We start from the raw sequence: 57671 nt of genomic DNA on the forward strand, positions 1-57671 counted from the left end.
ACAAAAAGTATAACCAGACATCTTCTATTTCATTTAACTTATTAATTTTTTTGCTGCTAGTGAGGTGTTTAAGAAAAAGACGCTCAGCAGCTTGCAACAATTGTAATTGACACAGTTTCTGTAAAAACAAGCCAAATTCCGATGTGGAACAGCTCGCATCAAGTGCATTAATGTCACAAAGTAATGATCCTTCAATAAATTCTAAAACAAACTCTCTTTTTTTGTAGCCAAAGTTACTGATCCAATCAATATAGACATCAACAGGAGAATTATCATTCAGCAAAAAATCTCGGTAACTTGCACGTAATAACTTAGGATTTAACGCCAGTGTTTTTCCAAACAGTTTAGCTTTCAGAGCACAGTTAATACCTGAATTTATAAACTTTTGATCTGCCTGCTTCTCGATCTGCTCAAGAAGCTCCTGTAATTCCTTTTTAACAACTTTATCAATTTTCTTTTTACGAATTAACTCTCGTAGGATCAGCACCAAATCACTTTCGTCTGGAAATAATTTATGTACATAGGCAATTAATTCACGAAGATCAACTTTGGGATTCTGTACTATTTGCAGTATTTTATCCGTTTTTGATTCTGCATCTTCTTCCAGAATATTTTCAAAACTCGATGACAGTTCTTCTGCTTTCTTCTCATATAACTTCCTATTATAAAATTGCGTCACAGCCGCTGACATTTCATCTGTCGATTGTAAAAATGTCCATTGTTCTGATGCAGAAGATTCATCAACCACTTCAGACACATTCCGTCCAACACTGGAATCTGTCTGGGATGTAGCATTATCACGTCCACTATTTTTCCTCTGCATTCCTCCCGGAATATCTGCAAGAGGTGGTGTGTTAATTGCCATTACGTTTTCCGCCTACTTCACGATTGATATAGGTATGAACCCATTTTTGCAGCAGTTCATCGTTGATATCTTTTTTGTTCTTTGTCGTTGTAGTGAGATTTTTCGCATCATTCTTAACATCATTAATGTCATGCATTTGGTTTTCATCTATTTCCCTTGGTTGAATAAGAAATACTCGCACGGTATTGCTGGAATTTGAGCCTTCGTAGCGAAACAAACCGCCAATAAATGGGATACTACCCAGCAAAGGTATTTTCTTACTTTCCATGTTATTTGAGTCGCGTGTATATCCGCCAACCAATAAACTTTTACCCTGAGGAACTCGCGCAACAGTGCTAATAAGTGTCCTACCAACGTTAGGTAAACTATCTACGGTTTTGTTGGCGGAATCAGACTCGTTACCATCCTCAATGTTCAGTAATAACTCAATTTGGTTCCCCCGACTAAAACGAGGGAGCACACTGATCATTGTTCCGTAGGTGACTTCTTCTAAATTAGCCGTCCTTTCTCCGACCAATTTGGTATAAAACGTATGATTATTATCAAATATGGCCGGTATATTTTCTTGAGTTAAAACCACCGGTCTTGACACCACCGACGCACGTTTTTTCTGTTCAAGTGCCTGAACCGCCGCAATAAATCGCGAGCCATCTAATGTACTTATCGAACTGGATTGATTAAAAGAAACACCAACACGAGAGCCAATCGTCACACTGCCGGACCAGTCAGCTCCCATCTGCTCGAGATCGCTTTTATCAATATCAATAATCCACAGAGACAACTCAATATGGCGTTTGGGCACATCAAGCGCTGTAACCAGTTTCTCAACGAAGTCAACCTGAGCAATCGAACCTTTTACCAGTAAACTGTTAGTCCCTGGATAGGCAATGATCTTGATATCTTCGGTGGATGAAGTGGCGCCTGAGGTGCTGATAGTTTCCAGTTTCAGCTCATTGGTCTCTTCATCCGCTAATGGGAACGCTGGCATCTTTGGAATAGCCCCGGCACGCACTTGCTGGTTGCTGGCCAGATCGGTCACCACATTAACTTTAGCTTGCTGGTTAACATCATTGTTTAATAACGATGCAACAACTTTCGCCAAACCTGGAATGACAATTTTCTCGCCACGAAGCTCATAAGTACGATCAGTGACGAATGTATTAATAAGATGAATTATGCCAATCTTTTGTCGGCCAATTTCAATCCCATCACTATTCAGATCCATTAATTTTGAGGCATTAGTAACTAATTCGACATAAATAGGTGGTCCTGACACATAGAATGTACCGTTATTTCCGCCTTTTATGGTGTATCTCTCATCATACAAACCCGATTCTTTCAGGAATGCATTGAATTCACGAGGTGTCACATTCCTTAAACTAATTAATGCATTTCGCATTTCCGATGCATCGTAGATATAGATAGCCTTTCCGTCACCATACCAGATCAACCCCATCTGTTTAGACAGCAAATCCAGCATGGCATAAGGATCGGATAAATCGAAATTTCCGCTTATTTGTTTTTTTGCCGCTAATTTACTGACAATTACCGGTTTACCCGTAAAAGGCATAGTTGATTCAAAGAAACTTTTTAACCCCTCTTTATTTGCAACATAACCATAATTATCTGCAGCATAAACAGCAGGTGTATATACAGCCAGGTTTGTAACCAGCAGCATAGGGACGATAAGTAATAATATATTCAGTGAAAGTTTATTCATAATTGTATATTTCTATCAGCATTTTTTACATAGCTCTCTCGGCGTTTTTCCTAACCGACTCTTTATGTCAGCAGAGAAATGTGAGGAGGAGGAGTATCCATATTTATAAGCCACAGAGGTCATATCACTTTTTCCTTCAATGATTTCGAGTACGGCTCTGGCCATTCTCCAACTGCACAGTTCAGCCTTAACTTTACCGCCTAATGCATAACTGCATAATCGGCGGAAGTGGGAATAAGAGACGCCGTATACCCTCCCCAAATCGTACAATGTATTCTGGCTCATTGATTGTGATAACAAATATCTCACCAGATCATAAAACTCTGACGTTCTAAGGAAATCACACAGAGGAGCGATCCATTCTTTTCTTTCAATATAGGCTGACAAAAACCACGATTCTGCTGTTGAACGGTTATTTAGCAAATTCATTCCAGCTATATTAAGATAACTGAAGTGAAAATCATGAATTTTAGCAGTTTCTATATTCCTGGCTTCATCAATAAAAGCCAATAACTTACTTAATACATCAATTCTGACCTTGTGATAAATTAGAGTGCCATATGTAACTTTTATGTGAACGTGGTCGAGTAAAAGAAGACAATCACATTCTGCTTTCCAATTAATATTGTGTTTCCCCTGGGAAATGACCAATTGCACAGCAGTGTTTTCAGACATTTTTATTAGCCACAACTCTTGGTCGGGTAAAATATATGATTTACCCTCTTTTAAAATATTTAACGGAAGTAGCATACCTTGTGCGATCATCGTTCACCTCCAGTATCAGACTTCTATTTTGTTACAAATCAGAGCAAGAACATGATTGAATAATGATGAATATGATTTTTACTTTATAGAAAAAAATCTAATCGAAGCCATCTGGTTGATGTATCGGTCTATTTTTTAAAAAAATGCAGTGGCAGAATCTTTCCACAAATATTTTTTTACATGAAAATGTGATTTCTTTATATAACTTACCGTATTTTTGTGTTTCGGCTGACTTTGTCAGTATCATACCTATCGTCCAATATTCTGATATGGCGTTCTTCAACGCAGTTGCTGTTTTTATACTATTCGGTGTTAATAGCACACTAACTGAATCGCACTGAGTTTCTTGGAGACTAAACTCTTACCCAAATGACATCAAAATCAGCCAACCGTTATCCAACCGAACTGCGGGAACGCATAGTAAAGTGCATATTCTGGCCGATCGTGCCCCCCCCATGTCAGGGTAGTTGTCGCCTCCTTCTGAAAAATAGTCAGGGGGCTGGAGATGTTGTATGGCCGTTTATTCAACAGAACGTAAAGCTGCGGTGATCGCCAAAATGTTACCTCCACATAATCAGTCTATTAATCAAATAGCGCGGCAGGAAGGTATTCCTCCCAAAACCCTTTACCACTGGCATTCGTCGGCGGGCATTGCCGAGCCAGCACTGTCTAACAGGGAAAACTCACCCCATGAGTGGTCGCAGGAGGAGCAGTTTGCCGTTATTGTTGAAACCGCACCGCTTTCTGCTCATGCTGTTGCTGAATATTGTCGCCGTAAAGGCCTCTATCCCGAGCAACTCCAGCAGTGGAAGGACGGTTTTATGCAGCCCAACCCGCGTGAAGAAAAAGCAGAGATAAAACGATTAAAAAAGGAAAACCAACAACTTAACTGTGAAATAGTCCGCAAGGACAAGGCGCTAGCCGAAGCCGCAGCGCTGTTGATATTTGTAGTGGTCAACTAAAATTGGCCACGGCACGGTAGTAGACTGTTCATAGAACAGCCGTTCGGAGTCATTGGGTGTTAAGCCCCCGTTATACCCGTGCGGGCGAAGTTCGCTGTAGTAACCCGTTATATATCGGGTGATTGCATTTCTGCCCTCCCCGAAGCTCTGGTAACCTGTCGTCGGTACCCATTCGGATTTCAGACTTCTGAAGAATCGCTCCATCGGCGCGTTGACCCAACAGTTTCCACGCCGGCTTAGGCTCTGTTTTATCCGGTAACGCCACAGTAACTGACGGTATTTTTTACTGGTGTAATGACTGCCCTGATCGCTATGGAACATGACACCCGCTGGGCGTCCCCTGAGTTCCCATGCCATCTGTAACGCTTTACCCGTTAGCGCTGAGTCCGGTGAGTGCGACATCGCCCAGCCTATGGGCTTGCGGGCAAATAGATCCAACACCACAGCCAGATAAGCCCAGCGCTTACCTGTCCAGATATAGGTCGCATCGCCACACCAAACCTCATTCGGCTGCGTTACTGCAAACTGCCGCTCCAATAGGTTCGGTATATCAACATGCTCCTGACCACCCCATTTATATTTGTGTGTGGGAATCTGGCAACTTGTCATGTTCAGCTCTGCCATTAATTTTCCGGCAAGCCAACGCCCCAGTTTTACGCCCTTATTCGTCACCATTATGGCGATATTTCGGGCACCGGCTGACCCGCCGCTGGCATGCCAGACTTCGCTAACCAGACTGCGTTTAATGGTGCGCTCGACATCTGGTGCGCGTTCTCTGTTATGCCAATACCGATAGCTGCTACGCTGAACATCAAAAGCCTTACACAGTGCTTTTACCGAATAAATCGCGCTCAATTTATCGACTATCGCGAACTGTTCAACGAGTCCGACATCAAGAGAGCGTTGCGTTGACAGATTGAATCTACAGTGGCCTTTTTTAGAATTTCATTTTCCATTTCAAACGTTGTATTCTTTTCTTCAGTTCCCGACGTTCTATTTGTTCAGGCGTAAGGGGAAGTCCAGTAGGGGTTTTACCCTGACGCTCCAATCGGAGCTTCCCCACCCATCGGCTAAGAGCTGAAAGACTGACATTCATAGCGTTAGCGGCCTCCGAATGAGAGTAATTCTGGTCAACAACCAGCTTTGCTGCTTCGAGTTTAAATTCAGCCGTAAAATATTTGGTCATGGGTCACCTGTAAAGTTATTGAGGCAAGAATAACACCTCTGGTCAGGTGGCCAAATTCACTATGCCACTACACAGATAAATGCGCTGCACGGTATGTTCCTGGAGTTCGGTGAAACAGTGAGAAAAGGACGGGCTTCTCTGGATAAAGCTGTACCCCTGGTACTGGAGCGTCTGAGAGAAAGGCTGCCTCCCTTCCTGATAGCCTTGCTGGAAGAGCAGCATCACAGGCTTAGTGACCTGGATGAGCAAATCAACGGCATCGAAAAACAGCTGAAAGCCGTGGCAAAACAAAATGAAGCCTGCCAGAAGTTGTTGGAAATCCCCGGCGTGGGGCCGCTGATCGCGACTGCCGCTGTAGCGACGATGGGAGAAGTGTCAGCCTTTAAGTCAGGGCGAGAGTTCGCCGCTTATGTAGGCCTGGTGCTGAAGCAAACGGGCTCTGGCGGTAAAGTTGCAAAATGGCGTCTGAATCGATCACGGTTTGGCATTCGAATCGATCATGATTTGGCATGCATCTCCGATCGCGATTTGGCATCACAATCGATCATGGTTTGGCATCCTGCCGATCACTCCGGGAATTAACTCTTTCTTACACGGTCTCCATTGCTGATTTTTACGCCAATGGAGGCATCAATGTCCAAAAAGAGAAAAGCCAGGAGTTCCATGGAAACCTGAACCGCCCCGGTTTTCTTGGAGAGTTTTTGAACCCGTTGTTCACGCGGCCAGATCTTTGCCAGCATGTGAAGCATAGTAGCCTTTTTCTGCTTCCATCGGCGGGATATGGCCCAGGCGTTCCAACAGTCTGCGATTGTTAAACCAGTCCACCCATTCCAGCGTCGCCAGCTCTACATCCTGACGCGTTTTCCAACTTTTTCGGTGGATCACTTCAGCCTTGTACAGACCGTTAACGCTTTCAGCCAGCGCGTTGTCGTAAGAATCACCCGTACTGCCCGTCGACGCCAACAACTCAGCATCTTTCAGCCGTTGCGTGTACGCCAGCGACACATACTGGGAACCTTTATCACTGTGATGGATGGTGCCCGAAGGCCGTCTGAACCATAGAGCCTGCTCCAGCGCATCCAGCACGAAGGTCGTTTCCATCGTTGATGAGGTTCGCCAACCTACGATAACCCCGGCAAACACATCGATAATGAACGCCACATACGCGAAGCCCTGCCAGGTGCTGACGTAGGTAAAATCTGCTACCCACAGCTGGTTCGGGCGTTCCGCCACGAATTGACGGTTTACCAAATCGCGTGGGGTCTCAGTGGCTTTGTTGCTGCGCGTCGTCTTAACACCTATGCCACGTATTACCCCCTTTATTTTCAGCTTTTTCATCAGGCGCACCACTGTACATCTGGCCACGTGGAACCCTTCGCGTTTTAACTGTTGCCAGACTTTACGGTACCCGTAAACACGGTAGTTTTCTTCAAAAACACGCTGTATTTCCGGCATAAGCTGACCATCACTCTTGTCCCGGTGACTGCGATGCTCAGGATGTTGCCGACGTTGTTGATGCCAGTAATACGTTGACGGGGCTATGTCCAGTTCATGACATATCGGCTCGATCCCATGTTCATCGCTTAGATTTTCCAGAAACGGCATTATTTCTTCCAGTGGCGGTCAATGGAATGGACGCCTCCCCCTTAACGAGGATTCAGCGTATAACGGAGGAATATAGCATAGTCGGCAACCGTAAAATGAAGGAGATAGCTATGAGCAATATAACCCTGATTGGTATCGACCTGGCTAAGAACGTATTTCATCTACATGCAGTTGATGACAAAGGTAAACAGATGAAAGTGACTAAGCTGTCACGCCTGAAACTTGCCGAGTATTTATACCGCAGTGAACCGGTAATCGTCGCAATGGAGGCTTGTGCAAGTGCCCACTACTGGGGACGGCTTTGTACATCACTGGGCCATGAGGCTCGTCTGATATCTCCGCAGTTCGTCAAGCCATTTGTCAAATCCAACAAAAATGATCGTAATGACGCACGGGCAATCTGCGAAGCTGCACTGCGTCCTGATATGAATTTTGTTCCCGTCAAAACAGTCGAGCAGCAAGCTGTACTGAGTCTTCACAGAGTTCGTGAAATGCTGATAGGCCAAAGAACGGCAACCATCAATCAGTTCAGGGGATTACTCACCGAGTTTGGATTACCTGCACCCACAGGGCGTAGGGCGCTATTCAGTATGATCCCCGCTATGATTGAAGATCTCCGAAAAATTTCACCCGCATTTCTCATTACTTGCATTAGTCAACAATGGGAACATCTCAGACAACTGGAACAACATATCAACGAAGTCACTCATCAGATTGAAATGCATGCCCGCCAGTCTGATATTGCACGCCGCTTGCAAACAATTCCAGGTATTGGCCCAATCACAGCTTCAGCACTGGATGCCTACGTTGGTAAGGCCACTCAGTTCAGAACAGGGCGACAACTGGCCGCCTGGTTGGGGTTGGTGCCCCGACAGCATTCAACAGGAGGGAAATCTGTGTTGTTGGGGACCAGCAAGCGCGGAAACAGTTATTTGCGCCAGCTGTTTGTTCATGGAGCCAGAGCAGTTGTATCTGTAGTATGCCGTTCTCCCGATGCGAGCAAGCAGGACAAAACTATTACGGGTTGGCTGACCAGAAAGCATATGAATGTAGCCGTAGTGGCTATGGCAAACCGAAATGCACGCATTGCCTGGGCCGTCATAGCCCACGAGCGTAGCTTCGACAATAATTATCGGGAACAACTGACCAACCAGTTACTCCCGGGCTGACAGAAAATATTTGATGTGTTCCTTTCCTGATTGCTACAGGTGATTTATTGACGTGATGGCGTAGACAGGTCAGACCGGTGTTGGCAAAACCCGTGGAGCTCGATAGTCAGAATTTATTGAATTAAGACTGAGCGGTCGTTTGGGAGCCAACAAGCAGATTCCATTATGGGCAGCGTATAGTCAAATAAACGCACAAACAGCCCGAATATACGACTGCGATCTTCACCTTCTGCATCAAAACAAAAAAATCACTTGGCAAAAAGGAGGCGTCCATATACGAGCTCCGCCTGGGCAAAATACGCTGAAGCCTGACGCAAGATATCGTTGCTGCGGCGCAGTTCACGGTTCTCGCGCTCTAACTCTTTTAGGCGCAGGCGTTCATTGGTTGTTAGAGCCGTTGTTGGTGAAGGGGTATGTTGTTCATGCTGACGCATCCAGGCGCGCAAAGTGTCAGCATGACAACCGATTTTCGGGGCAATCGCTCTGACAGCGTCAAGCTCCGTCGAATACTCGCCGCGGTGATCCAAAACCAATCTCACTGCCCGTTCGCGTAATTCAGGTGAATAACGATTTGATGACATTTGAGTCTCCTTTTAACGACTAGTTTAGTCTCCAGGATCCCCGGGGCGGTTCACATTTTCTGTCGATTGCCCGGCAGATATACAGTGTATTGGTCTGCAGTTTATTCGTGCGTGTGGTTATAAGGTTCATCCTGACGCATTTGGTGGACTCATCTTATGGGCTGATCCTTTACACCCGTCTGACAATGACTAAAGCATGAGAGTCTGTGGTAACAAGCTGCTGCAGGTTAGCAACTGTTTGCTGTCAGTATTTTCCATATTATGCCCGCTCGCGGGCGTAGCCGGGGATAAGAATTCCAGCGGGATGTCCTCTTTCACAAACAGTGCGTAGATCTCTTCCCGGTCCGTAAATGTTGTTTTCCCATACATCAGGATATGAAACAACGAGCGAGCCACCTTTGGCTCCTGTCTTGCCCTGGCGATAGACTGCCTTACATCTAGGTGGAATTCTCGTCTGAGGTTTTCGCAGGCGGTCAGGCCGTTTGTGAAATCCCCTTGCGGCTCTGCCAGAAATAGCTCCGCAAACTTGCCTTCCGGCTGTAGTGCCCCTTCACCCAGCAACACGACGGCATAGGCGGCAGCCTCTAGCATGCCCAACTGATCCTGAAGAGGCAGCATCTCAAAATGGCTGTTCGTACATAATGGATAATGACTTTTTTCCCAAATACAAAGCAGGTTTTTAGTATAGGAACGGCTGCGGACGAGCGGCATGCTCAGCTCGTCCAGCAGCGTACGTAAAAGCCGAAACCATAATCCGGCATGCACCCGGCGCCGGGGGAGGTCCACATGACCCACTGTGAGTGCCTGCCAAGTCAGACGGTCCATGACGGAAACGGCAAAACTGGCTTGCCGTAAATTGCCGGGGATCTTTACCCACCGATGAAAAAGTCCGAATTTTTCGCGATAGGACTCCAGCCAGCACCCGTGTATGGGGCAACTTAACATCAGGGGAAGTTTCCATGCCAGTAGTAATGCTCCCTCAGAGGGCCTGTCACCTAAACACTGGGGGCAAGCCCTGTGGATCGCCTCCGAGGGGATCCAGGCCTGCCATTGCGTGTGCGGCTTTACCTTTCGGTATGACGCCGACATCAACACCGACAACTGTGAGACATAGGTTTTTTGTGCTGAGGGGATATTGTCATCCATGCTGTCCAACAGCCAGGGTATCCAGCCGGATAAATGCATACCTCGAAGTTGCGCAAGCGTCAGCCCGCTTTTGTCTGATAAAGCATCGAGCAGTGAGGCTGATGGCGTTGTGTCGAGTTTATCCACGGTGTTATTACCGGTACAGTGTGCCAACAGTTCGCGTCGATCCAGCCGGTAACGGTGGGCGACCCGATCAAGCCAGGACGATAAAGCCTCCCCTTCGACAGGTTCGGGGTGCAATGGCCACCGAAGTATGGGGTTCATCGCAATTCCCGTTCAAATTGCCGGCGTCGCTCTGTGGGACCGGTATAATCAGACAGACTGAGTGTCCTGTGGCTGATCGCCTCCTCGCCGCTTTCTACAGCAACGACGGCTGCCGATGTCAGAAGCTGTGACAGCTCACCGATAGTGCCTTCGCAGCGGGCAAGCAGGTAACGAGCCATATCTTGTGTAGCAATCAGGGAGCGCTGCCTCAACGGGAGTGAAGTGGCGAAGCTGGCCAGCAGAGAGCAGCAGTTATCGTCAGCTTCCCACAGGGGTAATATTACAGGGTGAAACCGGTTTTCCAGTTGATCATCCGAGCGGATAGCCAGATAGGCATCACGCGTTCCCACGCCGACGATGGGGATGCGCAGTTCATTCCCCAGGAAACGCAACAGGTTGAGAAACTCCCTTCGGTTAACGCTGTTTCCCGCCAGTATGTTATGCAATTCATCGATAATCAGTATGCGCACACCAACACGTCTGAGCAGGGATAAAGCCAGTTGCTCCATTTCTGACAGTCTTTGCCGAGGGCGTACCGGCGCGCCTATGGCGGCAAGCAATGCGAGGTAGAAGCGGCTCACAGAAGGCTCAGAAGGCATTTGCACACTGATAACGGGGGTCCACTCCTGGTTAGCACTGGAGGTCGCAGGATGTGTTCGGCGAAATCTCTCCACAACCATCGATTTACCGTTATTGGTGGGACCAATCAATAACAGGTTAGGCATCCGCTGTTTTTGCGGCCAAGCATAGAGGTTTTCCAACTGGCTTAGTACATCCGGTGCTAAAGGGTAACCTATCCAGCGGTCGGTGCGAATTCGCTGGATCCGTTCAACTGCTGGCAGTCTTGCTATTTCCTGCACTGCGGGTAAAAGATGGGAAAGGTCAATGAGTGGAAAGGCGTCCATAATTACCACTCCTCAATTTGATCAAACGGCAAGAACAATGAATCGACCGCCGGCAGACTGTTATCGGTGTCCGTATTCGGTGGAACAAGCTGATGTGACGGAGCCCTTTGTGTTAAGTGCTGGCGGCGCTGCGTATCTCGCCGCATCTTACGCGTGGCGTGCTGCGCAGTGTCTACAATGTCCCGCATCTGGCGGATCATGTTAAACAATGTGACTTCATTCACCTGCTCACGCCCAAGTTGACGCAACTGGGTCATTGCCTGACGTTGTTCCCACAATGTTATTGCCGGATGTGCCAGTGTGCGGTAGGGGATTTCCAGGTAATAATGCCCCTCCGGTTCGAGTACCCAAATGCGGCTGATATCACGCAGGTCCCGACGCAGAATGAACAATAGCCCGCCTGCAGCGGGAGCTAAGTCTCTGCTGGAGTGTGATTTTCCTTTACCATCATAACTTACTCTAATCTATGTACATTCCTTGTCCAGCAAGTATCCTCTTTCAGATTGATATTGACTGGTGTCAGTTATTCGATAATCACTGCAAACCATCCCCTAATAACCTAACTGGCCATCGACAATGTGATTGCCAGTGTCTTGTGGGACATCCGTAGGGGTTTTAACTGGATAGAAGTTGTATTTGAACAGATGTAAATCAATAACCATACCTCCCCATTTTGCTACTGTTAGAATGGCTAAAAGGTATCCAACAGCCTAACCATTTGTTGTTTATAGAATTCCTATTACAATTGATATGTTTACCACAATCATCAGGTCGGAAAACGGTTAATACAGATGTTAAAATGACATATCCATTAATGAGTTAAAGTGAATCAAACCCAATAAACCCCTCTTCTATTCATTCAGTTTAAAATGAAAATATAAAAAGCACTTAGCTCCCACAGGAAAAACTTCACATGAAAATAGACTCCTTATATCTAATCGTGGTGTCGATGAGTTTACTTTTAACTCCCGTAACTTATGCCGCACTGACTAATATTGATGGTGGTCAGATTGTCACAGTTCCTGGAACTCAAACATCACCGTGGGATGAGTTCAGCCTCGCCGTTGGCTACTCCAGCACAGGTACACTAAATATTAGTAATAGCGGTGTAGTTAACAATTCTTTTGGTTATATCGGTGAGAATGCAGGTTCCATTGGCATTGCAAATGTGTCGGGTGCAGGATCGCAGTGGACCCAAACTATTTTTTCTGTTGGGACTGGCGGGCACGGCACACTCACCATTAGTGATGGAGGCATCGTTAACAATTCTTTTGGTTATATCGGTGAGAATGCGGGTTCAATTGGCATTGTTGAGGTATCTGATGCGGGTTCACAGTGGAACAGCACCCAAGGCCTTTTTGTTGGAGATTCAGGCAATGCTATGCTCACCATCCGTGATGGCGGTGTTGTTACCAGCGTAACAGGGTTTATCGGCAATAGTATCGGTTCATCGGGTATTGTTGAGGTTTCAGGCTTAGGGGCTGAGTGGAATAATACCACAGGACTCACTATTGGTCGTACTGGTAACGGCACTCTCACTATCCGCGAGGGTGGGAAGGCTAATAATACAAACAGCTATATTGGCAGGGCTGCTGGGGCCACGGGTATTGTTGACGTAATAGGGGCAGGTTCTCAGTGGAATAACAGTTCCACTCTTTCTATTGCTGAATCCGGCAACGGCACGTTGACCATTGCTGATGAAGCAACAGTTTCGGCAAGTTCAGTCACTATTGCTTCAAATGCAGCCTCCAGTGGTACCTTGAATATCGGCAATGGTAATTTGGCCGGCACCCTCAATACCGCGAGTATTACCGGAGGGGCAGGGGCGGCAATAATCAATTTTAATCATATCGATAATATTGATTTTTCACCACAGATGTCCGGTTCATTGACCGTCAATAAAATTAATAACGGCATTACTACGCTGACAGCGGTCAATAGTTACACCGGCATTACTACCGTAAGTGCTGGAGCATTGCGAGCCGGGACCGCTGGTGCATTCAGTAACCAGTCAGATTTTGTCACTGAAGCCAGTGGACGACTGGATTTAGCCGGATATGACCAAATTATCGCCAGCCTGAATAACGCCGGAGTGGTCAGCTTTAATGGTGTTCCAGGTGCAGTGCTGACCATTACAGGGGATTATATGGGTAATAATGGCTTGCTGAGTTTCAATACAGCTTTGCATGATGATAATTCCACAACCGACAGATTGGTTGTGGAAGGAAATACATCCGGTACAACACAAGTCAGTATCACCAATGCAGGTGGCGGCGGCGCAGCCACTCTGAACGGCATTGAGTTAATACAAGTGAATGGCTTATCGGAGGGGGAATTTATTAAAAACGGCAGGATTGTAGCCGGTGCATATGACTATTCATTAGCCCGCGGAGTGGGTTCCAATGCGGCTAACTGGTATTTGACCAGCACAGAAACACCGACCATTCAAGAACCTGGAGCTCCCATGATCGAGCGCCCGGAGGCAGGGGGCTATACAGCTAACCTGGCGGTCGCTAACACTATGTTCGTAACACGTTTGCACGACCGTCTGGGGGAAACCCAGTATATTGATGCACAAACCGGTGAAAAGAAAGTCACCAGTCTGTGGTTACGTAACGAGGGGGGCCATAACCGGTCACGTGATTCTCAGGATCAACTGAGGACACAATCTAACCGTTATGTCCTGCAACTGGGGGGTGACATTGCTCAGTGGAGTCATAACGAGAGAGACCGTTTTCATCTGGGGATAATGGCCGGTTACGGTAACAGCAAAAGTAAAACTGAATCTCGCTTGTCAGATTACAGTGCCCGTGCGTCAGTAGACGGCTACAGCACCGGCGTATACGGGACCTGGTATGCGAACGATACCGATAAGTCGGGCTGGTATGCGGACAGTTGGGCGCAATACAGCTGGTTTAATAACACCGTTAACGGTCAAAATTTAGTGACTGAAGAGTACCAATCCCACGGTCTGACGGCTTCTGTAGAAAGTGGTTATACCTTTAACATCGGTGAAAATACGGTTAAAAATGCCCAGTACTTCATTCAGCCAAAAGCTCAGGTGACCTGGATGGGAGTGAAAGCCGATAACCATAAAGAAGCCAATGGCACGAATATTTCTGGCGACGGTGAGGGAAATATCCAGACCCGCCTGGGCGTGAAAGCCTTTATGAGTGGTTATGCTGAGCAGGATAAAGGTAAAGACCGTGTATTCCAGCCGTTTATTGAAGCCAACTGGATACATAACACCCGGGATTTCGGCACCAATATGGACGGTATCACCGTGAAACAAGACGGCGCAGCCAATATTGCCGAGTTGAAGATGGGTATCGAAGGTCAGATTAATAAACAAGTCAATCTGTGGGGCAACGTGGGCCAGCAAATTGGTAACAAAGGCTACAGCGATACTGCGGCGATGTTAGGGGTTAAATACAACTTCTAGAATTAGTCATCGATATCAATAGATTTCACCTTCGATGTGAGCGTGGCTGCAGCGCGGCTACGTCACTTTCCCTGTGTTTTTCTAAATTTTATACTCCCCTACATGTATATCCCGCGCCCCGTAAAACTCCTCTTCCAGATTGATGATGGCTGGGGCCAGTTACTGGCTAAACACGGCCATACCGTCCCCGAATGGACCAAACTGGTCATCGAGCGGATGCTCGCCTGCGGGACCGGTGCCATGGGCGTTCGCCGATATTGTTGTGCTTCGGCTCACTGCTCTCACACTAAATACTTCTGCCAAAGTTGTAAAAGCAAAGGCTGCAGTGCCTGTGGCATGAAAGCCACCGAGCAATGGATTGCTGAGCAACAGCATGTTCTCCCCGACTGCGAATGGCAGCACATTACCTTCACCCTGCCCGATAAACTTTGGCCTGCCTTTACCAACAACTGGCCCTTGCTCAATAAACTTTTCGCCTGTGCCGCCAATACCCTGCTCAAATGGGCCAAAAAACTCGGTATCGAGATAGGTTTGTTTGTGGCCCTGCATACCTACGGTCGACAACTCAATCAGCATCCCCACATTCATCTGTCCGTCACTCGCGGAGGACTGTGTCTCAAACACGGCGTCTGGCGACCGGTTTACTTTAAAAAGAAAATTGTTGAGCTCTATTGGCGGCAGGCCGTCATTACCCTGTTACGGGGAAGTTACGCCAAGCTCGATTTACCTGCCGCCGGCTATCAACACATCCGGGACTATCGGGAGTGGTGCCAGTCGCTTGAGGTGCAGTTTCAGCGGCGCTGGAAAATCCACTTTGCCAAAAAGACCAAACACGCCCGGCAAAACGTGAATTATCTGGGGCGCTATCTGAAACGGCCGCCAATTGCTGCCTCAAAGCTGCGCCATTACAACGGCGGAGCCGTTGTTCATCATTACTATGACCACCGGACTCAGCGGCACTGCACGCAACGACTCAGCCAGGAAGAGATGTTATGGCGCTATATCAGCCATATCCCGTCACGCCATTTTAAAATGGTGAGGTATTACGGTTTCCTGGCCAACCGGAAACGGGGGGAGTTATTGCCTAAAGTCTATACCGCACTGGGGATTGAAATGAAGAAAAAACCGCAGAAACCGGGCTTTGCGTCTCTGATGAAACAATTTACCAATGTAGATCCTTACCAGTGCGTGTTGTGTGGCAGCCGGATGGTTTTTAACAGTGCGGAGGCTGGTATCCGGGCAGAAGAGTTGTTGGCGCGACGTCGGCAGGAGTTCAAAACAGAGCAATGGTTACGGCAGGCTGCATAGGGAAGATCTGCCGGAAATTTGGATTTCGCATCAAACCGGTATTTATTTTAATCAATCGTCAACTTCGCACTGACTGAGCGAATGAAACTCATGGTCCTGTCACTCTATTTTGCCTCTGACCTAAGGAAAAAAAGGGATCCAACTTCCTAACCATGAACGCAGCCTGAAGATGGCGACGGGCGATCCAGGGTTTCAGCGCGTCGGCATAATACTGGATATGGTCGATAACAAATCCTGTACGTGTCAGTGTTCGGCGAATAATGGGCAGAAAGTCGACCAGAAAGGCGGTAGCATTAGCCACTACAGCGGTATTTGGGGTGTGCTCCCAATTTTGGATCCAGCAGTGCTCAGGAGGCTGAAGTAGCCCTTTGTGTACGCTGCCATGGTAGGTACCAATGGCTAACGCCATCCAGCGCTCCAATTCGCGCAGCGTCAATACAGCCTGCTGTCCTGAAGGGTATTCGCCCCGCTGTCGGGGGTTTGAAAATGTGGTACCCGGTAAGTCATCGTGGACCATCTGCATTGCGGTACCAATGACTCTCTCGACAATGCCACCGTAGTGCGGTCGGGCTGGCGGGCGATAGCTGAGTTGGATCCCATGCTGTTGACATCCGCGGCGCAGTGCATCGCTTTTGAACTCTGCGGCATTATCCAGATATAACAGTACGGGTTTGCCGCGCATCACCCAGTCCATTTCCACCCCGAGGCGCTCCAGCCACGGACGCTTATCGCTGACTGCGTGCGCCAGACAAAGCCCCACAGAAACGGAGGACGGGGCTTCCAGCGTGACAACCATACCCAAAATAGCACGGGAAAAAACATCAATGGCTATCGTCAGATAAGGTCGACCGATAGGGGAACGGTCACGTTCATCAACAATGATGAGATCAATCACAGTATGATCGATTTGCACCTGTTCCAGGATATGGGTTATGACTGGTGGAGTACCGCCGGCACCCTGTAACTCGCGAGTGGCATTGATGCCTTCTCGGCGTCGGGAAACGATCACAGGATCTTGTCGGGAAATACGCAGGGCAACCGTGTTATACGCCGGTACGGGCAGTTTTTGGATTTTACACGCCATCTCGATGTCGCGGTAGCAGGCGGAAAGACTGCGTTTTTGCTTGGTCAAAAAGCGCTTTTGCAGCAGGTCATGGATAAGTCGTTCGACGTTTTCTGATAAGCGTCCCTTACCTTTGCCTCCTGACGATTGTCCCGGAGCCAAATCTGTTATCAGGCCCGTTCCTTGCCGGACACGTTGGATCAAAACATAAACTTGCCGCCGGGATAGATTGAGTTCTCTGGCGGCCTCATCCACGGCCTGATGACCGACGATGTCAAGAGCGGCCAGAGGAGCGATATACCGCATCCTGACGCGTGCCAGCTCCCAGTCCGTCTCTGATAAGGTGAAAACGCCAGATTCGGCAATACGTGTTTTTGTGACCCCCATACCCACCCCTTATGGTCGTGCACAGGAGCATTAAGTATAGTTGTTTTTCGTGCATATGATTTCAGATCAAAAACTGTCAGCAGTCATATGCACAAAGGCTCCCGATGCCAGCAAACTGGTGCAGGCGTCCTCTGAAAATGACAGGCATTAGGGTATACATAAATGTCATATGCTTCGAGCAGGATGAAATTTGTATATATCTTTGTATTGCTACTTTTAGTGAAAAACTAACTGGCACATCAAAATGGATAGACTTATAATGAATGTAAGATTATGTCTTACATGAGGTGCTTATGGCCAGGACAATGACAGTAGATGTTGGTGAGGAACTTCGCGACTTCATCGATTCGCTGGTTAGCGCGGGTGATTATAGAACTCAAAGCGAAGTGCTCCGTGATGCTTTGCGTTTATTGCGTGAAAAGCAGGCTGAGTCCCATTTGCAATCATTACGGGACTTGTTGGCCGAAGGTGTAAGTAGTGGCACTCCAGAAACATGGAGTAAAGATGTATTCCTACAGCGAGTAAAGGAAAGGGTTAATCTGAATGAAAGAGATTAATCTGACACCGAAAGCAATTGATGATTTGGAAAATATTTGGCTTTATGGTCAGGTACAATTTGGTGTAACCAAGGCGGATGAATATGTCGCTCGCTTTTCTGAAATATTTGATATTTTGGCCAGACATGAAATTGGCACACAACGACCTGAGTTAGGTGAAAATATTTTTTCACTCCCTATAGAGAAACATTTGATTTTTTTCGTTCCTTCAGAGTCTTATATCACTGTAATTCGTATTCTTAATCAATCACAAGATGTAAATCGTCACATTTCCTGGCGATAGAACTTTAGCCTAGGTACATGGGTAGGACTATGCCCTGCCTTCTTATGGTCAAAAACCAAGCCAACCAATACCGCCAGCTACAGAAACGTCATATCAAGCCCGTTCTTGGCAACATCTACATTGAAATGTAGTGAGCCCTTACTCTGAAAAATCTCTCAGATTTCACGTAGCATGATCGATATTCATGTACATGCTCTTATTCTGATATGGAGATCTGCAAATAAAAATAAAATTCAGTTTATTTTAGAGTAAAAAGCTTACATTACAGCCTGTATGTAACATTATTGTTTATATTCTTAAATGCTACATATTGAGGTGTTTTGTGTCTGTAAATACTAAACAAATCTATAGAGTGGCTGAGCGCTCTGAACACATGCTCACTCTTCTGACCAAACAGATTAAAGAACAAAAGGAAGAGCTGGAAGAAACGACTTATTTCCAGACTTATGCCAAGGCTGCTGTTGCCAAATTACCTAAATTGACTCGCGCAAGTGTTGACTATGCTGTCACCGAAATGGAAGAGCAAGGTTACACATTTTTGAAGAAACCGGCTGGTACATCTATAAAATATGCAATGTCACTGCAAAATATTATAGATATTTATCACCATCGCGGTGTTCCTAAATACCGTGATCGCCACGATGAAGCCTTCACGATTTTTGTTGGTAATTTGAAAGGTGGCGTATCGAAAACAGTTAGTTCTGTTTCACTTGCTCATGGATTACGTGCCCACCCTCACCTACTTTATGAAGATTTAAGAATTCTTGTTATCGACCTTGACCCTCAATCTTCAGCTACAATGTTTCTAAATCACTCTCGTTCTATTGGGGCTGTAGATACAACCTCTGCTCAGGCAATGCTACAGAATGTATCCCGCGAAGAACTTCTGTCTGAATTTGTCATTTCTTCTATTGTGCCGGGTGTTGATGTTATCCCTGCTTCTATTGAAGATGCATTTATTGCATCGCAATGGAAAGAGCTGTGTTCCGAACATCTACCTGGACAGAATATCTATACTGTTCTTAAAGAGAACATTATTGATAAACTCAATAATGATTATGACTTTATTTTTATCGATAGTGGCCCACATCTCGATGCTTTCCTGAGTAATGCTATTGCTGCATCGAACTTGCTTATGACGCCGATCCCCCCTGCCCAGGTCGATTTCCACTCCACCTTAAAGTATCTCACTCGTCTTCCTGAACTTATTGAGATGATAGAAAAATCAGGGGCTAAGTATCCCCTTCAGGGCAATATAGGATTTATGTCTAAATTGCAGAATAAAGCTGACCACAAACTTTGTCATAGCCTGGCCAAAGAGATATTTGGGGGGGATATGTTGGATGTGGCCCTACCCCGCCTTGATGGTTTTGAACGATGTGGCGAATCTTTTGATACGGTTATTTCCGCCAACCCCTCGACCTATGTTGGCAGCAGTGAAGCCTTAAAAAATGCTCGTGCTGCGGCGGAAGATTTTGCTAAAGCTGTATTCGATCGCATCGAATTTATTCGGATGAACTGAGGTAATCCATGACAAAAAAACGCCCAACCATCGGCCGGACATTTAGTGGTTCCCCTTTGTCCAATGTATCAACTGATAATTATCGTCAGATTTTTACTCTTGCCTCAGGGAAAAAAGCTGTCTTCATGTTTGAAACTATTCCAGCAGAAGATATTGCTGAACGTTCATTTGTATCTCTAGCCACAAATGGTAGAGATCAAGCAGGTGTTACAGAGGAGTCACTTCAGGACATTATCAGGACCATTCGTTTTCAACAGTTTTTCCCGGCAATTGGACGTATAATTGACGAAAAAATTGAAATTCTCGACGGGTCACGTCGCAGAGCTGCCGCATTGATTTGCCATGTCGATCTCAATGTGCTGGTTACTCAGGACGATATTGATATGGATGATGCAAGAAAACTTGCCGCTGATATTCAAACTGCAAAAGAACATAATTTACGTGAGATTGGATTGAGACTTTTACTTCTCCGCGATTCAGGCATGAACCAAAAGGAGATAGCCCAATCGGAACGCCTATCTCCTGCGAAAGTTACTCGAGCTATTCAGGCCGCATCGGTACCTGAGATAATGTTAGAACTTTTCCCTGTTCAATATGAACTAACCTATCCAGATTATAAATTATTGCTCGATATTGATGAACAATTACGGCTGCGTAGTCTCGAACTAGAAGTATTCGTTGATTCGGTTAGGACGCAAATAGAAAAAATCCCTAATGCTAATAAACTGGTCTCTGATGAACTGAAAAATGAAATAATAAAGTCGTTTCGACATGTTTTAGACGGGATTTTAGCTAAACCTGAAAAACAGGCTGTTGTTATTGAAAAATTATGGGACTTTGAAGAAAAAGATAAATACGCTCGAAAACGTATAAAGGGACGCGCTTTTAGCTATGAATTCAGCCGGTTGCCAAAAGAGTTGCAGGTAGAACTTGACCGACTTATTTTGCACACAATGAAGAAACATTTATCACAGTAATTTTATTTATTCAGTGGCGATTTAAGCCTGAAATCGCCACTGAAATCAGTACTGTAATCTGCTTGATTTATTATCCACTCATAAAAATTCGCCATCAAATAAAATTCATTAATCAATTGTTTTATATTGATATTTTGTTTTTATTATAGGGTGAAATCGCCAGTAACTTAGTGAGGTTTCTCTATTGAAAGTAGGTGAATTAGCAATGGCGAACTTTTATTGTTATGGCTCGAAATATTATCCGCCTTTTCTCCTTTCATCAAATTTAGTTAAATAAAGAAAGTTAGCCACTGCAGATTTTGACAACAGACGTTTGTCGTATCTTTTTTACTGCATATTAAGCACTATTACACTTCTCCTGATGCACTTGAATGACTCTATGCGTTGAATGTTTGGACCTAAGCGAAACGAAATTTGATCATACTCGATGAGTTTCGGTAGTTAGTTTCATAGCTGTACTTTTGGTAAATCTCCCCAGCGGGTTGTATAAGCAGGGGAGAGCATTTCCCGTTTCATCTTCCAGCCCTTATCAATACCTTGTCCCGCAAACCACACCTTCCCAATCCCTTCTCGGTTTATGCGGTCGATAAGGCACTGTTGCAAATAGCCCGTTAGGGTCAACGTTCCCTTAGGCTAAAAAACCTTAGAGGCTGAAAACGTAGCTCACCAGACGCACTTCGCCCTGAGGATGACCATAATACCAAGGTTCAGCCTGACCTTTACGCAACGCGCGCATCACCTCTATACCCTTGATCGCGGCATAAGCCGTTTTCATGGATTTGAAGCCTAACATCGAATTGATTATCCGCTTCAGTTTACCGTGATCACATTCAATCACGTTGTTGAGGTATTTCACCTGACGGTGCACCACGTCTGGCGGGCATTTGCCTTCCCGTTTCAATAACGCGAGCGCTCTGCCAGGCACTGTTGCAAAAATCTTGTGATGATAAGCTAAAGCACCATTTCGGCTGAAGGAGTAGCGTATGACCCCATTCAAAGGTCGGCATTTTCAGAGTGAAATCATCCTCTGGGCTGTTCGCTGGTATTGTAAATACGGCATCAGCTACCGCGAACTCCAGGAAATGCTCGCTGAACGGGGCGTCAATGTTGACCACACCACGATTTATCGTTGGGTACAGCGCTACGCACCTGAAATGGAAAAGCGCCTGCGATGGTACTGGCGTCATCCGACCGACCTGCTTCCCTGGCATCTGGATGAAACCTACGTCAAAATCGGCGGCAAATGGGCTTACCTGTACCGGGCCGTCGACAGCCACGGTAGAACGATTGATTTTTATCTTTCCTCTCGCCGTAATGCCCAAGCGGCTTATCGATTTTTGAAGAAGATATTAGGTAACTTACGGGATTGGGAACAGCCACGACGGATTATTACAGATAAAGCACCCACCTATGGCAGAGCGCTCGCGTTATTGAAACGGGAAGGCAAATGCCCGCCAGACGTGGTGCACCGTCAGGTGAAATACCTCAACAACGTGATTGAATGTGATCACGGTAAACTGAAGCGGATAATCAATCCGATGTTAGGCTTCAAATCCATGAAAACGGCTTATGCCGCGATCAAGGGTATAGAGGTGATGCGCGCGTTGCGTAAAGGTCAGGCTGAACCTTGGTATTATGGTCATCCTCAGGGCGAAGTGCGTCTGGTGAGCTACGTTTTCAGCCTCTAAGGTTTTTTAGCCTAAGGGAACGTTGACCCTAACGGGCTATTTGCAACAGTGCCCAAATAGTTGGGATGTGTTCATCTTGATGCAAGCAACGATAAATTTCATTAACGTCGCAATAAGCGAATTATGATATTGGAAAGCCCCTCCCTTTGATTCAATACAATTGATCATCAGTTTTATTTAGTGTGACCCATCCGAAAAAAAAAAGGGGTTATTATGCCAGTTATCACTTCAAGATCCGACGCCTTTATTATGGCGAAAAATTATCTAATTGCTTCACAAACTGAACCTCCTCGGGAACTCACCCGATTACGGGGTATCGCTGAGGTCTTAAAGTATATCTTATCCTTTGGCATTGTTGACGCTGGCGAGAAGCGTTATCAGGCGTGCCTGCAGTCGCTGGTCAGCGGATTGAGGAAATATCCAACAGAAACAGAGGTGTTCTCCTACCAGCGGGGGGACCCAAATGCATCACTGAATTTTAAATTTTGTGTGGCCGACGGTTCTGGCTTTTCCCAGAGAGTTAGTGTGAAACTTAGTCACAATGAAGAGGGACAGCAAATTCTGACCGTGGAAGCACCCGATAGTGGTGAAGCCTCATATACTATAGCATTGGATGCAGGAGCGGATATTTCTCGTTTATTGCAAATGTTTTTGGGGGCTCAGCTGAGAACCTCGGCTAATTTGAATCTGAACGGTTTAAACCTGATGGGTGTCCCCCTTCCTATGGACCTGAAAAAAGAGACAAGTTTTGCGGGGACCTTGGTGGATAGCAATCAGGTGAGGCACATTGTAAGTCTTATCCAAAATGGAAAGCTTTGTCAGACAGCGCTTTGCGGTGCAGTATTTCCAGAGAACCTCTCCATATGTGACTTACGTTTTAATGGGGTACTTCTGGATGAGAAGCAGGTGGACTGTATTCTTCAGGCCGCTGAAAAGGGACAAGCTGACCCAAAAGCGCTTTGCAGTGCTAAGTTTCGAGGAGCGAATCTGATTGGTATAGTCCTTCCTGATAACTTGGAAGGTATAACTTTTAAGGACGCCATTTTGAGTGACCAACAGATGTTGGATATACTCAAAACCATTGAGCAGGGGCGGGCTGAGGAGACTGCTCTTGAGGGGTTTGCCCTAAGCCCTCAGGTTTTAAACCACATTCAATTATATCACACTACCGCTCTTACCTCCACTGAAGATGAAAGTTCAACAGTTAGATTCGGGCCTATAACTACATTCGATAATATCGTATCACATGCTAATGAGGATCATCGAAATTTGTTTAAAGTTGAGTATAATACCGATGAAGGTACAATTAGTTTTCTTATGGGAGAGGATAAGTTAAAAACGTCAGATATGGCAGATGTTATTAGTGCAATAACCATAGATGGTAAGAATTTCTTGGAAAATTATGGTGATATCTTAAGGGCGCACCATTATAAAAATAATCCTTCAATTGCCACAAAAACACCCACACCCGGCAGCACACCTAGAATAAAAGCTGAGGGGGCTGATGAATTGAATAAATATTGTATTCCTTTTTATAATGACCACCCCGAATTGGTTAAATTCCTGAACAATTGCAAAGCATACAAATATAGTGCTCTTGATACGATTGGAGACAAATTCAAATTCCCACGAGATGGTGTTGATGATACCTCAAAACTCGCAAAAATGGAGTATTATTTTACTTCAATATATAATCACTTAAATATTTTTAATAAAGCTACGGATCCTACTTTTATCGATGAAGAGTAAGACAGATTGACTAGGTGCTGACTAAATGTGGCTCTGTCGCATCAACGGAGAGAAGATGAAAGAATGGGGGTGGCCAACAGATAAAATTGTTCCGCTGGTGACAACGCGGCACCAGCGGGATGATCAAGTTGTCCTTTGCGCATCATGTGCACTAACTCAATGCTTGCCAATATCGTCTGCGCTCGCCGAAATGAGCTGAACCCCAGCATCAGCCTTATTCGTCGTTTGATATTGCGGTGAACCTGCTCGTAAGCGTTGGGCGGACTCATATTGTTAGCTCATTTCTGTTATCACATTCTAGCCTCAGCTAAGGCAATAAACCTGAGGTGAACTATGACAATACGGTATTCGGTAATCCCCCCATTTTTAATGGAGGATAAAACATTATCCCGCCTGCAGCGGGAGCTAAGACTCTGTTAGAGAGTGACTTTCTTCAGCCATCGTAGCTCGCTATACTCCCGTGTATGCACATACCTCGACCGGCAAAACTCCTCTTCCAGATTGATGATGGTTGGGGTCAGTTACTCGCTAAACACGGCAACGTCGTCCCCGAATGGACCAAACTGGTCATTGAGCGGATGCTCGCCTGCGGGACCGGTGCCATGGGCGTTCGCCGCTATTGTTGCGCTGCTGCCCACTGTTCTCACACCAAATACTTCTGCCAAAGTTGTAAAAGCAAAGGCTGCAGCGCCTGTGGCATGAAAGCCACCGAGCAATGGATTGCTGAGCAACAACATATTCTGCCCGACTGCGAATGGCAGCACATCACCTTCACCCTGCCCGATAAACTCTGGCCCGCCTTTGCCAACAACTGGCCCCTGCTCAATAAACTCTTCGCTTGTGCCGCCAATACTCTGCTGAAATGGGCCAAAAAGCTCGATATCGAAATAGGCTTGTTTGTAGCACTGCATACCTACGGCCGCCAGCTCAATCAGTATCCGCACATTCATCTGTCCGTCACTCGCGGAGGTTTGTGCCTTAAACACGGTGTCTGGCGGCCGGTTTACTTCAAAAAGAAAATCGTTGAGCGCTATTGGCGTCAGGTCGTCATCACCCTGTTGCGGGAAAGCTACGCCTCGCTCAATTTACCTGCCGCCGGCTATCAACTCATCCGGGACTACCGGGAATGGTGCCAGTTTCTTGAGGCGCAGTTTCAGCGGCGCTGGAAAATCCACTTTGCTAAAAAGACCCAACATGCCCGGCAAAAACGTCAATTACCTCGGTCGCTATCTGAAACGGCCGCCGATAGCGGCCTCAAAACTGCGTCATTACACCGGCTGAGCCGTTGTTCATCATTACTATGACCACCAGACTCAGCAACACCGCACGCAACGACTCAGCCAGGAAGAGATGCTGTGGCGCTATATCAGCCATATCCCGTCACGCCATTTTAAGATGGTCAGGTATTACGGTTTTCTGGCCAACCGCAAACGGGGTGAGTTATTGCCGAGGGTTTATACCGCCCTGGGGATTGAAATGAAGGCAAAACCACAGAAACCGGGCTTTGCGTCACTGATGAAACAATTTACCAATGTGGATCCTTACCAGTGCGTGTTGTGTGGTAGTCGGATGGTTTTTAACAGTGCGGCAGGCGGTATCCGGGCAGAAGAGTTGTTGGCACGACGTAGGCAGGAGTTCAAAACAGAGCGATGGTTGCGGCAGGCGGCATAGGGAAGATCTGCCTGAAATTTGGATTGGGCATCAAAATGGGGGTTATTTTAACCAATCGTCAACGTCGCGCTGCCTGAGCTGACGAAACTCATGCCCTATCACCCTCTTTTGCCTCTGACCTAAGGGAAAAGAAGGGATCCAACTAATGAGATGGTCACTCCCTCCTTTCAAGCACTATGCTGAGAACAGGTATTCATCCGGAGAACCGTCATGGAAAATATTACGCTCATTGGTATCGACCTGGGTAAAAACTCTTTCCACATCCACTGTCAGGATCGCCACGGAAAAGCTGTTTTCCGTAAAAAGTTTACCAGACAAAAAATGTTTGAATTTCTGGCAACATGCCCTGCAACGACCATCGTGATGGAAGCCTGTGGTGGTGCCCATTTCATGGTCCGCAAACTATCTGAACTGGGGCATACACCAAAGCTCATATCACCCCAATTTGTTCGTCCGTTCGTCAAAACGAATAAAAATGACTTCGTTGATGCGGAGGCTATCTGTGAAGCAGAATCCCGGCCATCAATGCGGTTTGTTCAACCCAGAACAGTAGCCCGCCTGCGGCGGGAGCGGCGCTGCTGTGCAGCTTCGGGGATGTTCATGACCTGAGCGCCGATTTATACTCTGCTCTATGTTAATTTCCCCAGGTACTCATCCACATGGCTCGCAATAAATCCTCCAGAAAGCGTAAACCCGCTAAATCAGGCTACACCGCGTCAGGAACAGCCATCCCTCGCCCCCGTTATCCGAAGCGTTTTCTGGTCTCTACTCCGCCTCAAGGCGATTTTGGCGACGTCGCCGAGTTTTTCTATGATACCCCGGAGGAGACCATCCAGCACTGCGTGCGACTTGGCCCTCAGTTTTTCCTCGACACGCTGCCTTACCCACCGCTCGTCAATATTATCCGTGGATTTGAATCATCCACCGACAACACTGCAATTATAGAGTCCTTGCTGGCTGATGATTTTATCGTCGCCACAGAGCTCGGCATGGTACAAGTCTCCTTTGACCCATGGGACAAACACACCGACAACTGGGCTGACAGACCGGACGAACACGACTGCGACTGCGACTGCGGGCAGTGTGAGTGTCCTCTCTTTTATTTCACCCGCAATATCACAGGGTAAATTACCGCCGCATGTATATTCCCCGTCCGGCGAAACTGCTCTTCCAACACGACGAGGGCTGGAACCGCTTTCTCGACAAACACGGTGACACTCTCACTGATTGGACCCAACTCTCCGTCGAGCGCATGCTCGCCTGCGGCACCTGTGCCATGGGCGTTCGACGCTACTGCTGTGCCTCGCCGGACTGCACCCACTCACGTTTTTTCTGTCAGAGCTGCAAGTCTAAAGCCTGCAGTTCATGCGGAATGAAAGCAACCGAGCAGTGGATTGCCGAGCAGCAACACATCCTGCCCGACTGCGTCTGGCAACACATCACTTTTACTATGCCCCACCTGCTCTGGCCTTTTTTCAACAATAGCTGGCCCCTGCTCAATGACCTGTTTAGCTGTGCCACCCGCGCCATGCTCCGCTGGGCCCGCAAACAGGGTATCGAGGTCGGCATTTTCTGCGCCCTGCACACCTATGGCCGCCAGCTCAATCAGCATCCCCACATCCATGTCTCCGTGACCCGGGGTGGCCTCGATGTCAAAAATGACGTATGGCGCGCCCTGTTTTTTAAGAAGAAGGAAGTGGAGAAAATCTGGCGCGGGGCGGTTATTGGTCTGCTGCGCGAAAGCTACGACCGTATCAAACCCGGCAGCCTGCCGGGGCTGGGCCACATTCGCGATGAAACTCAGTGGCGACGCTATCTGAAGGCCCAGTACGGGCGTTACTGGAAAGTCCACTTCGCGAAGAAAACCCGGGGGGCCTGGCACAGCGTCAAATACCTGGGGCGTTATCTGAAGCGTCCGCCGGTAGCCGCCTCTCAGCTGCGACACTACAGCGGCGGTGCTGTGGTCCATCATTACCACGATCATCGTACGCAGCAATACAAACGCCAAACGCTGACGCAGGAAGAGATGATCGGGCGCTATATCAGCCACATTCCGGCGCGTCATTTTAAAATGGTGCGCTACTACGGTTTTTTATCCAACCGCAAGCGGGGCCTGCTGCTGCCAAAAGTGTATGAGGCCCTGAAGATGGAGGCGCGTAAAAAACCAGAGAAGCCGGGATTCGCGGTACTGATGAAGGGTTTCCTGGGCACGGATCCGTACCAATGTATCCTGTGCGGTGACCGTCTGCGTTTTGCCGGCGCGCAGACGGGGTTTCACACAACAGAATTACTGTCGGAGAGGCTGCATAAAATGGAGCAGAAACGATGGCTTCGGACGCCATCTTTGGATCAGTGTGCCTGAAATTTGAGTTTTAGATTAAAAATCCGGCGAAACTGCCATTTTTACACATTAAATAGCTTAGGCCCACGTCATTCGGGGATCTAAATCGCCACGATCCATGGTCAGGCGTTCTTGAAAGATGCGATTGAGTTTCCTAACCCAGAACGGAGTCTCAGCAGGCAATGCACGCCTTGCATCGGGTAAGAGAATCGCTTGTTAGGGATAAGGTGAAAACCTCCAATCAGATGCATGCTTTTTTACGGGAGTTTGGTGTCAGCGCCCCAAAAGGCCCTGCGTTGATAACAAATTTTGCAGAAATTCTGGAGACAAACAAATTTCCGCCCTACCTTGCAAGATTACTGCAGAAGCTGCGTGAGCATTATGGTTATCTCCTTGAACAAATTAAAGATCTGGAAACTCAACTGAAGGTATCTCTTGACGCAGATAGTACAGGCCAGCGCTTACTGACCATTCCCTGTGTCGGCCCTCTGACCGCAAGTCTACTTTCCACTCAACTGGGCGACGGAAAACAATACGGTAGCAGCCGGGATTTTGCAGCTTCAACGGGTCTGGTGCCACGTCAGTACAGTACCGGGGGACGAACCACCCTGCTGGGTATCAGCAAACGGGGTAATAAAAAGCTACGGGCATTGCTGGTACAGTGCGCCAGAGTATTCCTGCGAACACTGGAACATCGGTCGGGCAAGCTTGCCGACTGGGTCAGAGAATTATTGCTACGGAAAAATAATTTCATTGTGACCTGCGCTCCATGAACTTTAGGTTTACAATATTTCGTTGACGAAATATTCTTATAACCAAATACACACTAACTGACATTGATACAACAGTCTCAATATTGAAATATTAATATAGTTTAAGTCTTAGAAACGTTGTTTAAAGAGCCTAAGCCAATAATATTATATTTCGTCAACGAAATTTATGTAATCAAGCGACCCTGTAAATAATTCTGTGTAACTGCCACCGTATTAAAGGTGATCGCTCAGGCGGTCACCGAACTCGATAATAAAACGGCTCATCGCCAGCCGCCAGTTCTGGATCGGCATACTCCATTTTTTCGACGCATCCTTGATCGCCAGATAAATAACTTTTCGTACCGAGTCGTCTGTCGGGAACACCTTGCGCTTCTTGATGGCTGCGCGGATCACGCTGTTTAGTGACTCGATGGCATTCGTTGTGTAGATGGCCTTGCGGATATCGGGTGGATAGCCGAAGAACGTATTGAGATTTTCCCAGTGTGCACGCCAGCTTTTGCTGATTTGCGGGTATTTGTCGTCCCAGGCAACCGCGAAGTTATCCAGTGCCATCAGCGCCGCCTCTTCTGTCGGAGCCTGATATACCGTTTTCAGCCCGCCGGTGACGGCTTTGTAATCCTTCCACGAGACATATTTCAGGCTGTTGCGCACCATATGAATGATGCACAGCTGGATGTGAGTCTGCGGATACACGCTGTTTATCGCATCCGGGAAGCCCTTCAGTCCGTCCACGCAGGCAATCAGGATATCCTGAAGCCCCCGGTTTTTAAGCTCTGTCAGCACACTGAGCCAGAACTTCCCCCCTTCATTTTCTGCCAGCCACATGCCCAGCAGTTCTTTCTGGCCTTCTGTATTAATGCCCAGAGCAAGGAAGACGGCTTTGTTAATCACGCAGCCACCCTGGCGAACCTTCACCACAATACAGTCAAGATAAACAATGGGATACAGTGCATCCAGAGGTCTATTTTGCCACTCTGTCACCTGTTCTTTAACTGCATCGGTGACTTTAGATATCAGCGTGGGCGACACATCAGCATCGTACATCTCTTTGAAGGTGGCGACGATTTCACGGGTGGTCATGCCTTTGGCGTACAGGGATAAAATCTGACTGTCCATCTGCGTGATACGCGTCTGATTTTTCTTTATCAGTTGAGGCTCGAAGGTGTTTTCTCGGTCGCGAGGCGTGTTCAGTTCGATTTCACCGTCGTCGCACAACAACGTTTTGGATGAATAGCCGTTGCGGGTATTCGAGCCTGCTTTCGGGGCATTTTTCTCATGCCCCAGATGGTCAGTCAGCTCGGCATTGAGCGCCGTTTCGACGGTTAACTTCGTCAGCATGCGGGAAAATGCATTGAGGTCGGCTTCGGTTTTAAGGCCTTTAGCCAGTTCAGCCGCGAAGGCCTTGAGTTTCTTTTCGTCCATAATTTGCCTGTCTCCGTTACTGGAGTGAACATACCAAAAACAGGCAATTACACAATTTTAATTACAGTCTCAATCAAGCTGCTATACCAACACTCTAACGTGATACTCATTAATTCGCTCTATCGTTATATCCAGCAGGAGCGTCAGGCCGGCGGAGACCTGTATCAGCAACTCCCTCATCGGGGAAAACAGTATAACTATCATACCGACCAGACCCCGCGTGGCCCTATTCCCAACCGTGTTGGCATTGAGCAACGGCCTGCTGAAGCTGACCTCAAACAGCAGCCTGGCCACTTCGAAATTGATACCATTTTTGGCAAAGACCAGAAGTCATTCCTGCTGACGGTGGTCGATAAAGCCGTCAAGATGGTCATTATTCGCACGCTGCCCAACAAGCGCGCAGAGACTGTGGTAGCGGCTTTCAGGGACATCGTCGCCAATACTTTCTGCGAGTTTAAAACCCTGACTGCCGACAACGGTTCTGAATTCGCCCAGCACGAGCAGATTACGGAAATCACGGGTGCGCCGGTCTACTTTGCCCGCCCTTATCATTCCTGGGAGCGTGGGTTGAATGAACATACCCACGGGCTGAAACAGCGTTTTTACCCCAAGGGAACAGACTTCAATCAGGTCACCCATCGCAAGGTTGCTGCACTTGAACACCAGCTCAACACGCGAGGAAGAAAATCACTGGGCTATCGCACGCCGAATGAGATATTTTTAACGCACTTACAGGCGGCATAAAGCCCTACCATTTTGTTGCATTTAGACTGGGAATGGCGCGTGGGACTTTCGCCATAGCATACGCCGCTACTGCTGTACCTCGCCGGATTGCACCCATTCCTGATTTTTCTGTCATAGTTGCAAATCAAAAGGCTGCAGCACTGTTATATCTCTGACCTAAAGGTATAAAATAGATCCGCTTATGATATAGTTATTCCGTCGTGCCAGAACAATGCTGATAATAGTGTAATTCGGAGAATCTTGAAAATATTGCGCTGATTGATATTGATCTGGGTAAAAAATATTCCACAGCCGTTCTCAGGGTCACCACTGGAAAGCGGTTTTCCGTAAAAATACTCCAAACTAAAACTATTTGAATTTCTGACGCCATGCCCGGTAACAGTCATCATGATGGAGTCTATCGGTGACGCTCACTTTCTGGTGTACAAATTGACCGAACAGGGGGGTATCCCAAAAAGCTAATATTGCCACAGTTTGTTCGTCCGTACGTCAAAATTAATAAAAATGATTTCATTGATGCTGAAACAATCTGTAAAGCGGCATCACAACCTTCAATGCATATTTGTTCAGTCCAGAACAAAGCCCCAGCAGGTAATACATGTCTTGCGCAGGGTTAGAGAGCTCTTCATGTTTTTTACTGGCGCTGAGTGTTAGCCACCGGAAAGAACTCACGTTGATAACGCGCTTTGCTGAAATTTTTGGGGATAACAAATTTTTACCGTACCTCGCAAAGTTACGGCACGGTAAAATCTACGTAAACATTATGTATTACCTTCTTGAGCAACTTAAATATTTGGAGTATCAACTATAAATATCGCTGGACGTAGGACGTAGATACAGCAGTCCTGCGTTTACTGCTGATCCCCAGTGTCGGCCCTCCCTCTTACCGCAAATTTGATTTCTGCGTAGTTACGCGATGGGAAAATAGTACAGGAGCCGCAGGGATTTTGCCACTTCAGTATAGCAAAGAAAGACGAATCAACTTGTTGGTATAAGTAAGCAGGACTGGACAATAAACTGTCAAGGATTTATTGAGCTACGACAAAAGGAGAAGGGTCTTTGAAATTTATTAATAACCGGTTATTAATATATTACTTTTTTATAAATTTCACATCTAGTTTCGCGTATACTGAACATTGATGATACGAATGATCAAACAGCCTGATGATAAACCTGTGATTAGGAATAACTGATTAAAGGCAACCCGATTTTTAAGGTTTATGTGGTGCGGAACTCGTCGAGGCGCGCACATCTAACCTATTTTGACACTGAATAGCTTCATGCAAACCAATAATTTCTTCGGCATATCAGTGTAGAAAAAACGGAAGTGATCATAGATATCTAACTATCAATACTTCTTTTTTATGGGCATGCCTTTCATTACTTAAAAGGAAAGAAAGTTTCGTTGACGAAATATTCCTTTGCGGTAGCACGCCTACGGCGTGAACTAAGACTCTATTAGAGAGCGACTTTCATCAATAATCGTAACTCGCTATCATCCCGCGTATGCACATACCTCGGCCCGTGAAATTTATCTTTCAGATTGATGAGGGATGGGGCCTATTACTCGCTAAACATAGCAAATACTATCTCCGAATAGACTAAATTCGTCATCGTGCAGTGGCTTGCCGAGCAACAGCACATCCTGCCCGACTGCGACTGGCAAAATATTACCTTTACCATACCCATTTGCTTTAGTCCTTCGTCAACAACAACAACTGGCCACTGCTGAACGACCTGTTTCGCTAGGCCCGAAAGCAGGGCAGGGTGTCAAGGTCGGTATTATCTGTGCACTGCATGCCTATCGCCGCCAGCTGAATCAGCCCCCCGCACATCCACGTTTCCGTTACCCGCAGCAGCCTCGACGTCAAACGAGGCATCTGGCACACCCTGTTTATTTAAGAAGAAGCACCTGGAGGAAATATAGTGCCGTATCGTTATGCACCTACTTCGGCCAGTTATGACCATTTCAATCCCGAGTCATGACATGACTGGGCCATATCCGTGATAAGCACCAGTGCAGCACTATCTACATTAACAGTACCGGCGCCTAGGAAGTACATTTTGCCAATAACAGCCGTGGTGTCTGGCGCAGCGTAAAATACTAGGCAGCTACCTGAAACGCTCTCCAGTGGTGGCATCAAAGCTACGTCATTATCGTTGAGGTGTCATAGTTCATCAGTACTACGATCACCGCACGTAGCAGCACCACAACCAAAAAATCACACAGGAGGAGATGCTGCAGCACTACACATCAGGCAACATCATAAATTATCTGCTCAAGACAGTTGCTAACCATCACTATATTGAACACTAAATTAAAAACTTCATCTATTTATATTTTTAGGTAATTATACAAATTCAAGGTTAAACCTTATTGAAGGCATTATATCGTATTGCAAATAAATTCCATTCAGATTTAAATCAAAGTGACTCGATAACAAATACTAATCAGAAGTAGGGCAGGGGGAGATAGATTTAAGGTTTAATTGACAATCTTTTTTAAAGAAATATTTCGTTAACGAAATATTTTCACAGCTATTGCACTTTAAATGCCAAGTACTGTAGTGTTTTAGAAAGAATTGCTCAATATCAATATTATTTGGTTTATGGTGATATTTCGAGGGGTTAATTTATAATAATTAAAACCATTTATTAACATGTAGGATCTCATTTGTTATTTTTTATTACTATCTTCCACAGCGTTAATCATAGATTTAATTAAAATGCTTAATTAGTTTCTATCTGTAAATACCTATCTTGATGAAGTTTCGTACTATTGAGTAACTCTACAATATTATCATCACTTTCTGAAACTAATAGACGAGTAGTCAGCAGAGCGCCAGAACTAAAATCATCGCCACTAATTTATGAAATATTGAGATAATGGAATAGTAGGAAATATCAAAAACCATTTATTATTAAACTAGTATATATCATCAAATAAAATAGAATCAAAAGTATGTTCAATGAATATTGAACCTTGTTGCGTCAAATCAGTGGCAGTACTCATGAAAAAAATTTAATAATGCATTTTCAAAATACCACGCCGACACTTTAGACTTTTCATAGCTAGACTCACTAATATATATAATATTCAGCTCATTCAAAAAATCCGTTATCGATCAAGATTAAATTCATAACACAAAAAGTCTAAAGAATATTCTGAGATACGATCGAACATCATTCTAAAAAAAAGCATACCAGCTAATAGTCAGATATTAGTGTTGCATGCACATCACCTAAATAATAAAACTCATTTCAAAAGGGTTAACTTTTGATGAAGGTATACAGTTACGTCAAGACCAGTAGAAATATACGAACATAGTTAAATACGTTAAGTATCATCAGTTACCCATCATCGGGGCACAATGTACCATCTGAAAGATCATCTGAAAGATCATCTGAATTACTTAATACCATACTATCACTCAGAGAAGAACGGTTAATAACTGTTTCTTTTACGAAACCACAAACAGGAACAGTTATCTGATGTACACCATACTTAACATTTTGAACAACACCTGAAGCTCCCCTTTTAAGCAAAATAACAGAGTTTGGTTGGGCTTCTATTTCATTAATGACGTGCTTATATTTTGCGACAGTTTGCCGGGTTAGTGTTGTTAACTTGGAAATAGTTGATAGCCGTAATTTATCCCCTCGTCCAAGGAGGTGGCGACATGCTAATCGGATCTTAGATTCCGTTTGTGACTGACGCTTTTCATGAGTACGTTTTGCAGATAATCTTTGTCGTTCATACAGAGGCAGGGAAGGGGCTAGTGACATTGCTCCTCGATGGCAGCGGGAACAACCGGTATAGTTATCCCACGTCCAGCGAGCCACACTCTTTACAGTCGCCTTAACCTGAGACACCGTTAAATTAGCGTGGAATCCCCGACGTATAAAATTATTGTGATTATGAGCAAATGCATCGAGTCTTCTAATAAAGTTCGTGTAGGAGCTTGTATCGCGCATTGTTGCAACGATGGAGTATGCATAGAAACGTAACTCTTCAAAAATAGTACAGTGCCTGGAATGAGCAACTGCATCCATATTAGGGCCAGTACCCCAACGAGTCGCAACCAGCTCAACACTTTCTGCCAGTTCTCCAAGCTCATACTCTTTGTTGTGGATTTCGGTAGTAGCCCACCACGGATGCCCAGGCGTTTTAGCCACAGGGCCACTATAGGCCTCATCAGCGTCCATTTTCTGCGCCATAGCGCTATAGATGGCTTTCATATACTGAATAGGCTTAGCATGAGCATGTTCGGAGGTACAAACAGGAACTACAGCGTAGTAGAGGTGAGCATGGCCATTACGGCGATTACGAACAATTAGATTAGGCGCTGGCAACCCCACATCATCCCAAATATTGGCATTGGTATGATCTAGGTCGAAAATGAGCCATGAAACCATGCCGGTTCGATTAACCTGCATATAAGGATATCTAATAGCATAGTGAGCAGGACGCACTAAAGCCGCCGTTTTATTATCACTACAGCGGGGCAGATAAGGTGCTTCCGTTAAAATACGGTTGAGTGCAGTTCCTGGTTGATTAAACCTTAACTGAATCTCCGCATTAACGTATGAGCGCATTACTGTAGCCATAAAGATACTGGCCACAAAAACACGGCTTTTGAGTTGCAACTAAACGCAACTAGAGCGTCTCGATGCAAAATAATCGTTTTTTTATTAATCATACTGTTTTTTGGGCGAACAAATCCTTGCAGGCAGTCGCGACAAACAGTAAGATGGAGACCTATTCGATGTTGGTCAGTTCTTACTTACAGCGTTTGTTTGTTGCGGACTGTCTAGCTACAAGGCCTCATGTTGGCGCATGAGGCCTTTGTTTTATTTGTTAGTTACCCTTTTATCTCAACTTTGACGTGTTTAAGTTCTCCGGCCCTGTTCTTCAGGGAAGCGAGTGCGTGGGTGAAATCTTTCCAACGGCGTGGGGTTTTAGAACGAGTCGTGATTGGAAGTTCATCACCAAACACTGTTCTAAGGTTTACAATTATGCGATGTTGATCATCAGTAAGATCTTTTTCAATGATCACTCTTTCGATTGTTCCCGCTTTCGCGAGTTCAGCGAAAACACTGAGTTGCATGTTGTCTCCTCCCTTCACGAATCGTTGCTGATATACCATTATCAGTATACAATCACTCATACGCAAGCGTTTTCGGATCATTCCTGAATCATTTTCGATCGACAACAACGGGGGTATTTTTATGCAAAATTTAGCTTTTCACCTCCTTGTCTCAATTCGTCCTCGTCCCGCCACGATCCCTGCTGAAAATCATTAATCTGCCAAGCTGATGGCTCGTAAGCATTGACTAATTGTATGATGAAACGGTGAGTAAACTTATCGATCAAACTCAATAAAAAGTCGCAGCTTTATTTTCTTTATATCTATTTATCGCCTGCGTTACACAACATCTGCACGCTTAATCTGAAATCATAATCTTTTGATGTGCCAATACGTTAGAATAGGCTCTCGACTGTTAAGCTACGCAACGCTACCTATCTGCAGGATATAATAAACTCCCGTGGGTTGTTCCAATCCTGTTCTATACAGATTTTATGATATGGGCACTAGCACTGATGAGTGACTTCCGGCAACTATCTATCCTGCGAATATTTACTCAGCTTTAACTGCTTGTTGCAATATTTATTGCTGTTAACTCAGGTATTAACCGGATTGTAAAACCAATTAGAGGACGGTAGCCTTACTGATTGAAAAATTCCCTTCTCGTTGATTAAAAGGAGCCGGTTAATCATGGCTGCGCAAATTAATAATATCTACATACTATTTCCATTCATGCCACAACCACACGAATCATTCCAAAACTACCACTGATACGGGTAGTCATGTTGTGTGACGGTGAATTTTTCAGTTATTAGTGCAATGCAATTAATGATTTTAATATTGTTAAGTTTTTTAGACGTCAGCAAAAATAGAAAAGAATCGGCACTCAATCATCAAAGCGAACTCAACGATATATTGCCATCTATTTATTCTAATGGACATGATTATGAAAGTTTCAATATTTAAAAGTCTTTATTTTCAGGTGGTAGCTGCAATTGCATTAGGCGTATTGTTAGGACGCTTTTATCCATATCTCGCTATAGAGATGAAACCTCTGGGAGATGGATTTGTTAAACTCATTAAAATGATTATTGCCCCCGTGATTTTCTGCACCGTCGTAACCGGAATAGCGGGTATGGAGAATATGAAGGCCGTTGGCCGTACCGGGGCAATAGCACTGCTCTATTTTGAAATAGTCAGCACCATTGCATTATTCATTGGTTTGTTGATGGTTAACGTCGCGCAACCCGGTGTTGGTATGAATATTGACCCGACAACACTGGATCCAAAAGCGGTTGCGCTATATGTCGAACAAGCCTCACAACAAGGGCTTGTCCCCTTCTTGCTGGATATCATCCCCGGTAGTGTTGTGGGGGCATTCGCCAGTGGTAATATTTTGCAAGTATTGCTATTTGCCATTCTATTTGGATTTTCTTTGCATCGTTTGGCAGAGAAAGGTCAGTTAATCTTTAATGTTATCGGGAGTTTCTCTCATGTTATCTTTGGTATTATCAATATTATTATGCGCCTAGCACCTATTGGTGCTTTCGGTGCAATAGCCTTTACTATCGGTAAATATGGCGTAAGTAGCCTGATGCAATTGGGTCAGTTGATCATTTGCTTCTATGTTACCTGTATCCTATTTGTGGTTGTGGTGCTAGGTTCTATTGCTAAATTTAATGGTTTTAATATATTCAAATTTATCCGCTATATAAAAGAAGAACTCCTGATCGTATTGGGAACATCCTCTTCCGAATCTGTCTTACCACGTATGTTGAACAAGATGGAGAAAGCAGGATGCCAGAAATCCGTGGTGGGATTAGTTATCCCGACGGGTTACTCCTTTAATCTGGACGGTACCTCTATTTATCTGACCATGGCAATAGTATTTATCGCACAGGCGACCAACACGCATATGGATTTAATTCATCAGATAACATTATTGGCAGTGCTGTTGATCTCCTCAAAAGGGGCTGCCGGAGTAACCGGTAGTGGCTTTATTGTATTAGCCGCAACCATTTCTGCCGTTGGCTATTTGCCATTGGCTGGGTTAGCGCTGATCCTGGGGGTTGATCGCTTTATGTCAGAAGCGAGGGCTCTGACCAATCTGGTGGGTAACGGGGTTGCCACTATAGTAGTCGCCAAATGGTGTAACCAATTGGATAACGACCAATTACAGGCCGCGTTATCAAACCAAACACCACCTGATAGTGAAATAGGAAAGGGGATCTCTTCCTCCTGATAGGTCTCTAGTAAAAAACCGGGCTCATAATGGGCTATACCGCCGAATTCCACCAGATTTAGACCGGCACTACTGATAAAGAACTGATGGCATTAACGCAGAAATATCTGGGGTTTTACCGTTATGCACTGATAATGGAAACCGCATTTGAACAGGAGAGCCAAAAAACATCTCGGTCTTATGACGGACTGCCGGAATTATCTGAGACGCATAAGAAAGTCATGGAGAAAATACTGATCACGGCCAGCCATGCTGGAACAAGGATATCTGGCTTATCAGGAAACGCCCTTGCGGTATTTGATGGACAGGTAACTCAACTAGAGCTGTCATTCGATTCATGGTTTGGTATGTATCCTGAATCAATTCATGTGCTTGACTGGTTTCATATTACGATGCGGCTGACGGTGCTCATGCAATATGCAAAGGGACTGCAGGCATCAGATCCGGATACGGGTAGTAAGGTTTCGGCGCTTCTGGAAAGCAGTAAACGATACCTCTGGCATGGCAATGTAGTCGCTGCACTGGAGCATATTGATGATTGCGTGTAATACTACGGTGAACTCACATTCCAATTAATTTTCGTCCAGGTAACATGCCGTTATGTTCATCAGACGGAGAAGTAAAATGCCTAAACACTATACCCCTGAGTGTAAAATACACCACCTTGAGGCATGGCGGGCCAGCGGGCTGACTCGCCGTCAGTACTGTCAATCTCAGGGGATCAGTGAGGGGACCTTCAAGCACTGGCCTTCCCAAACAAAAAATAAATATAATCCCTCTCCCGGACTGCCCTCCGTCCTCCCGGTTCAGATAGCACGACCTTTACCGATTGATTCGTTGACCGACCCGGTCATGCTTTACCTCCCCGGGGGCTGCAGAGTGGCCTGCCAACCCGCTCAACTGGGTGATGTCTTCAAGGCCCTCAACTATGCTCAAGCCTGAACACCTGTTCCTGGCCGTCAAACCCGTCGATATGCGCCGCGGGATCGACACACTGACGCAATACGTCCAAGAGACCCTCAACGCATCCTGGCACGAGGGGGCCGCCTTCGTCTTTGCCAACAAACCGAAAACGCGCATCAAGGTGCTCCGCTGGGATAAGCACGGGGTCTGGCTCTGTGCCCGGCGCCTGCACCAGGGGCACTTCATCTGGCCCCGAGCAAACGACATCGCGTGGTCTTTGACCCCAGACCAGTTTGAATGGCTGATCACGGGGATTGACTGGCAAAAAATGCACGGTCACGACCTGTCTCGCTGGGTGCACCCGCCAGAAAATAAATCGGGCTCGTCTCAGTAAAATAAAACACCTTACCCACTGATAATAAATGGATATCCATGCTGTTGCGGGTATAATGGACAGCATGGATATCTCCGCTCTCTCGACCACAAATGACATCGACCAACTTCGCACTCTGGCTTTTACCATGGTGCAGTCACTCATGGCTCGAGATGCACTTATCCAGGAAAAAGAGCACCGTATCCGGTTGCTTGAAGAAGCATTGATGTTGGCGCGTCAACAGCGCTTCGGACGAAAAGGTGAAGCCCTCTCTGGGCTACAGCGTTCACTCTTTGAAGAAGACACTGACGCCGATATTGCCGCCGCTCAAACCCAGTTGGACGCTCTATTACCCAAAGACCGGTCAGATGAGGCTGAAAAGCGTTCAACGCCCGTCCGCAAACCGCTGGCAGAACACCTCCCTCATGTTGAGAAAGTGATGGCTCCCACATCAGACCACTGCCCTGATTGTGGGCATACGCTGCGCTTCATGCGTGATGAAATCAGCGAGCGGTTAGATTATATTCCGGCCCGCTTTGTCGTTAATCGTTATATCCGCCCCCAATACAGCTGTGATGGTTGTCAGACTGTGGTCTCTGCTTCCCTGCCTGCGACTCTCATCCCCAAAGGGCTACCTGAGGTCGGATTGGTCACACAGGTTGTGGTCAGCAAATACCGGGATTACCAACCGCTCTATCGTCAACACCCCATCTTTACCCGCAGTGGTGTGGACATCCCTGTCAGTACGCTGGCCGGTTGGGTCGGTACTGCGGGTGTTGCACTGGAGCCACTGGTTGCATTGATGCGTCTGGAATTGCTGAAAAGAACGGTGTTACATGCCGATGAAACTCCGCTGCTGATACTGGATGCCAAACAGGGGGGCAAAGCCCGCAAAGGTTATCTGTGGGCCTACGTCAGTGGGGAAAAGACGGGACCCGCCATCGTCTGCTTCGACAGCCAACCCGGGCGAGCAGCGAAATATCCACAAGCGTACCTGAGCGGCTGGCGTGGTAATCTGGTGAGCGACGGCTACGCCGCCTATCATCCCCTGAACAATGGGGGTGAAGTCGTCAACGTGGCCTGCTGGGCGCATGTGCGGCGGGGCTTTGCGGACCTGTTCAAAGCGAATCAGGATCCGCGTGCAGAAACAGCCTTGAAGATGATTGGCCAGCTTTATAAGTTGGAAAAGAGTATCCGACACCGACCGGTCGATAAAATTCGGCAGTGGCGACAACGGTACTCGAAGCCCAGGCTGGAGGCCTTGTGGGTCTGGCTGGCGTGCCAGGTTAAAGCTTGTGCGCCGGGTTCGGCGTTATATAAAGCTATCCAATATGCGCTGAATCACAAAATCGCACTTTGCCGGTTCGTGGATGATGGCGAATTACCGCTGGACAACAACCGGTGTGAGCGCGCCATCAGGCCAGTGGTGATGGGGCGGTCGAACGGGCTGTTTGCGGGGTCATTGGCGGCGGGTCAACGCGCAGCCAACATCATGAGTCTGCTGGAAACCGCGCGGCTGAACGGTCTGGAGCCGTACGCGTGGTTGAAATCGGTGCTGACGCGTTTACCGGAATGGCCGGAAGAACGGCTGTACGAACTGTTACCCTTCGCAGAAAACACCTTCACGGACTAACCGATTCTGTGTCATGCAGAACCAACCTCTTACGTCAATGTGAGTTCACCGTAGTATTACACACTTTTTCATGCTCTCGAGGACGGAGGGCAGTCCGGGGGGATTATATTTATTTTTTATCTGGGAAGGCCAGTGCTTGAAGGTCCCCTCGCTGATCCCCTGAGATTGACAGTACTGACGGCGAGTCAGCCCGCTGGCCCGCCATGCCTCAAGGTGGTATATTTTACACTCAGGGGTATAGTGTTTAGGCATTTTACTTCTCCGTCTGATGAACATAACGGCATGTTACCCAGACGAAAATTAATTGGAATGTGAGTTCACCGTAGTATTACTAATCTATTATACTTAAGCTAAATTTAAGCTCAGTCGGCATCAAAAGCATCCAACTGCCCCACGGTTAGCATACAGGTAGCTTAAGGAGAATGAATGAAGACTTATTTAATCCCCATTATCCTGATATTGCTGGCTATTATAGGGCTTATATATGCTTTTTATATGTCAGGATGGTTAATACAATTGTGCAAAGATATCTGCCCATATATAGACTAACCCACCGCCAGTCCATCGAGCTGGAAAAATATATTGTCTCGCTAAAGTGGGAGAGATAACCGGTAACTTGCGTCACCGGATATCCTGGTGTGGCTTACTTCACTTTGTGGTTCGGGTTGCCCTGTGCCGATGGCGAAGCTTCATTCCGCAGTCTCTCGTCATGCTTCACGCCATCGTCGGTGGCTTTGTGTGATTTCCCCTTCTCCGATGCCACGTCATGTTTCACCGCCATGTCGTCAGATTGCATCGCCACCGGGTGGGTCACCTTTTGTCCGTGGGCGCTGTCAGCCGCCACGCCCACGAAAGACGTCAACCCCAGTGCCAGTACTGATACCGCTAATAGTGTTTTCATCATCATAGTCATCCTCACTGTTGATTGTATTCCCCCGACAAAAGACCTGAAGACCCCTTGTCGGGGGGGACGGTTCGTCAGAAGATAACCTTCACGCCCAACATCACCGCCGTGTCACTGTAGCCTTTGTCGCCAATTTGCTGGCTCACATTGCCCCACAGGTTCACCCGTTTGTTCAACTGACCTTCAACCCCGGTTTTCAGCTCGGCAATGTTGCCCGCACCGGCCTGCGTCACCGTCACGCCGTCCATCTGTGTGCCGAAGTCTTCGGTGTTGTGCACCCAGTTCGCCTCGATAAACGGCTGGAATACCCGGTCTTTGCCTTTGTCCTGGGCACTGGACCCGTTCATAAAGGCTTTCACCCCCAGACGCGTCTGGATATTGCCATCGCCTTTGCCCGACACCTGCGTGCCATTGGCTTCTTTATGTTCATCGGCTTTCACGCCCATCCAGGTCACCTGCGCCTGTGGCTGGATAAAGACCTTCGCATTCTTGGCCGCATTCTCACCCACCTTCAGGGTGTAGCCACTTTCCACCGAGGCGGTCACCCCTTTAGATTGGTAATGCTCACTCGCCAGACCCTGACCGCTCACGCTGTTGTCAAACCAGCTGTATTGCGCCCAGCCATCGACATACAGGCCCGTCTGGTCGGCGTCATTCGCCTGCCAGGTACCGTACATCCCCAGGCTGTAGCCGTCCACCGACGCATCCGCCCGGTAACCGGTCACCCGCGAATCGGTTTTGCTCTGGCTGTTGCCGTACCCGCCCATCACCCCGAGGTGAAAGCGGCTCTGGTCCGTCGTCCACTGCGCGATATCCCCGCCCAGTTGCATCACATAGCGGTTGCTCTGGGTGCCCAGTTGGTCACGGCTGTCACGGAAACGGTTATGCCCGCCTTCGTTACGCAGCCACAGGCTGGTGACCTTCTGCTCCCCGGTCAGGGCATCAATGTATTGGGTTTCCCCCAACCGGTCGTGCAGGCGGGTGGCAAACAGGGTATTGGCCGCCGCCAGGTTGGCGATATAGCCGCTGGCTTCCGGCCGCTCTATCGGCACCACCGGATTGACCGGGTCGTCAGGGTTGACGGGGTCTACCGGGTCTACCGGGTCTACCGGGTCGGGTGGTGTCGGGTCTACCGGGTCCGGTGACAGGCTGCTACTCAGCACCCAGTTATTGGTCTGAGCACCGGCACCGCGACCGAGGAAGTAATCATAGGCCCCAGCCACAATACGCCCAACTTGGGTAAATACCCCCTCAGAAGTACCCGCCACTGTGATTAACTCAATACCGTTAAGGGTCTGACCGCCACCACCCAGCGTGTTGTTCACCTGAACACGGGTGGTCCCGGAAGTGTTCCCCTCAACAACCAACTGGTCGGTCACGGAGTTATCCTCCCCCAGGACGGTATTCATCTGGAGGAGTCCGTTGTTGCCAATGTAATCACCAGTGAGGGTCAGGATATTGCCACCGCTGCCGCCGAAGTTAACCACCCCGGCATGATTGAGTGACGCGAGGGTTTGACGGTAACCATCAAGGTCCAGTGTTCCCCCCGCCTCAGTGAGGTAATGCGAGGCGGTGCTGAATACCTGGTCGCCCCCCGCTTTGAGGGTCCCGCCCTTAACGGTGGTGTCGCCGGTGTAGCTATAGGTGCGGTCGGCAGACAACAGCAGGGTATGCGGGCTGTTTTGCGTCAGGCTGCCAGTCCCCCCCAGATTGAAATCCAGGGTATAATCGGCACTGCGCTGGAAGACCAGCTCACTCTGGTTTTGCAAGGCCTCTGTTGTGTCACCATGAAAATGAATGTCACCGGTACCATTCACCACCGTCTGGCCGGTCAATACGCCGCCTATTTCAACCATTAAAACGCCACCACTATTAATAGTGGTGTTGTTGGCAATCCCGCCATTATCGACAGTCTGGCTCCCACCATAAATGGTGGTGCCGTTGGCGGTGCCACCGGAACGGACCTTCTGCCATCCCATAGTAAGGGTGGTGCTGTTGGCGATGCCTCCATTATTGACATGCTGAGTTCCATTCTGAAAAAACGCGCGGTTGGCGGTACCACCACTATTGACAATCTGCTCTCCTTCATAGACGTAGGTGCCGTTGGCGGTACCGCCATCATTGACATTCTGAGTCCCACCATCACTAATGGTGGTGCCGTTGGCGGTACCGCCATCATTGACAATCTGCTCTCCACCACTGATGGTGGTGCCGTTGGTGGTTCCTCCAGCCTCGACAGTCTGCCCCCCATAATTAATGATAGTGTCGTTGGCCGTGCCGCCAGTATGAACCCGCTGATTTTCGCCCTCATTCAAGACTTCTCCCTCCACCACGACCCCCTCTCCGGAAACATCCTCTGTGTATGCAAATACCGACGGGGCAACGGAAAAGCTGCAGGCAAGAACAATAGCCCGCCTGCAGCGGGAGCTAAGTCTCTGCTGGAGTGTGATTTTCCTTTACCATCATAACTTACTCTAATCTATGTACATTCCTTGTCCAGCAAGTATCCTCTTTCAGATTGATATTGACTGGTGTCAGTTATTCGATAATCACTGCAAACCATCCCCTAATAACCTAACTGGCCATCGACAATGTGATTGCCAGTGTCTTGTGGGACATCCGTAGGGGTTTTAACTGGATAGAAGTTGTATTTGAACAGATGTAAATCAATAACCATACCTCCCCATTTTGCTACTGTTAGAATGGCTAAAAGGTATCCAACAGCCTAACCATTTGTTGTTTATAGAATTCCTATTACAATTGATATGTTTACCACAATCATCAGGTCGGAAAACGGTTAATACAGATGTTAAAATGACATATCCATTAATGAGTTAAAGTGAATCAAACCCAATAAACCCCTCTTCTATTCATTCAGTTTAAAATGAAAATATAAAAAGCACTTAGCTCCCACAGGAAAAACTTCACATGAAAATAGACTCCTTATATCTAATCGTGGTGTCGATGAGTTTACTTTTAACTCCCGTAACTTATGCCGCACTGACTAATATTGATGGTGGTCAGATTGTCACAGTTCCTGGAACTCAAACATCACCGTGGGATGAGTTCAGCCTCGCCGTTGGCTACTCCAGCACAGGTACACTAAATATTAGTAATAGCGGTGTAGTTAACAATTCTTTTGGTTATATCGGTGAGAATGCAGGTTCCATTGGCATTGCAAATGTGTCGGGTGCAGGATCGCAGTGGACCCAAACTATTTTTTCTGTTGGGACTGGCGGGCACGGCACACTCACCATTAGTGATGGAGGCATCGTTAACAATTCTTTTGGTTATATCGGTGAGAATGCGGGTTCAATTGGCATTGTTGAGGTATCTGATGCGGGTTCACAGTGGAACAGCACCCAAGGCCTTTTTGTTGGAGATTCAGGCAATGCTATGCTCACCATCCGTGATGGCGGTGTTGTTACCAGCGTAACAGGGTTTATCGGCAATAGTATCGGTTCATCGGGTATTGTTGAGGTTTCAGGCTTAGGGGCTGAGTGGAATAATACCACAGGACTCACTATTGGTCGTACTGGTAACGGCACTCTCACTATCCGCGAGGGTGGGAAGGCTAATAATACAAACAGCTATATTGGCAGGGCTGCTGGGGCCACGGGTATTGTTGACGTAATAGGGGCAGGTTCTCAGTGGAATAACAGTTCCACTCTTTCTATTGCTGAATCCGGCAACGGCACGTTGACCATTGCTGATGAAGCAACAGTTTCGGCAAGTTCAGTCACTATTGCTTCAAATGCAGCCTCCAGTGGTACCTTGAATATCGGCAATGGTAATTTGGCCGGCACCCTCAATACCGCGAGTATTACCGGAGGGGCAGGGGCGGCAATAATCAATTTTAATCATATCGATAATATTGATTTTTCACCACAGATGTCCGGTTCATTGACCGTCAATAAAATTAATAACGGCATTACTACGCTGACAGCGGTCAATAGTTACACCGGCATTACTACCGTAAGTGCTGGAGCATTGCGAGCCGGGACCGCTGGTGCATTCAGTAACCAGTCAGATTTTGTCACTGAAGCCAGTGGACGACTGGATTTAGCCGGATATGACCAAATTATCGCCAGCCTGAATAACGCCGGAGTGGTCAGCTTTAATGGTGTTCCAGGTGCAGTGCTGACCATTACAGGGGATTATATGGGTAATAATGGCTTGCTGAGTTTCAATACAGCTTTGCATGATGATAATTCCACAACCGACAGATTGGTTGTGGAAGGAAATACATCCGGTACAACACAAGTCAGTATCACCAATGCAGGTGGCGGCGGCGCAGCCACTCTGAACGGCATTGAGTTAATACAAGTGAATGGCTTATCGGAGGGGGAATTTATTAAAAACGGCAGGATTGTAGCCGGTGCATATGACTATTCATTAGCCCGCGGAGTGGGTTCCAATGCGGCTAACTGGTATTTGACCAGCACAGAAACACCGACCATTCAAGAACCTGGAGCTCCCATGATCGAGCGCCCGGAGGCAGGGGGCTATACAGCTAACCTGGCGGTCGCTAACACTATGTTCGTAACACGTTTGCACGACCGTCTGGGGGAAACCCAGTATATTGATGCACAAACCGGTGAAAAGAAAGTCACCAGTCTGTGGTTACGTAACGAGGGGGGCCATAACCGGTCACGTGATTCTCAGGATCAACTGAGGACACAATCTAACCGTTATGTCCTGCAACTGGGGGGTGACATTGCTCAGTGGAGTCATAACGAGAGAGACCGTTTTCATCTGGGGATAATGGCCGGTTACGGTAACAGCAAAAGTAAAACTGAATCTCGCTTGTCAGATTACAGTGCCCGTGCGTCAGTAGACGGCTACAGCACCGGCGTATACGGGACCTGGTATGCGAACGATACCGATAAGTCGGGCTGGTATGCGGACAGTTGGGCGCAATACAGCTGGTTTAATAACACCGTTAACGGTCAAAATTTAGTGACTGAAGAGTACCAATCCCACGGTCTGACGGCTTCTGTAGAAAGTGGTTATACCTTTAACATCGGTGAAAATACGGTTAAAAATGCCCAGTACTTCATTCAGCCAAAAGCTCAGGTGACCTGGATGGGAGTGAAAGCCGATAACCATAAAGAAGCCAATGGCACGAATATTTCTGGCGACGGTGAGGGAAATATCCAGACCCGCCTGGGCGTGAAAGCCTTTATGAGTGGTTATGCTGAGCAGGATAAAGGTAAAGACCGTGTATTCCAGCCGTTTATTGAAGCCAACTGGATACATAACACCCGGGATTTCGGCACCAATATGGACGGTATCACCGTGAAACAAGACGGCGCAGCCAATATTGCCGAGTTGAAGATGGGTATCGAAGGTCAGATTAATAAACAAGTCAATCTGTGGGGCAACGTGGGCCAGCAAATTGGTAACAAAGGCTACAGCGATACTGCGGCGATGTTAGGGGTTAAATACAACTTCTAGAATTAGTCATCGATATCAATAGATTTCACCTTCGATGTGAGCGTGGCTGCAGCGCGGCTACGTCACTTTCCCTGTGTTTTTCTAAATTTTATACTCCCCTACATGTATATCCCGCGCCCCGTAAAACTCCTCTTCCAGATTGATGATGGCTGGGGCCAGTTACTGGCTAAACACGGCCATACCGTCCCCGAATGGACCAAACTGGTCATCGAGCGGATGCTCGCCTGCGGGACCGGTGCCATGGGCGTTCGCCGATATTGTTGTGCTTCGGCTCACTGCTCTCACACTAAATACTTCTGCCAAAGTTGTAAAAGCAAAGGCTGCAGTGCCTGTGGCATGAAAGCCACCGAGCAATGGATTGCTGAGCAACAGCATGTTCTCCCCGACTGCGAATGGCAGCACATTACCTTCACCCTGCCCGATAAACTTTGGCCTGCCTTTACCAACAACTGGCCCTTGCTCAATAAACTTTTCGCCTGTGCCGCCAATACCCTGCTCAAATGGGCCAAAAAACTCGGTATCGAGATAGGTTTGTTTGTGGCCCTGCATACCTACGGTCGACAACTCAATCAGCATCCCCACATTCATCTGTCCGTCACTCGCGGAGGACTGTGTCTCAAACACGGCGTCTGGCGACCGGTTTACTTTAAAAAGAAAATTGTTGAGCTCTATTGGCGGCAGGCCGTCATTACCCTGTTACGGGGAAGTTACGCCAAGCTCGATTTACCTGCCGCCGGCTATCAACACATCCGGGACTATCGGGAGTGGTGCCAGTCGCTTGAGGTGCAGTTTCAGCGGCGCTGGAAAATCCACTTTGCCAAAAAGACCAAACACGCCCGGCAAAACGTGAATTATCTGGGGCGCTATCTGAAACGGCCGCCAATTGCTGCCTCAAAGCTGCGCCATTACAACGGCGGAGCCGTTGTTCATCATTACTATGACCACCGGACTCAGCGGCACTGCACGCAACGACTCAGCCAGGAAGAGATGTTATGGCGCTATATCAGCCATATCCCGTCACGCCATTTTAAAATGGTGAGGTATTACGGTTTCCTGGCCAACCGGAAACGGGGGGAGTTATTGCCTAAAGTCTATACCGCACTGGGGATTGAAATGAAGAAAAAACCGCAGAAACCGGGCTTTGCGTCTCTGATGAAACAATTTACCAATGTAGATCCTTACCAGTGCGTGTTGTGTGGCAGCCGGATGGTTTTTAACAGTGCGGAGGCTGGTATCCGGGCAGAAGAGTTGTTGGCGCGACGTCGGCAGGAGTTCAAAACAGAGCAATGGTTACGGCAGGCTGCATAGGGAAGATCTGCCGGAAATTTGGATTTCGCATCAAACCGGTATTTATTTTAATCAATCGTCAACTTCGCACTGACTGAGCGAATGAAACTCATGGTCCTGTCACTCTATTTTGCCTCTGACCTAAGGAAAAAAAGGGATCCAACTTCCTAACCATGAACGATGAGGGCCGACAGTGGGGTGCGGGAAAATAGCGGGTGGTCGCCATCAGGGCGGCGCTTATACCGCTCGGGTGTAGAAATTGTCATACATCATTCTCCAGTAAAAAATAATCTATGCCGTAGTCAGGCGTGTCTCCTGTGGAAACGGGCATAATGGGGCTGTTCGAACCATAAAGACGGTTGCCGTCATCACGGTATAAAAGGGCAGGACGCAAAGCGGCTGATGGAGGCATCTGCTCACCGGTAAAATCAGGGGCAACCGTCTCTTTCCTGCCTGATAGTGAAGGTGTTCTTCGCTCTGCGGATAAATAAAGGAAATCGTTTATGTTGAGTATTAATATATAAAAATACGCAGTAACGAACCCGGAACTATCAAAAATAGCTCATGGCATAAAAGATAAAATAAATATCGGCAGTTGTATTAAATAAATGTTAATGAATTGAGGTGGTGGTTACATATGATTTTCACACGCTATTTCACCTATTCTTTTGATGATAAATAACCTATCAGAACAATCCCAACCACGTCGAGGGGATATACAAATCATTAATCTTCTTGTGGGAAACTGAATAAAGTATATCAATAGCGACAGTAATCTCGTTAATAGAGAAAATAATGAGAAAAATTCTTTACGTATTTGTTATTACCTGTCTGTATATGTTGTCCATATAAGCTATATTGAAAGAAATACGGGGTGTATAAATGATTAAATAATACCTGTTCTCATATTTGTTTGCCCTTTATAATAAGGGTATCACCCTAAAGAATAATGAGATGTCACGGACATCATTACCGGGTCATCCTACGCCATTAAGACCGTGTTAACCGCCCCCACCGCAGTTGAAAGAGCTGCAGTAAAATCAATTGACGATGATAGGCTGCCCCGTAATGGGATGCAAAAGTGTTAACCAGGGCAGGTCTACCCCTTGCAGGTTAACTCCCGCTAAATTTACCCCCATCAGGTTAATAGCCAGAAGTGCCGTCGGGTCAGCCCGTCCCTCTCTGATAGCCTGAGCAATCTGCGCCACCGCTGGGCCATCCAGAACTGCGCCGGAAAAACTGACGCCCTGCAGATTCATCAGAAGTGTTGTCTTACGCAGGTCTGCCCCCTGGAGGTCTACCCCCTCAAGATTACACAACACCCCAGGTCTGGGGTTTCTCAGGTGAGCCTCAACAAGCGTCTGCAAGTGCTGAGAAATATAGCGCCTCAGGCCCCGCCAAATAACAATATTCCCTGGTGGGTGTTTGTTCTTATTTCCCATATACCCTCCCAGTTGCGCAAGCTTTATCGTATATCTCTCAAGTGGCGTTGATGACATTATTTGTGCTGTGTCTTTCACCATACGATCCAGTATTTCCATCTCTGTTTCTGTGAAAACCAGCTCTGCCGGTGCTTTCGGTATTTCTCTGTTCAACATTGTCAGCCAGAATATCCGCCAGCTCAGAATGCAATAACAAAACAATAAATTTGTCAGCCGTTCTGCTGAACCCAACCTGGAACGTTCAGCCTGACAGCCAGATTTCATAACTTTATGGAAAGTCTCAATTTTCCACCGATGACTGTACCGGTGCGTGTCAAGGTAGTTGTCGCCTCTGTTAGATCACGCAGCGAGGGTTTCTCGCTCCGGATTCAGCCACACTTCATCCTGCCAACTCCAGTTTCTTGTCTGCCCTGACCACCGATGCGGAGTTCGCATTTTTGCCGCTTCATACACCGATTTCCGTTTCTCCAGTAAAGCAACGTCTTCACCCCGGTGCCGTTGGCCTGGCGTTACATACCTGATACCCCTGTGGCGGTGCTCTTCGTTGTACCAACTGACGAACCCTTCCACCCAGGCTCGCGCATCTTCCAGTGTCGCGAACCCTTTCTCCGGCCACGAAGGCACGTATTTCAGCGTTCTGAACAGCGACTCCCCATACGCGTTATCGTTGCTCACCCGCGGCCGGCTGTGCGAGGCCGTTATCTTCAGCTCGGCCAGCTTCACCTGTAACGTCTGCGATTTCATCGGCGCGCCATTATCCGCATGCAGCACCCGCGGCTGCTGCCAGCACTGTTCGCTCAGTACCGTGCGGTACAACAGGTCTGCAGCATGCTCACCGCTTTCCACGGCATGGACTTCATAACCCACGATTTTGCGGCTGAATACGTCCTCAAGCAGATACAGGTAAAACCAGAGCCCCAGCTTTACAAGCTTGAACGTAAAATCAAACCTTAAAAAACTATCAGTGCGCTAACACCAAAATAGAACCAACCACTGTAGCGTGCAAACATCCACTATGAAGAGTAAAATCACAGCAGATAGTGAAAATTACCACAATAAAAATAACCACTACGGTGCTGAGGGATCCCCATAAATCAGCGCTAATAAACCAACACCATATTTCGGTAGGTTTTGGCGAGGTGATTAAGAACGGTGCTCAACACCGTTCGCTTTAAAATTAGCGGGGAATGTCACAGGACATTCTCCGCTAACGTCAGATACGAGATTACCCGCCGTGATTTAATGCTGTTGGCCTGGTATCTCAGATGTAACCCTTTGTTTTCAGCCTCGTAGCCCACAAGCCACAGCACTATTGTGCTCAGTGTCGCCAGCAGGCTCAGTCCCCGCATTCTCCCGGCTGAACGGCTGTAACTGGCCCGCAGACCGAACCCGAAGCGCTCACTTTTTTCATCCCGGAAGTTCTGCTCTATTTGCATTCGACGGCTGTACAACTTCATGATTTCGCGTGGCTTGAAGTCATCTGTGCTGCTGAAGAGCAGCCACGGTTCTGTTGCTGCGGATCGCACGTCTTTTATTTGTGCTGGACTGGTTATGTCACAACGGGAACGCTTATTTTTCCTTCCTTTTGATGCTTTTTTATGAAGGTAAAAATGGCCGTCACTGCGGGCATATTCTGCGCGGGCCAGTGTCCCTGATCCCAGATATTCCGGCCGGCTGCTGGCCTGTAATTCCTGTCGTTTGAACCAGTATTCACCCTTGCAGTTCAGCCTTATCTGGGTATTTCCCCTGATACGCCCGATAAAATCCCATCCGAGTGATTTTATATGTCTGAACCATGCATTCCTGAACCCAACATCAGTAACAATGATGACCCGGGCCTGCGGGTTAACCACACAGGAAAGAGCATCAAAAGGAACGCTTTCTGTATCAGCGGGTTCTGCTGTTTTTCTGAAGAAACTATCCAGCTTAATAAGGGGATTGAACGTCCGTCGCAAATCAGGCTGGCACGAAGTACATGGAAGGATAACCACTCCAGTCAACGGCTATAACACACAGAGATAACTGACTCGTCAGCATTGATATAATGCTATTAAAAATCAGTGGGATATCTTGGTGTAGCGACTCATTTCCCAGCAAGCGATCAACGCGTTTTATTTTATTTTTGACCTGAGCCGAGCCGGGTAAATAACGGCCGATACTGGTCAGCGTCAGTGATGCGCCATTAATTAGTGAAATGGTGGCATCCAACAAAGCATTTTGTCGGTATTTGTGAAACGGTGCTAAAGCATCATGGAAGAAGTTTTAACATACTTGGCGAGCAGGCATAGAGGTGATCTCATTGAATTGGTTGCACAATCAGTAGATCACAAAACTCTATGCCTGTCTTTTTTTACCCGCCCATTACTGGGGATTCCTCAGCACTACGGTGAGCTATACTTGACAGATTCATTGTTGTTAATGAGTAACTACCAACGAGAGTGATAGTACCCCAACGGATTAAGGCAATTAAGCTGCAAAGCTGTTGAAGGATATATCATGCACACTACAGTGGTTGGTCTACATCCACATAACAGAATAAAAAATAGTTATATATCATATAACTATTTTTTATTCTGACGTAATTGTTCAAGTAACAGCAATTCTTCTTTAGAAAGAAGCACCATCTCACCATAAACAGGTAGGTCTTTATCCTTTTTGTCCAAAAGGTGAGTGCTATGGTCATCTTCTAACATGTCGTCGCTGTCATAACCCATTTCCGTTGAAATTTGGGCTGGCTTCAACTTTGGTCGCCTATAGTGGATACAAAAATAAACAGCTTTGCCACGTTTTACTTCAGTGTAATCAAGATAACCAATCTCTTTTAACTGTTCCATTGCTTTACGAATAGTGGCGTTCTGTGTGATCGTGCGTGAAGTAAGATTAAGGCGTGCACGTAATCGTGACAAAGAGATTGGTGCAGGGTTAATTGGCAAGCTTTCTATAAAAGTATACAAAGCCTGTGCAGACTCTTTACGCGAAAGCGCGTTAATAGCTCGTAACTGGAGTAAAACCTTTTTATCAAATTGATATAGCTCAAAAATTTTCGGATCAGCCTGTAATTCAACGGTATCATTCTTCGGACTATACTTAGCCGATTGCACGAGGTGAGTTACATAATAATCGCCTGCATTATTAGAAAAAGATAATGTATTCGTGGCAATACGCTCAAGGGATGCCTCCAAACGAGCTCTAAGCCTGGCAGATGAGCGTGCGGAAGGAATGCCACATAATTTAACGAACTCAACGAAGGGGAGGCATATAGAGTTACCCAGGGCCTTATGTTTGGCAAAAGCGTGAATAATCCCAACCCATGTTTTAAAATCATTGTCCATATCCAGCCGCATGCCGGTTATTTTAATGTTTTCATAACCCTCAGATTTAACAATGGTCAGTTGCTTCAATACCGAAGTCGCGTCCATTGAATTAATCTGGCCTTGACGACCACGAGCGGTTGACTTCAATGTTGGAACAAATAACCCAAGACGCATAAGAGCAACAGGCTGAACCGTATTATTACTGTTAGGTACCAGATTAATAAGTTCACCGGTTCTCTTATCTATCTCGGAAAAAGCGGTCACTATCCCTAGATTTATAGAGTTCTTCTCTGACATAGCTGGATCCTAATTTATGCAAAAAAATCCCATTGACTCTACACAATAGATACTAACACTCACTATAGCGGTTACTTTACTCACCACAGTGGTGTTTTTCCACCACAAATCTCATATTTAGCTAACTAAAACCATATAATACAATATGTTAAGGTCAAATTAAACTGTTTACGGCCTGTTAGTTATCATCGTCCAACTTCCTTATCTCAGAGAAAAACTCAAAATCAGTATATTAAATGGGTCAAAACGGTCTTATTAATCACATCTAAGATAAAGAGAAACGGTGGATATAATGAAGAGCATTTTTAAGTAAAATAAAAACAAAAAGAGTAATTTTATTATTAATCAACAAGTTAACTTGAATTATACAATACCACATTATCCACAGACAAAACGATGTTTACTCGCCATAGTGGTTACTAGTTACTGTCCAGCGAAGTTAAACATACTTATTATAGTGGTTATAACACTAATTACAGTGGTTGTTTTACTTTCTATAGTGGATAGTAATAGCAGCTTAAGCCTTGTAGCTCTAGGCTTGGGAAGTAATGAGGATCTCTTATGATCTCTTTGAGGATCTATAATGATCTTAATAATTGGATCTAAGCTGTGGATAACAAGAAGAAATACTACTAACGTCACAACTGATAATGAGAAATACAGCATACAATTAAAAAAGTATCCAAAATAACTTTAAGCCAGTTGATCTAATAAGAGCCCCATACACACTGGACTCGAAATGAACAGACAAAATCCATCAGCATCAACACACAGCACTTTAATTATGTGACCCCATTTGCTACCTGTTCTGAGAACAGGTTATCGTTCAGCCTGCTCTGTACTTTCGAGGCTGGACCGTTGAACTAGTTACACATATCCGTACCCTGGCGACAATACTGATACGTGTTCTCACCGCGCACCTTCCTTCATTTCACGGATGAGCATGCTCATAAGCTCTGGTTTCAGGGTTTCCCGGATACACAAATGTTCCTGCGGGTAATATCAGTTCGCAACAAAGCATCCCGACCCGGGATGACGACATTACTGGCGTGGGTTGCTCAATCATGGTAGTGATTTCAATCAACACTACAGATAGGAGCAAAGGTCTATCGAACTGATGTAGTAGAAGCCTTCGTTAATAGAGGTTACGCAAGTTAAACGTTAATGCCATTATCACGTACCAGTTGCGCCACGCTAATGCCGAGTACAGCGATTTCTCTGCCAAGGCAGCGCCCGCCGTCAAGTCTGGGGCGTATTGCATAAATGATGGACATTATTTCTCTGAACCGGAGGAATACAGACAGACTGTCTATATGAGCAACTTCCATTTCCACTAGGCCTGGTACACTAAATGAGTATAAGTTGTTACTGAACCCATGATCCGGCTTGCATATAATCAACATAAAAATGATTTTTAATAGAGTGGGGCACTCAAAAAATAAAAGCTACCAGCTCTTATCTAACTCATTAGAATAGCCTTCAGCTAAAGTCCCGTTACTTGCTAGACTCATCTTTCAGCGATTTAAATGCTATTTGTTGTATAAACTAACTTACAGCTATTTTAAAAATGGAACCTTATATGTATGTTGTAACTAAAATACTATGGCAATATTTCCTAAACGATACAACGGTGAACTGCCCCAGTAGAGGGGTTCTGCGCGCATTCACACTGGCCAAAACATTTAGCCACGGGCTCGCCCCATTCCCAGTCGAAAGGCAACGACTATATTCTCCGGGTTCCCTATGAAACCGAACAAGAGCTGGATGAGCTGGTTGATGAACTAAACCAGGATGCCACCTATGCAGTTGAGATGCGCTATTGTTATATCGCGTTAGAAGTTGTGCATCAGGAAACAGGGAAAATCTGGAATTAACCGCAGTATTCTTCACGCTATGGCGCTAAAATCCGTGTTATCAATGACTATGCTACTATTGGCCAATGAAAACGACGCCCACACCGCACGACGCACTTTTTAAAGTGTTTTTGACGCACCCAGAGACGGCTCGCGACTTTCTGGATGTACACCTGCCGCAAGCATTACGCCAGGCGTGCGACCTGAACACCCTGCGACTGGAGTCCGGTTCATTTATCGAAGAAAATCTCCGCGCCTACTACTCTGATGTACTGTATTCACTAAAAGCGGGGCAGGGTGACGGCTACATCTACGCATTGATCGAACATCAAAGCACCCCTGATAAGCATATTGGCCTGCGCATGATGCGATATGCTATCGCCGCCATACAACGACACCTCGATGCCGGCAACGATAAATTGCCTCTGGTTATTCCGATTTTATTCTATCATGGTCAGGTGACACCTTATCCTTATTCGATGAACTGGCTGCAAGAATTCGGAGAGCATGAAAAAGTGTGGGGCAGTCGTAATCTACGCTACCATCGCTGATACCTTTCCATCACTTTGTTCGCCTATTGAGAACCCCGGATACCAGCAGGCGAATTTATCCTGCAGCTCGTTATTCAGAGCAGCGGTCCGGGTCTGTAACAAATAATGCGCACCTTTTCTGCTCCACTGCATCTGCTGTTTTTTAGCCATTCGTCTGGCGATCACTTCATTTATCGTTGATTCCACAAACGCTGTTGAAACAGGCTCTCCGTACCGGCGCATTTCACCGTAGTTTGGGATCATCATCTTATTGTTCCGGATGTAGGTATACATTTCATCCAGGTGTTTTTGTAGGGATTTCAGGCCTGCATAGCTGAGCTCTGGGTCATCGCAATACATGAGGCAATCATCAATATGCTCCAGTGCGGCGACTACATTGCCATGCCAGAGGTATCGTTTACTGCTTTCCAGAAGCGCCGAAACCTTACTACCCGTATCCGGATCTGATGCCTGCAGTCCCTTTGCATATTGCATGAGCACCGTCAGCCGCATCGTAATATGAAACCAGTCAAGCACATGAATTGATTCAGGATACATACCAAACTGCAGTTCCCTCAGGTTATCCGCGCCGTCGGATAAAAAGAATATCTGCTGGTTGGCCTGCATCCCCTGGGCAGAGAGGTGCGCCATGAGCCTGCGTTCCGGATGACAGTCGTCCTTCTGGACAAAACCAAAGCGACGCGAGTCGGCTGGTGTCCCGACAGAGAATGATTTACCGGCAATAATTTCAAAATTACGTTTTTTATTATTTCGGTCGCGGACATAACCGCCATCAATACCCACAACAAGCGGTTTCCCCGGCCTGGGCTGGTTCCCCCAGTCGCGGGGGCAGCCGGAAAGCAAGCCCGGATGTGCTTCGGACTCTGCATCAAGGCGCTGTGCTACCCGACATAAATGATTTCTCACCGTTGAAGCATTCAGGCTATTCCCCACCGGCAGAACATCCTTCAGCAGGCGGGTCGTCATTTCATACGAGATCATGGACGCCCAGCGGGTTTCTATATATTTCAGTGAAGGATGGGTGTGATCGCCAGCCCAATCACTGAGCAGACTGACGGTTTTTGTCGCACTTTCCTCGCAACGACACCGGTACACCCGGAGCCCTGAGACAGGAATGACGCCAAACAACGTCCGATACTGTATTTTCTGCCGACCTTTGATTCGGCGCGAAGCAAGGCAGTGAGGACACTGGATATGCTGGTGAGTATATTCGTCCGCCTGCAACTGAACCAC

Annotated in this window: 35 protein-coding genes and 15 pseudogenes (1 of these 50 running past the window's edge); 26 read left to right on the top strand and 24 right to left on the bottom strand. The window is 46.8% G+C overall.

Annotated elements, in window-relative coordinates; genetic code table 11:
* The 3 genes from A6J66_000005 to A6J66_000015 form a co-directional block, all read right to left on the bottom strand.
* The coding region (locus tag A6J66_000005) for a YopN family type III secretion system gatekeeper subunit (GenBank protein PNM27145.1) at window positions 1-865 on the bottom strand (865 nt) is incomplete at its 3' end.
* Window positions 855-2585: an EscC/YscC/HrcC family type III secretion system outer membrane ring protein gene (locus A6J66_000010; protein ID PNM27146.1), complete on the bottom strand. Its 1731-nt coding sequence runs from the start codon at window positions 2583-2585 to the stop codon at window positions 855-857. The genes A6J66_000010 and A6J66_000005, both read right to left, overlap by 11 nt.
* Before the next feature lie 15 nt (window positions 2586-2600).
* Window positions 2601-3350: an AraC family transcriptional regulator gene (locus A6J66_000015; GenBank protein PNM27147.1), complete on the bottom strand. Its 750-nt coding sequence runs from the start codon at window positions 3348-3350 to the stop codon at window positions 2601-2603.
* 512 nt (window positions 3351-3862) lie between these two features.
* On the opposite strand from A6J66_000015, the gene A6J66_000020 reads away from it, so the two are divergent.
* Complete coding sequence (locus tag A6J66_000020; protein ID PNM27148.1) at window positions 3863-4312, top strand: hypothetical protein; 450 nt, start codon at window positions 3863-3865, stop codon at window positions 4310-4312.
* On the opposite strand, the pseudogene A6J66_000025 reads toward A6J66_000020, so the two are convergent.
* A pseudogene (locus A6J66_000025) lies at window positions 4268-5498 on the bottom strand (IS3 family transposase). The gene A6J66_000020 and the pseudogene A6J66_000025 overlap by 45 nt on opposite strands.
* A gap of 60 nt (window positions 5499-5558) precedes the next feature.
* Between A6J66_000025 and A6J66_000030 the strand changes: the two are divergent.
* Window positions 5559-5951: pseudogene (locus A6J66_000030) on the top strand (IS110 family transposase).
* A gap of 261 nt (window positions 5952-6212) precedes the next feature.
* On the opposite strand, the pseudogene A6J66_000035 reads toward A6J66_000030, so the two are convergent.
* A pseudogene (locus A6J66_000035) lies at window positions 6213-7106 on the bottom strand (IS3 family transposase).
* Window positions 7107-7213: 107 nt separating this feature from the next.
* Here A6J66_000035 and A6J66_000040 point away from each other — a divergent pair.
* Entirely contained in the window at window positions 7214-8272 is a 1059-nt protein-coding gene (locus A6J66_000040; GenBank protein PNM27149.1) for an IS110 family transposase, read from the top strand.
* Window positions 8273-8520: 248 nt separating this feature from the next.
* On the opposite strand, the gene A6J66_000045 is transcribed toward A6J66_000040, so the two are convergent.
* From A6J66_000045 to A6J66_000060, 4 genes and pseudogenes are all read right to left on the bottom strand, one after another.
* A complete protein-coding gene (locus A6J66_000045; GenBank protein ID PNM27150.1) occupies window positions 8521-8853 on the bottom strand; it encodes a hypothetical protein in 333 nt (110 codons plus the stop codon).
* A gap of 189 nt (window positions 8854-9042) precedes the next feature.
* Entirely contained in the window at window positions 9043-10263 is a 1221-nt protein-coding gene (locus A6J66_000050) for a transposase (protein PNM27151.1), read from the bottom strand.
* Complete coding sequence (locus A6J66_000055; GenBank protein PNM27152.1) at window positions 10260-11168, bottom strand: transposase; 909 nt, start codon at window positions 11166-11168, stop codon at window positions 10260-10262. The genes A6J66_000050 and A6J66_000055 overlap by 4 nt, the downstream gene beginning before the upstream one ends.
* 2 nt (window positions 11169-11170) lie before the next feature.
* Window positions 11171-11557: pseudogene (locus A6J66_000060) on the bottom strand (transposase).
* Window positions 11558-12081: 524 nt separating this feature from the next.
* Here A6J66_000060 and A6J66_000065 point away from each other — a divergent pair.
* Both A6J66_000065 and A6J66_000070 read left to right on the top strand, forming a co-directional pair.
* On the top strand, window positions 12082-14610 hold the full coding sequence (locus tag A6J66_000065) for an autotransporter outer membrane beta-barrel domain-containing protein (protein PNM27153.1): 2529 nt from the start codon (window positions 12082-12084) through the stop codon (window positions 14608-14610).
* Between the two features lie 102 nt (window positions 14611-14712).
* Window positions 14713-15918 (top strand): IS91 family transposase, encoded by a 1206-nt coding sequence (locus A6J66_000070; GenBank protein PNM27154.1) that lies wholly within the window; start codon window positions 14713-14715, stop codon window positions 15916-15918.
* Between the two features lie 142 nt (window positions 15919-16060).
* On the opposite strand, the pseudogene A6J66_000075 reads toward A6J66_000070, so the two are convergent.
* A pseudogene (locus A6J66_000075) lies at window positions 16061-17368 on the bottom strand (transposase).
* A 293-nt stretch (window positions 17369-17661) separates the two neighbouring features.
* Between A6J66_000075 and A6J66_000080 the strand changes: the two are divergent.
* The 4 genes from A6J66_000080 to A6J66_000095 all read left to right on the top strand — a co-directional run bounded on the left by A6J66_000080 (window position 17662) and on the right by A6J66_000095 (window position 20707).
* The gene (locus A6J66_000080; protein ID PNM27155.1) at window positions 17662-17925 is read left to right on the top strand and encodes a type II toxin-antitoxin system ParD family antitoxin; all 264 of its coding nucleotides are present in this window, start codon (window positions 17662-17664) and stop codon (window positions 17923-17925) included.
* Window positions 17912-18208, top strand: a complete 297-nt coding sequence (locus A6J66_000085) for a type II toxin-antitoxin system RelE/ParE family toxin (GenBank protein ID PNM27156.1) — start codon at window positions 17912-17914, stop codon at window positions 18206-18208. Before A6J66_000080 ends, A6J66_000085 begins: the two co-directional genes overlap by 14 nt.
* A 322-nt stretch (window positions 18209-18530) precedes the next feature.
* A complete protein-coding gene (locus A6J66_000090) occupies window positions 18531-19730 on the top strand; it encodes a ParA family protein (GenBank protein PNM27157.1) in 1200 nt (399 codons plus the stop codon).
* An 8-nt stretch (window positions 19731-19738) separates the two neighbouring features.
* Window positions 19739-20707 (top strand): chromosome partitioning protein ParB, encoded by a 969-nt coding sequence (locus A6J66_000095; protein PNM27158.1) that lies wholly within the window; start codon window positions 19739-19741, stop codon window positions 20705-20707.
* A 447-nt stretch (window positions 20708-21154) separates the two neighbouring features.
* Here the strand turns inward: A6J66_000095 and A6J66_000100 are convergent, their stop codons facing one another.
* Both A6J66_000100 and A6J66_000105 read right to left on the bottom strand, forming a co-directional pair.
* Entirely contained in the window at window positions 21155-21328 is a 174-nt protein-coding gene (locus A6J66_000100) for a DUF4113 domain-containing protein (protein ID PNM27159.1), read from the bottom strand.
* 22 nt (window positions 21329-21350) lie between these two features.
* Window positions 21351-21626: pseudogene (locus A6J66_000105) on the bottom strand (IS6 family transposase).
* 64 nt (window positions 21627-21690) lie between these two features.
* Between A6J66_000105 and A6J66_000110 the strand changes: the two are divergent.
* Window positions 21691-22395 carry a DDE domain-containing protein gene (locus A6J66_000110; GenBank protein PNM27160.1) on the top strand — a complete coding sequence of 235 codons (705 nt, stop codon included), beginning with the start codon at window positions 21691-21693 and terminating at the stop codon, window positions 22393-22395.
* A gap of 213 nt (window positions 22396-22608) precedes the next feature.
* Complete coding sequence (locus A6J66_000115; protein PNM27161.1) at window positions 22609-24144, top strand: hypothetical protein; 1536 nt, start codon at window positions 22609-22611, stop codon at window positions 24142-24144.
* Between the two features lie 41 nt (window positions 24145-24185).
* On the opposite strand, the pseudogene A6J66_000120 reads toward A6J66_000115, so the two are convergent.
* A pseudogene (locus A6J66_000120) lies at window positions 24186-24392 on the bottom strand (hypothetical protein).
* A 216-nt stretch (window positions 24393-24608) separates the two neighbouring features.
* Between A6J66_000120 and A6J66_000125 the strand changes: the two are divergent.
* The 6 genes and pseudogenes from A6J66_000125 (at window position 24609) to A6J66_000150 (ending at window position 29180) form a co-directional block, all read left to right on the top strand.
* A pseudogene (locus A6J66_000125) lies at window positions 24609-25815 on the top strand (IS91 family transposase).
* Between the two features lie 210 nt (window positions 25816-26025).
* Window positions 26026-26370 (top strand): annotated as a pseudogene (locus tag A6J66_000130) (IS110 family transposase).
* 203 nt (window positions 26371-26573) lie between these two features.
* Window positions 26574-26942, top strand: coding sequence for a hypothetical protein (locus A6J66_000135; GenBank protein PNM27322.1), 369 nt, complete (start codon window positions 26574-26576; stop codon window positions 26940-26942).
* 11 nt (window positions 26943-26953) lie between these two features.
* Window positions 26954-28177 (top strand): IS91 family transposase, encoded by a 1224-nt coding sequence (locus tag A6J66_000140; protein PNM27162.1) that lies wholly within the window; start codon window positions 26954-26956, stop codon window positions 28175-28177.
* A 137-nt stretch (window positions 28178-28314) separates the two neighbouring features.
* Window positions 28315-28929, top strand: a pseudogene (locus tag A6J66_000145) (IS110 family transposase).
* Window positions 28930-29084: 155 nt separating this feature from the next.
* A pseudogene (locus tag A6J66_000150) lies at window positions 29085-29180 on the top strand (formyltetrahydrofolate deformylase).
* On the opposite strand, the gene A6J66_000155 reads toward A6J66_000150, so the two are convergent.
* Window positions 29143-30351 (bottom strand): IS256 family transposase, encoded by a 1209-nt coding sequence (locus A6J66_000155; protein PNM27163.1) that lies wholly within the window; start codon window positions 30349-30351, stop codon window positions 29143-29145. The pseudogene A6J66_000150 and the gene A6J66_000155 sit on opposite strands and share 38 nt — an antisense overlap.
* Window positions 30352-30354: 3 nt before the next feature.
* On the opposite strand from A6J66_000155, the gene A6J66_000160 reads away from it, so the two are divergent.
* Window positions 30355-31095: an IS30 family transposase gene (locus A6J66_000160; protein ID PNM27164.1), complete on the top strand. Its 741-nt coding sequence runs from the start codon at window positions 30355-30357 to the stop codon at window positions 31093-31095.
* 3351 nt (window positions 31096-34446) lie between these two features.
* On the opposite strand, the gene A6J66_000165 is transcribed toward A6J66_000160, so the two are convergent.
* Window positions 34447-35691 carry a replication protein A gene (locus tag A6J66_000165; protein PNM27165.1) on the bottom strand — a complete coding sequence of 415 codons (1245 nt, stop codon included), beginning with the start codon at window positions 35689-35691 and terminating at the stop codon, window positions 34447-34449.
* 266 nt (window positions 35692-35957) lie between these two features.
* Window positions 35958-36263, bottom strand: coding sequence for a hypothetical protein (locus A6J66_000170; GenBank protein ID PNM27166.1), 306 nt, complete (start codon window positions 36261-36263; stop codon window positions 35958-35960).
* Between the two features lie 865 nt (window positions 36264-37128).
* Here A6J66_000170 and A6J66_000175 point away from each other — a divergent pair.
* The 5 genes and pseudogenes from A6J66_000175 to A6J66_000195 all read left to right on the top strand — a co-directional run bounded on the left by A6J66_000175 (window position 37129) and on the right by A6J66_000195 (window position 41333).
* Window positions 37129-38424, top strand: coding sequence for a dicarboxylate/amino acid:cation symporter (locus A6J66_000175; protein PNM27167.1), 1296 nt, complete (start codon window positions 37129-37131; stop codon window positions 38422-38424).
* Window positions 38425-38765: 341 nt separating this feature from the next.
* Window positions 38766-38969, top strand: a pseudogene (locus tag A6J66_000180) (ISKra4 family transposase).
* A gap of 79 nt (window positions 38970-39048) precedes the next feature.
* On the top strand, window positions 39049-39366 hold the full coding sequence (locus tag A6J66_000185) for an IS66 family insertion sequence hypothetical protein (protein ID PNM27168.1): 318 nt from the start codon (window positions 39049-39051) through the stop codon (window positions 39364-39366).
* Window positions 39353-39721 (top strand): IS66 family insertion sequence hypothetical protein, encoded by a 369-nt coding sequence (locus A6J66_000190; GenBank protein PNM27169.1) that lies wholly within the window; start codon window positions 39353-39355, stop codon window positions 39719-39721. Before A6J66_000185 ends, A6J66_000190 begins: the two co-directional genes overlap by 14 nt.
* 28 nt (window positions 39722-39749) lie before the next feature.
* Window positions 39750-41333: an IS66 family transposase gene (locus A6J66_000195; GenBank protein PNM27170.1), complete on the top strand. Its 1584-nt coding sequence runs from the start codon at window positions 39750-39752 to the stop codon at window positions 41331-41333.
* A gap of 45 nt (window positions 41334-41378) precedes the next feature.
* Here the strand turns inward: A6J66_000195 and A6J66_000200 are convergent, their stop codons facing one another.
* The 3 genes from A6J66_000200 to A6J66_000210 form a co-directional block, all read right to left on the bottom strand.
* Window positions 41379-41585: a hypothetical protein gene (locus A6J66_000200; protein ID PNM27171.1), complete on the bottom strand. Its 207-nt coding sequence runs from the start codon at window positions 41583-41585 to the stop codon at window positions 41379-41381.
* A 391-nt stretch (window positions 41586-41976) separates the two neighbouring features.
* Window positions 41977-42237, bottom strand: a complete 261-nt coding sequence (locus tag A6J66_000205; protein PNM27172.1) for a hypothetical protein — start codon at window positions 42235-42237, stop codon at window positions 41977-41979.
* 74 nt (window positions 42238-42311) lie between these two features.
* Complete coding sequence (locus tag A6J66_000210) at window positions 42312-44570, bottom strand: autotransporter outer membrane beta-barrel domain-containing protein (protein PNM27173.1); 2259 nt, start codon at window positions 44568-44570, stop codon at window positions 42312-42314.
* Between the two features lie 595 nt (window positions 44571-45165).
* On the opposite strand from A6J66_000210, the gene A6J66_000215 reads away from it, so the two are divergent.
* Complete coding sequence (locus A6J66_000215; GenBank protein PNM27174.1) at window positions 45166-47694, top strand: autotransporter outer membrane beta-barrel domain-containing protein; 2529 nt, start codon at window positions 45166-45168, stop codon at window positions 47692-47694.
* Between the two features lie 102 nt (window positions 47695-47796).
* Window positions 47797-49002 carry an IS91 family transposase gene (locus tag A6J66_000220; GenBank protein ID PNM27175.1) on the top strand — a complete coding sequence of 402 codons (1206 nt, stop codon included), beginning with the start codon at window positions 47797-47799 and terminating at the stop codon, window positions 49000-49002.
* Between the two features lie 1361 nt (window positions 49003-50363).
* Here the strand turns inward: A6J66_000220 and A6J66_000225 are convergent.
* The 4 genes and pseudogenes from A6J66_000225 to A6J66_000240 form a co-directional block, all read right to left on the bottom strand.
* Window positions 50364-50726, bottom strand: a pseudogene (locus A6J66_000225) (transposase).
* A 36-nt stretch (window positions 50727-50762) separates the two neighbouring features.
* Window positions 50763-51344 (bottom strand): DDE domain-containing protein, encoded by a 582-nt coding sequence (locus A6J66_000230; GenBank protein PNM27176.1) that lies wholly within the window; start codon window positions 51342-51344, stop codon window positions 50763-50765.
* 179 nt (window positions 51345-51523) lie between these two features.
* Window positions 51524-52709 (bottom strand): annotated as a pseudogene (locus A6J66_000235) (IS4 family transposase).
* Between the two features lie 275 nt (window positions 52710-52984).
* Window positions 52985-54034, bottom strand: coding sequence for a RepB family plasmid replication initiator protein (locus A6J66_000240; protein PNM27177.1), 1050 nt, complete (start codon window positions 54032-54034; stop codon window positions 52985-52987).
* Between the two features lie 1939 nt (window positions 54035-55973).
* On the opposite strand from A6J66_000240, the pseudogene A6J66_000245 reads away from it, so the two are divergent.
* Window positions 55974-56378: pseudogene (locus A6J66_000245) on the top strand (ISNCY family transposase).
* A 42-nt stretch (window positions 56379-56420) separates the two neighbouring features.
* On the opposite strand, the gene A6J66_000250 reads toward A6J66_000245, so the two are convergent.
* On the bottom strand, window positions 56421-57671 hold the 3' portion of the coding sequence (locus tag A6J66_000250; protein ID PNM27178.1) for an ISKra4 family transposase. Its footprint extends 153 nt past the window's final position; the window shows 1251 of its 1404 coding nt (coding positions 154-1404); its start codon lies off the right edge, out of view; it ends in the stop codon at window positions 56421-56423.

The sequence above is a fragment of the Yersinia enterocolitica genome, assembly GCA_002082245.2.
Lineage (GTDB): Bacteria > Pseudomonadota > Gammaproteobacteria > Enterobacterales > Enterobacteriaceae > Yersinia > Yersinia enterocolitica_E.

What these genes read in the sequence shown, in the direction of transcription:
- A6J66_000190 (PNM27169.1), top strand. Translation starts at nt 39,353, where the DNA reads ATGCTCAAGCCTGAACACCTGTTCCTGGCCGTCAAACCCGTCGATATG.
- A6J66_000155 (PNM27163.1), bottom strand. Translation starts at nt 30,351, where the DNA reads ATGGACGAAAAGAAACTCAAGGCCTTCGCGGCTGAACTGGCTAAAGGC.
- A6J66_000055 (PNM27152.1), bottom strand. Translation starts at nt 11,168, where the DNA reads ATGGACGCCTTTCCACTCATTGACCTTTCCCATCTTTTACCCGCAGTG.
- A6J66_000020 (PNM27148.1), top strand. Translation starts at nt 3,863, where the DNA reads ATGGCCGTTTATTCAACAGAACGTAAAGCTGCGGTGATCGCCAAAATG.
- A6J66_000080 (PNM27155.1), top strand. Translation starts at nt 17,662, where the DNA reads ATGGCCAGGACAATGACAGTAGATGTTGGTGAGGAACTTCGCGACTTC.
- A6J66_000040 (PNM27149.1), top strand. Translation starts at nt 7,214, where the DNA reads ATGAGCAATATAACCCTGATTGGTATCGACCTGGCTAAGAACGTATTT.
- A6J66_000240 (PNM27177.1), bottom strand. Translation starts at nt 54,034, where the DNA reads ATGTCAGAGAAGAACTCTATAAATCTAGGGATAGTGACCGCTTTTTCC.
- A6J66_000070 (PNM27154.1), top strand. Translation starts at nt 14,713, where the DNA reads ATGTATATCCCGCGCCCCGTAAAACTCCTCTTCCAGATTGATGATGGC.
- A6J66_000065 (PNM27153.1), top strand. Translation starts at nt 12,082, where the DNA reads ATGAAAATAGACTCCTTATATCTAATCGTGGTGTCGATGAGTTTACTT.
- A6J66_000115 (PNM27161.1), top strand. Translation starts at nt 22,609, where the DNA reads ATGCCAGTTATCACTTCAAGATCCGACGCCTTTATTATGGCGAAAAAT.
- A6J66_000140 (PNM27162.1), top strand. Translation starts at nt 26,954, where the DNA reads ATGTATATTCCCCGTCCGGCGAAACTGCTCTTCCAACACGACGAGGGC.
- A6J66_000045 (PNM27150.1), bottom strand. Translation starts at nt 8,853, where the DNA reads ATGTCATCAAATCGTTATTCACCTGAATTACGCGAACGGGCAGTGAGA.
- A6J66_000165 (PNM27165.1), bottom strand. Translation starts at nt 35,691, where the DNA reads ATGCGCTCATACGTTAATGCGGAGATTCAGTTAAGGTTTAATCAACCA.
- A6J66_000195 (PNM27170.1), top strand. Translation starts at nt 39,750, where the DNA reads ATGGATATCCATGCTGTTGCGGGTATAATGGACAGCATGGATATCTCC.
- A6J66_000170 (PNM27166.1), bottom strand. Translation starts at nt 36,263, where the DNA reads ATGAGTGATTGTATACTGATAATGGTATATCAGCAACGATTCGTGAAG.
- A6J66_000175 (PNM27167.1), top strand. Translation starts at nt 37,129, where the DNA reads ATGAAAGTTTCAATATTTAAAAGTCTTTATTTTCAGGTGGTAGCTGCA.
- A6J66_000050 (PNM27151.1), bottom strand. Translation starts at nt 10,263, where the DNA reads ATGAACCCCATACTTCGGTGGCCATTGCACCCCGAACCTGTCGAAGGG.
- A6J66_000205 (PNM27172.1), bottom strand. Translation starts at nt 42,237, where the DNA reads ATGATGAAAACACTATTAGCGGTATCAGTACTGGCACTGGGGTTGACG.
- A6J66_000085 (PNM27156.1), top strand. Translation starts at nt 17,912, where the DNA reads ATGAAAGAGATTAATCTGACACCGAAAGCAATTGATGATTTGGAAAAT.
- A6J66_000110 (PNM27160.1), top strand. Translation starts at nt 21,691, where the DNA reads ATGACCCCATTCAAAGGTCGGCATTTTCAGAGTGAAATCATCCTCTGG.
- A6J66_000215 (PNM27174.1), top strand. Translation starts at nt 45,166, where the DNA reads ATGAAAATAGACTCCTTATATCTAATCGTGGTGTCGATGAGTTTACTT.
- A6J66_000220 (PNM27175.1), top strand. Translation starts at nt 47,797, where the DNA reads ATGTATATCCCGCGCCCCGTAAAACTCCTCTTCCAGATTGATGATGGC.
- A6J66_000015 (PNM27147.1), bottom strand. Translation starts at nt 3,350, where the DNA reads ATGATCGCACAAGGTATGCTACTTCCGTTAAATATTTTAAAAGAGGGT.
- A6J66_000185 (PNM27168.1), top strand. Translation starts at nt 39,049, where the DNA reads ATGCCTAAACACTATACCCCTGAGTGTAAAATACACCACCTTGAGGCA.
- A6J66_000010 (PNM27146.1), bottom strand. Translation starts at nt 2,585, where the DNA reads ATGAATAAACTTTCACTGAATATATTATTACTTATCGTCCCTATGCTG.
- A6J66_000095 (PNM27158.1), top strand. Translation starts at nt 19,739, where the DNA reads ATGACAAAAAAACGCCCAACCATCGGCCGGACATTTAGTGGTTCCCCT.
- A6J66_000200 (PNM27171.1), bottom strand. Translation starts at nt 41,585, where the DNA reads ATGCCTAAACACTATACCCCTGAGTGTAAAATATACCACCTTGAGGCA.